58 protein-coding genes (2 of these 58 cut by a window edge) are annotated in these 56087 nt (G+C 70.2%); 6 read left to right on the forward strand and 52 right to left on the reverse strand.

Annotation, left to right across the window (positions count from 1 at the left end; translation table 11 throughout):
• On the forward strand, window positions 1–88 hold the end of the coding sequence (locus tag ACIBEJ_RS00225; RefSeq protein ID WP_397180350.1) for an MbtH family protein. 119 nt of this gene lie to the left of the window's left edge; only the last 88 of its 207 coding nucleotides appear in the window; the start codon falls outside the window, past its left edge; its stop codon occupies window positions 86–88.
• Between the two features lie 2 nt (window positions 89–90).
• Here ACIBEJ_RS00225 and entS read toward each other — a convergent pair whose 3' ends face one another.
• Window positions 91–1344, reverse strand: coding sequence for an enterobactin transporter EntS (entS, locus tag ACIBEJ_RS00230; protein WP_397180351.1), 1254 nt, complete (start codon window positions 1342–1344; stop codon window positions 91–93).
• A gap of 80 nt (window positions 1345–1424) precedes the next feature.
• Between entS and ACIBEJ_RS00235 the strand changes: the two genes are divergently transcribed.
• Entirely contained in the window at window positions 1425–2450 is a 1026-nt protein-coding gene (locus ACIBEJ_RS00235; protein ID WP_397180352.1) for an ABC transporter substrate-binding protein, read from the forward strand.
• 20 nt (window positions 2451–2470) lie between these two features.
• On the opposite strand, the gene ACIBEJ_RS00240 is transcribed toward ACIBEJ_RS00235, so the two are convergent.
• The 3 genes from ACIBEJ_RS00240 to ACIBEJ_RS00250 are packed head-to-tail and all read right to left on the reverse strand — an operon-like array spanning window position 2471 to window position 5629.
• Complete coding sequence (locus ACIBEJ_RS00240; protein WP_397180353.1) at window positions 2471–3523, reverse strand: FecCD family ABC transporter permease; 1053 nt, start codon at window positions 3521–3523, stop codon at window positions 2471–2473.
• Window positions 3520–4542 (reverse strand): FecCD family ABC transporter permease, encoded by a 1023-nt coding sequence (locus tag ACIBEJ_RS00245; protein WP_397180354.1) that lies wholly within the window; start codon window positions 4540–4542, stop codon window positions 3520–3522. Before ACIBEJ_RS00245 ends, ACIBEJ_RS00240 begins: the two co-directional genes overlap by 4 nt.
• Window positions 4543–4564: 22 nt before the next feature.
• On the reverse strand, window positions 4565–5629 hold the full coding sequence (locus ACIBEJ_RS00250; RefSeq protein ID WP_397180355.1) for a PucR family transcriptional regulator: 1065 nt from the start codon (window positions 5627–5629) through the stop codon (window positions 4565–4567).
• A gap of 76 nt (window positions 5630–5705) precedes the next feature.
• Here ACIBEJ_RS00250 and ACIBEJ_RS00255 point away from each other — a divergent pair, with 76 nt between their 5' ends.
• Both ACIBEJ_RS00255 and pruA read left to right on the forward strand, forming a co-directional pair.
• Window positions 5706–6623 (forward strand): proline dehydrogenase family protein, encoded by a 918-nt coding sequence (locus ACIBEJ_RS00255; RefSeq protein WP_397180356.1) that lies wholly within the window; start codon window positions 5706–5708, stop codon window positions 6621–6623.
• Window positions 6624–8297: an L-glutamate gamma-semialdehyde dehydrogenase gene (gene pruA, locus ACIBEJ_RS00260; RefSeq protein ID WP_397180357.1), complete on the forward strand. Its 1674-nt coding sequence runs from the start codon at window positions 6624–6626 to the stop codon at window positions 8295–8297. It abuts the gene before it with no gap.
• Between the two features lie 664 nt (window positions 8298–8961).
• Here pruA and ACIBEJ_RS00265 read toward each other — a convergent pair.
• From ACIBEJ_RS00265 to ACIBEJ_RS00330, 14 genes are all read right to left on the reverse strand, one after another.
• Window positions 8962–9330 (reverse strand): hypothetical protein, encoded by a 369-nt coding sequence (locus tag ACIBEJ_RS00265; protein ID WP_397180358.1) that lies wholly within the window; start codon window positions 9328–9330, stop codon window positions 8962–8964.
• Window positions 9331–9333: 3 nt separating this feature from the next.
• Window positions 9334–10329, reverse strand: a complete 996-nt coding sequence (locus ACIBEJ_RS00270) for a hypothetical protein (protein ID WP_397180359.1) — start codon at window positions 10327–10329, stop codon at window positions 9334–9336.
• A 414-nt stretch (window positions 10330–10743) separates the two neighbouring features.
• The gene (locus ACIBEJ_RS00275; protein ID WP_397180360.1) at window positions 10744–11025 is read right to left on the reverse strand and encodes a hypothetical protein; all 282 of its coding nucleotides are present in this window, start codon (window positions 11023–11025) and stop codon (window positions 10744–10746) included.
• Window positions 11022–12155 carry a helix-turn-helix domain-containing protein gene (locus ACIBEJ_RS00280; RefSeq protein ID WP_397180361.1) on the reverse strand — a complete coding sequence of 378 codons (1134 nt, stop codon included), beginning with the start codon at window positions 12153–12155 and terminating at the stop codon, window positions 11022–11024. The genes ACIBEJ_RS00275 and ACIBEJ_RS00280 overlap by 4 nt, the downstream gene beginning before the upstream one ends.
• Window positions 12148–13152 (reverse strand): hypothetical protein, encoded by a 1005-nt coding sequence (locus ACIBEJ_RS00285; RefSeq protein ID WP_397180362.1) that lies wholly within the window; start codon window positions 13150–13152, stop codon window positions 12148–12150. Before ACIBEJ_RS00285 ends, ACIBEJ_RS00280 begins: the two co-directional genes overlap by 8 nt.
• Window positions 13149–14513: a hypothetical protein gene (locus ACIBEJ_RS00290; RefSeq protein WP_397180363.1), complete on the reverse strand. Its 1365-nt coding sequence runs from the start codon at window positions 14511–14513 to the stop codon at window positions 13149–13151. Before ACIBEJ_RS00290 ends, ACIBEJ_RS00285 begins: the two co-directional genes overlap by 4 nt.
• Window positions 14514–14616: 103 nt before the next feature.
• Window positions 14617–15018: a hypothetical protein gene (locus tag ACIBEJ_RS00295; protein WP_397180364.1), complete on the reverse strand. Its 402-nt coding sequence runs from the start codon at window positions 15016–15018 to the stop codon at window positions 14617–14619.
• 200 nt (window positions 15019–15218) lie between these two features.
• The gene (locus tag ACIBEJ_RS00300; RefSeq protein ID WP_397180365.1) at window positions 15219–15506 is read right to left on the reverse strand and encodes a holin; all 288 of its coding nucleotides are present in this window, start codon (window positions 15504–15506) and stop codon (window positions 15219–15221) included.
• 11 nt (window positions 15507–15517) lie between these two features.
• Window positions 15518–16294 carry an N-acetylmuramoyl-L-alanine amidase gene (locus tag ACIBEJ_RS00305; RefSeq protein WP_397180366.1) on the reverse strand — a complete coding sequence of 259 codons (777 nt, stop codon included), beginning with the start codon at window positions 16292–16294 and terminating at the stop codon, window positions 15518–15520.
• A 187-nt stretch (window positions 16295–16481) separates the two neighbouring features.
• Complete coding sequence (locus ACIBEJ_RS00310; protein WP_397180367.1) at window positions 16482–16829, reverse strand: hypothetical protein; 348 nt, start codon at window positions 16827–16829, stop codon at window positions 16482–16484.
• Window positions 16830–16831: 2 nt separating this feature from the next.
• Entirely contained in the window at window positions 16832–17167 is a 336-nt protein-coding gene (locus tag ACIBEJ_RS00315; protein WP_397180368.1) for a hypothetical protein, read from the reverse strand.
• 20 nt (window positions 17168–17187) lie between these two features.
• Window positions 17188–17778: a hypothetical protein gene (locus ACIBEJ_RS00320; RefSeq protein WP_397180369.1), complete on the reverse strand. Its 591-nt coding sequence runs from the start codon at window positions 17776–17778 to the stop codon at window positions 17188–17190.
• Entirely contained in the window at window positions 17779–18060 is a 282-nt protein-coding gene (locus ACIBEJ_RS00325) for a hypothetical protein (RefSeq protein WP_397180370.1), read from the reverse strand.
• Window positions 18061–18074: 14 nt separating this feature from the next.
• Window positions 18075–19061: a hypothetical protein gene (locus ACIBEJ_RS00330; RefSeq protein ID WP_397180371.1), complete on the reverse strand. Its 987-nt coding sequence runs from the start codon at window positions 19059–19061 to the stop codon at window positions 18075–18077.
• 169 nt (window positions 19062–19230) lie between these two features.
• Between ACIBEJ_RS00330 and ACIBEJ_RS00335 the strand changes: the two genes are divergently transcribed.
• Complete coding sequence (locus ACIBEJ_RS00335) at window positions 19231–19605, forward strand: DUF4262 domain-containing protein (RefSeq protein ID WP_397180372.1); 375 nt, start codon at window positions 19231–19233, stop codon at window positions 19603–19605.
• Between the two features lie 586 nt (window positions 19606–20191).
• Here the strand turns inward: ACIBEJ_RS00335 and ACIBEJ_RS00340 are convergent.
• From ACIBEJ_RS00340 to ACIBEJ_RS00445, 22 genes are all read right to left on the reverse strand, one after another.
• A complete protein-coding gene (locus tag ACIBEJ_RS00340) occupies window positions 20192–21238 on the reverse strand; it encodes a hypothetical protein (protein WP_397180373.1) in 1047 nt (348 codons plus the stop codon).
• A gap of 2 nt (window positions 21239–21240) precedes the next feature.
• Entirely contained in the window at window positions 21241–22566 is a 1326-nt protein-coding gene (locus tag ACIBEJ_RS00345) for a hypothetical protein (RefSeq protein ID WP_397180374.1), read from the reverse strand.
• Window positions 22567–22580: 14 nt separating this feature from the next.
• Window positions 22581–26399, reverse strand: coding sequence for a hypothetical protein (locus ACIBEJ_RS00350; protein WP_397180375.1), 3819 nt, complete (start codon window positions 26397–26399; stop codon window positions 22581–22583).
• Window positions 26400–26453: 54 nt separating this feature from the next.
• Window positions 26454–26996 (reverse strand): hypothetical protein, encoded by a 543-nt coding sequence (locus tag ACIBEJ_RS00355; protein ID WP_397180376.1) that lies wholly within the window; start codon window positions 26994–26996, stop codon window positions 26454–26456.
• 52 nt (window positions 26997–27048) lie between these two features.
• The gene (locus ACIBEJ_RS00360) at window positions 27049–27507 is read right to left on the reverse strand and encodes a hypothetical protein (RefSeq protein WP_397180377.1); all 459 of its coding nucleotides are present in this window, start codon (window positions 27505–27507) and stop codon (window positions 27049–27051) included.
• Window positions 27508–27530: 23 nt separating this feature from the next.
• Complete coding sequence (locus tag ACIBEJ_RS00365) at window positions 27531–27965, reverse strand: hypothetical protein (protein WP_397180378.1); 435 nt, start codon at window positions 27963–27965, stop codon at window positions 27531–27533.
• 117 nt (window positions 27966–28082) lie between these two features.
• Window positions 28083–28286 (reverse strand): hypothetical protein, encoded by a 204-nt coding sequence (locus ACIBEJ_RS00370; RefSeq protein WP_397180379.1) that lies wholly within the window; start codon window positions 28284–28286, stop codon window positions 28083–28085.
• 119 nt (window positions 28287–28405) lie between these two features.
• The gene (locus tag ACIBEJ_RS00375; protein ID WP_397180380.1) at window positions 28406–29470 is read right to left on the reverse strand and encodes a hypothetical protein; all 1065 of its coding nucleotides are present in this window, start codon (window positions 29468–29470) and stop codon (window positions 28406–28408) included.
• Complete coding sequence (locus tag ACIBEJ_RS00380) at window positions 29460–30230, reverse strand: hypothetical protein (protein ID WP_397180381.1); 771 nt, start codon at window positions 30228–30230, stop codon at window positions 29460–29462. The genes ACIBEJ_RS00375 and ACIBEJ_RS00380 overlap by 11 nt, the downstream gene beginning before the upstream one ends.
• A gap of 25 nt (window positions 30231–30255) precedes the next feature.
• On the reverse strand, window positions 30256–30843 hold the full coding sequence (locus ACIBEJ_RS00385) for a hypothetical protein (RefSeq protein WP_397180382.1): 588 nt from the start codon (window positions 30841–30843) through the stop codon (window positions 30256–30258).
• Window positions 30844–30891: 48 nt separating this feature from the next.
• Window positions 30892–31164, reverse strand: coding sequence for a hypothetical protein (locus tag ACIBEJ_RS00390; RefSeq protein ID WP_397180383.1), 273 nt, complete (start codon window positions 31162–31164; stop codon window positions 30892–30894).
• A gap of 88 nt (window positions 31165–31252) precedes the next feature.
• Window positions 31253–31639: a hypothetical protein gene (locus ACIBEJ_RS00395; RefSeq protein ID WP_397180384.1), complete on the reverse strand. Its 387-nt coding sequence runs from the start codon at window positions 31637–31639 to the stop codon at window positions 31253–31255.
• Window positions 31640–31902: 263 nt separating this feature from the next.
• A complete protein-coding gene (locus ACIBEJ_RS00400; protein WP_397180385.1) occupies window positions 31903–32340 on the reverse strand; it encodes a hypothetical protein in 438 nt (145 codons plus the stop codon).
• A gap of 257 nt (window positions 32341–32597) precedes the next feature.
• On the reverse strand, window positions 32598–32957 hold the full coding sequence (locus ACIBEJ_RS00405; protein WP_397180386.1) for a hypothetical protein: 360 nt from the start codon (window positions 32955–32957) through the stop codon (window positions 32598–32600).
• 158 nt (window positions 32958–33115) lie between these two features.
• Window positions 33116–33295 carry a hypothetical protein gene (locus ACIBEJ_RS00410; protein WP_397180387.1) on the reverse strand — a complete coding sequence of 60 codons (180 nt, stop codon included), beginning with the start codon at window positions 33293–33295 and terminating at the stop codon, window positions 33116–33118.
• Window positions 33292–33822 carry a hypothetical protein gene (locus ACIBEJ_RS00415; RefSeq protein WP_397180388.1) on the reverse strand — a complete coding sequence of 177 codons (531 nt, stop codon included), beginning with the start codon at window positions 33820–33822 and terminating at the stop codon, window positions 33292–33294. Before ACIBEJ_RS00415 ends, ACIBEJ_RS00410 begins: the two co-directional genes overlap by 4 nt.
• 1223 nt (window positions 33823–35045) lie before the next feature.
• Window positions 35046–35576 (reverse strand): hypothetical protein, encoded by a 531-nt coding sequence (locus ACIBEJ_RS00420; protein WP_397180389.1) that lies wholly within the window; start codon window positions 35574–35576, stop codon window positions 35046–35048.
• A complete protein-coding gene (locus ACIBEJ_RS00425) occupies window positions 35567–36364 on the reverse strand; it encodes a hypothetical protein (protein WP_397180390.1) in 798 nt (265 codons plus the stop codon). Before ACIBEJ_RS00425 ends, ACIBEJ_RS00420 begins: the two co-directional genes overlap by 10 nt.
• 2 nt (window positions 36365–36366) lie before the next feature.
• Window positions 36367–36747 (reverse strand): hypothetical protein, encoded by a 381-nt coding sequence (locus ACIBEJ_RS00430; protein ID WP_397180391.1) that lies wholly within the window; start codon window positions 36745–36747, stop codon window positions 36367–36369.
• Window positions 36748–36851: 104 nt separating this feature from the next.
• Window positions 36852–37502, reverse strand: coding sequence for a hypothetical protein (locus tag ACIBEJ_RS00435; RefSeq protein ID WP_397180392.1), 651 nt, complete (start codon window positions 37500–37502; stop codon window positions 36852–36854).
• A gap of 161 nt (window positions 37503–37663) precedes the next feature.
• Window positions 37664–38326 carry a hypothetical protein gene (locus tag ACIBEJ_RS00440; RefSeq protein ID WP_397180393.1) on the reverse strand — a complete coding sequence of 221 codons (663 nt, stop codon included), beginning with the start codon at window positions 38324–38326 and terminating at the stop codon, window positions 37664–37666.
• Window positions 38327–38390: 64 nt separating this feature from the next.
• Window positions 38391–39272, reverse strand: a complete 882-nt coding sequence (locus tag ACIBEJ_RS00445; protein ID WP_397180394.1) for a PIN domain-containing protein — start codon at window positions 39270–39272, stop codon at window positions 38391–38393.
• Between the two features lie 171 nt (window positions 39273–39443).
• Here ACIBEJ_RS00445 and ACIBEJ_RS00450 point away from each other — a divergent pair, with 171 nt between their 5' ends.
• Window positions 39444–39815: a hypothetical protein gene (locus ACIBEJ_RS00450; protein ID WP_397180395.1), complete on the forward strand. Its 372-nt coding sequence runs from the start codon at window positions 39444–39446 to the stop codon at window positions 39813–39815.
• 93 nt (window positions 39816–39908) lie between these two features.
• On the opposite strand, the gene ACIBEJ_RS00455 is transcribed toward ACIBEJ_RS00450, so the two are convergent.
• The 12 genes from ACIBEJ_RS00455 to ACIBEJ_RS00510 form a co-directional block, all read right to left on the reverse strand.
• Window positions 39909–40202: a hypothetical protein gene (locus ACIBEJ_RS00455; protein WP_397180396.1), complete on the reverse strand. Its 294-nt coding sequence runs from the start codon at window positions 40200–40202 to the stop codon at window positions 39909–39911.
• A gap of 12 nt (window positions 40203–40214) precedes the next feature.
• A complete protein-coding gene (locus tag ACIBEJ_RS00460) occupies window positions 40215–41831 on the reverse strand; it encodes a hypothetical protein (RefSeq protein WP_397180397.1) in 1617 nt (538 codons plus the stop codon).
• A gap of 86 nt (window positions 41832–41917) precedes the next feature.
• Entirely contained in the window at window positions 41918–42223 is a 306-nt protein-coding gene (locus ACIBEJ_RS00465) for a hypothetical protein (RefSeq protein ID WP_397180398.1), read from the reverse strand.
• Window positions 42220–42687, reverse strand: coding sequence for a hypothetical protein (locus tag ACIBEJ_RS00470; RefSeq protein WP_397180399.1), 468 nt, complete (start codon window positions 42685–42687; stop codon window positions 42220–42222). The genes ACIBEJ_RS00465 and ACIBEJ_RS00470 overlap by 4 nt, the downstream gene beginning before the upstream one ends.
• Window positions 42684–43157 carry a hypothetical protein gene (locus tag ACIBEJ_RS00475; protein ID WP_397180400.1) on the reverse strand — a complete coding sequence of 158 codons (474 nt, stop codon included), beginning with the start codon at window positions 43155–43157 and terminating at the stop codon, window positions 42684–42686. The genes ACIBEJ_RS00470 and ACIBEJ_RS00475 overlap by 4 nt, the downstream gene beginning before the upstream one ends.
• Window positions 43158–43159: 2 nt before the next feature.
• The gene (locus ACIBEJ_RS00480; protein ID WP_397180401.1) at window positions 43160–43645 is read right to left on the reverse strand and encodes a hypothetical protein; all 486 of its coding nucleotides are present in this window, start codon (window positions 43643–43645) and stop codon (window positions 43160–43162) included.
• Between the two features lie 58 nt (window positions 43646–43703).
• Window positions 43704–44522, reverse strand: a complete 819-nt coding sequence (locus ACIBEJ_RS00485) for a hypothetical protein (protein ID WP_397180402.1) — start codon at window positions 44520–44522, stop codon at window positions 43704–43706.
• An 86-nt stretch (window positions 44523–44608) separates the two neighbouring features.
• On the reverse strand, window positions 44609–49513 hold the full coding sequence (locus ACIBEJ_RS00490) for a hypothetical protein (RefSeq protein WP_397180403.1): 4905 nt from the start codon (window positions 49511–49513) through the stop codon (window positions 44609–44611).
• Entirely contained in the window at window positions 49510–53832 is a 4323-nt protein-coding gene (locus tag ACIBEJ_RS00495; protein WP_397180404.1) for a hypothetical protein, read from the reverse strand. Before ACIBEJ_RS00495 ends, ACIBEJ_RS00490 begins: the two co-directional genes overlap by 4 nt.
• The gene (locus tag ACIBEJ_RS00500; protein ID WP_397180405.1) at window positions 53833–54210 is read right to left on the reverse strand and encodes a hypothetical protein; all 378 of its coding nucleotides are present in this window, start codon (window positions 54208–54210) and stop codon (window positions 53833–53835) included.
• A 9-nt stretch (window positions 54211–54219) separates the two neighbouring features.
• Window positions 54220–55044, reverse strand: coding sequence for a hypothetical protein (locus ACIBEJ_RS00505; protein WP_397180406.1), 825 nt, complete (start codon window positions 55042–55044; stop codon window positions 54220–54222).
• An 89-nt stretch (window positions 55045–55133) separates the two neighbouring features.
• Window positions 55134–56087: the 3' portion of a major capsid protein gene (locus ACIBEJ_RS00510; RefSeq protein WP_397180407.1), read on the reverse strand. 690 nt of this gene lie beyond the right edge of the window; 954 of the gene's 1644 nt are visible here — the last part of the coding sequence; its start codon lies off the right edge, out of view — the gene reads right to left on this strand; its stop codon occupies window positions 55134–55136.

Raw genomic sequence — 56087 nt, forward strand, 5'->3', positions numbered from 1 at the left:
CCCGGCCGCCCGCGACGCCTGTCTCGCGTACGTGGAGGAGACCTGGAAGGACATGCGCCCAGCCAGCCTCATCCGCGCCACGGAGTGACCTCAGCCGGTGGTGGGGAGGGGGCGGGCGCGGCGCAGGGCGGGGTTGGACACGGCCAGGGCGGCCACGCCCGCGACGCAGGCCAGCCCGCCGATCACCGCCGCGCCGCCCGGCGGCACGAGGCGGGCCAGGCCGCCGGCGACCACGTTGCCCAGGGCCGGGCCCACGGTCGCCTCGGTCAGCCACAGGCTCGACACCCGGCCCAGCAGGCGGTCGGGGGTGCGGGACTGGACGAGCGCGCCGGCCAGCACCTCGGAGATCACCTGCCCCACCCCGGAGACGGCGAGGAACGCCAGCGCCAGCGGCAGGCTCACCGGCAGCCACGCGCTGGCCCCGAACCCGGCCACCGCCAGCCCCCACAGCGCCGCGGCGCCGATGAGCACGCGACCGGGACGGCTCACCCGGCCGATCCAGCCGCTGGCCAGCGCCGCCAGGAGCGCCCCCGCCGCCGGGGCGCTGTAGAGGAGCCCGGCCGTGGCCGCGTCGCCGCCGTAGTGCTCGGCCACGTACGCGGGGAACAGCGCGTACGGCGTGGCCAGCAGCGTCCCGCTGAGATCGAGCAGGATCACCCCGCCGATCACCCGATCGCGCCGCGCGAAACGTATCCCCTCCGCGATCGCCCGCAGCGGATGCGCCTCGGCGACGTCACCGTCGGGCCGCAGCGGGCGCAGCATCAGCAGCAGCACGGTCGTCAGGACGGTGGTGACGCAGGTGAGCGTGTAGCAGGCGCCGAACCCCGGCCCGGCCACCAGCAGCCCGCCCAGCGCCGGCCCCGCGATGGTGCCGACCTGCGTGGTGATGGAGGTGAGCGCCTCGGCGGCGGCGAGCTTGTCGCGGCCGACGAGCGCGGGCACGGCGGCCATGAGGGCGGTCTCGCTGAGCCCGTCGGCCAGCCCGATCAGCCCGGCGCTCAGGTAGATCACCCACAGGCGCGGTTCGGGCAGGAAGGCGTTGACCGCGAGCACCGCGAACCCCGCCGCCGCGCCCGCCCGCGACCCGACGATGAGCAGCCGCCGGTCCATCCGGTCGGCGAGCACGCCGCCGGCGAGCGTCCCGGCCAGCAGCGGCCCGCCGAGCGACAGGTTGATCAGGCTGACGTGCAGCGACGACCCCGTCATGCCGTACACCTGCATGGCCAGCGCCACACCGGTTACACCGATGCCGACGAGGGAGACCATCCTGGCGGCGAAGACGTAGCGGAAGTCGCGGGCGGCGCGTAACGGAGTGATGTCGATGACCAGGTGTCCCAGGCGCACGAGTCTCCCCAGAGGGTCAAGATGAGGTTAGATTACCCAAAAAAGGGAAGCCTTACCTAACTTCTGAGAAGGGTAGTTTCATGGCATCCGGCATCACTCGTCGTCAGGCCCTGCGCGGCGGATCCCTCCTTACGCTCGGAGCCCTCGCCGCCGCCTGCGGCACCGCCGGCCGCGGCGACCCCGCCGCCCCCGCCGGCGCGGCCTCCAAGGCAGCGAGTACGGCGGGGCCGTGGTCGTTCACCGACGACCGGGGCAAGAAGGCGGAGGCGCCCGCCGCCCCCAAGCGGATCGTCGCCTACGTCGGCGCAGCGGCGGCGTTGTGGGACTTCGGCGTCCAGTCGGTCGGCCTGTTCGGCTCCACCACGCTCAAGGACGGGTCCAAGGACCCGCTCGCCGGCGACGTCGACCTGGCGAAGGCGGCCTCGATCGGCACCGGCTACGGCGAGTTCAACGTGGAGAAGTACGCCTCTCTCCAGCCGGAGCTGCTGGTGACCACCAAGTTCAACGACCTGGTCTGGTACGTGCCCGAGAAGCAGATGGGCGACATCGAGGCGCTGGCGCCGCTGGTCGCGATCGAGACCGTCAAGGGCACGGACCTGAAGAAGGTCCTGGCCCGCTTCGAGGAGCTGGCCGTCTCCCTGGGCGCCGACCCCGCCGCGCCCGGTGTCACCCAGGGCAAGAAGGCGTTCGAGGAGGCCTCCGAGAAGGTCTCGAAGACCGCGGAGAAGGGCCTGAAGGTTCTCGCGGTCGCCGGCGGGCCCGACCAGTTCTGGGTCGCCAGGGCCGGCGCCGGCGGCTACACCGACCTCACCTACCTGGCCTCCCTGGGCCTGGCGATGGAGAAGGGCGCGGGCGACGACCCGCTGTACGAGACGCTGAGCTGGGAGCAGGCGGCCAAGTACAAGGCCGACGTCGTCCTCTACGACTCGCGCAGCCAGTGGCTGACGCTGGACGACATGAAGAAGAAGGCCACCTTCGCCCAGATCCCCGCGGTCAAGGCCGGCCAGGTCATCCCCTGGGTGGTCGAGACCCCCTACAGCTACCAGCGCCAGGCCGCCTGGCTCGACAAGCTGAACGAGCAGCTCGCCGCCTTCAAACCCCTCTAGGAGCGTCCGGAGGCGGCTCACTAGCCCCGGGTACGGCGGCGGCCCAGCATCCACAGCAGGTAGCCGCCGCCGATCGCGCCCGTGATCACCCCGGTCGGCAACTGGGCCTGGCCGAACAGCCGTTGTGCCGCCAGGTCGCTGACCACCATGATCAGTGCGCCCATCGCGGCGCTCGCCCAGATCGGCGGGCCCGCCACCCCGGTCAGGCGCCGGGCGAGCTGGGGCGAGGTCAGGGCCACGAACAGGATGGGCCCGGCCGTCGCGATCGCCACGCAGGTCAGCGCGCTCGCGCAGGTCAGCGCCGCCAGCCTGGCCCGTTCGGCGCGTACGCCGAGGCCGACGGCCACCTCGTCGCCCATCTCCAGCAGCCGCAGCCGCGAGGACATCGCGGCCAGCACCGGCAGCAGCACCCCGCAGGCGATCCAGATCGCGATCACATGTCCCCATTTGCTCCCGGCGACGCTGCCGACCAGCCAGGTGGCCGCCTGGTTCGCCGACCACAGGTCCGCGCGGGTGATGAGGTAGGCGTTGACCGCGCCGAGCATCGCCGCCACGCACACCCCGACCAGCACGAACCGGGCGCCGCGCAGGCCGCCGCGGAAGGCCAGCAGGTAGACCGCGACCAGCGCGAGCGCCCCGCCCGCCACCGCGGATCCGGCGATCGCCACCGAGCCGCCGCCGAGCACGAGGATGCCGAGCAGCGCGCCCGTCGCCGCCCCTCGGTCCAGGCCGATGATGTCCGGGCTGCCCAGCGCGTTGCGGGTCAACGTCTGCAGTACGGCCCCGCCCACGGCCAGCGCCGCCCCGACCCCGAGGGCCACCAGGAGCCGCGGCAGCCGTAGCCGCATCACCACGAACTGGGCGGCCGTGCCGCCGTCGCCGGTCAGCGCGCCGATGACCTGCGCCGGGGAGAGCGGGTAGTCGCCGCTGCCCAGGCTGACCACGCCGATCGCGAGCGTGACCACGACCAGCGCGCACGTCACCACGGCCGCGCGCAACGGCAGCAGGTACGACCACCTGCCCGCGCGCACCGCGAAGCGCTTGACCGGCCGTTCCGCGATGGTCCGTGTCACAGCTCACCCACCCGCTTCCTGCCGCGCAGCAGCGCGATGAGCACCGGAGCCCCGGCGAACGCCGTGATGATGCCGACCTCCAGCTCGGCCGGCCGGACGATGATGCGGCCGAGGACGTCGCAGGCCAGCAGCAGCGACGGGGCGATCACCATCGAGTACGGCAGCAGCCACCGCTGGTCGGGACCGATCAGCGCGCGCACGATGTGCGGCACCGCCAGCCCGAGGAAGAAGATCGGCCCCACCGCCGCCGTCGCTGCCCCGCACAGCAGCGTCACCGCGGCGACGGCCAGCAGGCGGGCGCGTCCGACGTGGACGCCGAGCGAGCGGGCCGCGTCCTCGCCCAGCGCCAGGGCGTTGAGCGCGGGCCCGAGCGCCAGCGCGAACACCGCCCCCGCCACCAGGAACATCCAGATCTGGCCGAGCGCCGCCGAGTCGACCGCGGCCAGCGAGCCCACCGACCAGAACCGGTAGCGGTGCAGCGTGTCGGAGTCGAGCAGCAGCACCGCCCAGACGATCGACAGCAGCGCGGCGTCGGCGGCGGTGCCGACCAGGGCGAGGCGGATGGGGGTGGCGCCGCCGTACCCGCGTGAGCCGAGCGTGTAGACCAGCACGGTCGCGGCCGCGGCGCCCGCGAACGCGAACCACACCGATCCCCGCAGGTCGGTCAGCCCGAAGACGGCGAAGGCGAGCGCCACGCCGGTGGCGGCGCCGGCGTTGACGCCGAGGATGCCGGGGTCGGCGAGCGGGTTGCGGGTCAGCGACTGCATGATCGCGCCGGCCAGGCCGAGCGCCGCGCCCACGCCGAGGCCCACGAGGGTGCGTGGCACCCGCAGTTCCCAGACGGCGGTCACCCCCTCCGCGCCCTCGCGGCGCAGCAGCGCGTCGAGGAGGGCGGACGGGGACAGTTCGGCCGAGCCCAGCGCGACGCTCAGCGCGCAGACGGACGCCAGCACCGCCAGCGCCAGTGTGAGGTTGCGCGCGTGGGCGGTGCGGCCTTTCCGGACGGTGAGGGACGTCACGTCACCTTAGGTTAGCCAAGCCTTATCCCGATGGCGAGGGATCCGACAGGTGCGCGGCCTTGAGACCGAGATGGATCACCAGCCGGTCGTCGCCGTCGTCCAGGTCGCGGTTGAGCGCCCGCTCGGCCTTGCCGAGCCGGTAGTAGAGCGTCTGACGGTGCACGCCCAGCTCCGCCGCCGCCTTCTGGGCGTGTCCGCCCAGGTCGAGGTACGTCTCGACGGTCCGGGCCAGCTCACCGTCGAGCCCCGCCACCTCCGCGGCCAGCTCCCGCAGGTCGGCCTGGCCCAGGCGGGCCAGCAGCCGGTGCACCCCCAGGTCCTCCCAGCGGGCGACCGGGGCGAAGCGGGTGAAGTGCTCGGCGATGCGCAGCGCCTGCCGGGCCTCCCGCCAGCTCTGCCAGGCGTCGGCCGGGTCCTGCCGGGGGGCGCCTATGCCGGCGGCGGTGCCGTACACGCTCTGCAGGGTGTAGGCGACCTCGGCGGCCAGGTGCGCGGGAGACAGCACCGCCACCGGCGAGCCCGCGAGGGCGAGCACGCCGCGCGGCAACGTCCAGAGGGCGGCCACGCGCTCGGGCGACTCCCTGACGGCCAGCGCGGCCACGGGGCCCGGCATGCCGGTCTCGGCGGTGGCGCGTTCCTCGGGGTCGGCGGAGAGCAGCGCGCGCAGGCCGCGCCCGGCGTCCTGGCGGCTGCGCGCCTCGTGCGCCAGCGCGCTCGCCGCCCGCGCGACCAGGCCGCCGGCGCGGGCGAGCAGTTCGTCGGACAGCGTGCCCGAGTCGAGCAGCCACAGGTAGCCGTAGGTCACCTCGCGGTGGCGCAGCGGCCAGCAGATGCGCGCCTTCAGGTCGTGGTCGGCGGGGATGCGGACCGGGCCGTGCGCCTTGGCGATGCCGAAGCGCTCGAAGTAGTCGCGCACCTCGCCCGTGGCGCGGCGGCGCAGGATGGACTCCTGGCGGACCGCGTCGATCTCCCCGTGCTGCGCATTGTAGGCCAGCAGGCGGAACGAGCGGTCCTCCAGCGTCGCCGAAGCCCCGAGCACGCGGGCGATCTCGTCGACGGTCTCCTGGAGGTCTGCGGTGTTGTGCATTTGTATGACAGCCTGCCACATCCCGCGTTACGGACGTCGATGGCTGGCGTCTGAACAGGAGTTTTAGGCTGGATGCATGTTCGGTCAACTGCTACTCGCCACGTCGCGGAGCAGGCTCGTACGCCGCTCCGTGTCCGGCTTCCCGCTCACCCGCAAGGTGGTCGACCGCTTCGTCGCAGGCGAGGGCGCCCATGAGGCGCGCGCGGCGATCGAGCGGCTGGTCGACGGCGGACTGACCGTCACCGTGGACCACCTCGGCGAGGAGACCCGCGACGCCACTGCCGCCGCGGGCACCGCCGCCGCCTACGTCAAGCTGCTCGACACGCTGCGCCCGCTGGAGCTCGGCGAGCGCGCGGAGGTGTCGGTCAAGCTGTCGGCCGTCGGCCAGGAGCTCTCCGACGACCTGGCCCTGGAGCACGCGCGGGAGATCTGCGCCGCCGCGGCCGCCAACGGCTCGACCGTGACGCTCGACATGGAGGACCACACCACCGTCGACTCGACGCTGGGCATCCTGCGCAAGCTGCGCGAGGAGTACCCGTCGACCGGCGTCGCGATCCAGGCGTACCTGTTCCGCAGCGAGGACGACCTGCGCGAGCTGTCGGCCGAGGGCTCGCGGGTACGGCTGGTCAAGGGCGCCTACAACGAGCCCGCCTCCGTCGCCCACCAGAGCAAGGCCGAGGTGGACAAGGCGTACGTGCGATGCCTGCGGATCCTCATGGCGGGGAAGGGATACCCCATGGTGGCGACGCACGACGATCGCCTGATCTCCATCACCGAGCTGCTCGCCGACCGGTTCGGCCGCGTGATCGGCGACTACGAGTACCAGATGCTCTACGGGATCAGGACCGACAGGCAGGAGGCCCTGGCCGGAGCGGGCCACACGGTCCGCGTCTACGTGCCCTACGGCGACGACTGGTACGGCTACTTCATGCGCCGTCTCGCCGAACGCCCCGCCAACGTCGCCTTCTTCCTTCGTGCCCTTGGAGGCAAGTAAATGGACGCCATCAGCAACGTTCCCGTTCCGGCCAACGAGCCGGTGTACGGCTACGCGCCGGGCAGCGCGGAGCGCACCGCGCTGGAGAACCGGGTCAAGGAGCTGGCCGGCAGCTCCATCGACCTGCCCATGACCATCGACGGGGAGTCCCGGATGGGCGGCGGCGCGCCGATCGACGTGGTGCAGCCGCACAACAAGACCTCCGTCCTGGGGCGTACCAACGACGCTACGGCCCAGGACGTGAAGGACGCGGTGGACGCGGCGCTGCGCGCCGCTCCCGCGTGGCGGGCGCTGTCGTTCGACGAGCGGGCGGCGGTCTTCCTCAAGGCGGCCGACCTGCTGGCGGGCCCGTGGCGGGCCACGCTGAACGCCGCGACCGTGCTCGGGCAGTCGAAGTCGGCGCAGCAGGCGGAGATCGACGCCGCCTGTGAGCTGATCGACTTCCTGCGGTTCAACGTGGCCTACGCCCGGCAGCTCTACGCCGACCAGCCCGTCTCCTCGCCGGGCGTCTGGAACCGGATGGAGTACCGGCCGCTGGAGGGCTTCGTCCTGGCGATCACGCCGTTCAACTTCACCGCCATCGCCGGAAATTTGCCGACTTCTGCCGCTTTGATGGGCAATGTCGTCGTGTGGAAGCCGTCGCCCACCCAGCAGTTCGCCGCGCACTTCACGATGAAGCTGCTGGAGGAGGCCGGCCTCCCGCCGGGCGTCATCAACCTCGTCACCGGCAACGGCGCCGCCGTGTCCGAGGCCGCCCTGACCCACCCCGCGCTGGCCGGCATCCACTTCACCGGCTCCACCGCGACCTTCCAGCACCTGTGGGCCACCATCGGCGCCAACATCACCGGCTACCACGGCTACCCGCGCCTGGTCGGCGAGACCGGCGGCAAGGACTTCGTCCTGGCCCACCCCTCGGCCGACCCCGCCGTGCTCACCACCGCGCTGATCCGCGGCGCCTTCGAGTACCAGGGCCAGAAGTGCTCGGCCGCCTCGCGCACCTACATCCCGCGCTCGCTCTGGACCCGGATCAAGGACGACCTGGTGGGCACCGCCGAGTCGCTGACCGTGGGCGACGTGGCCGCGGACCTGTCGACGTTCATGGGCGCCGTCATCGACGAGCGCGCCTTCGCCAAGCACAAGGCCGCGATCGACCGCGCCCGCGCGTCGGCGGGCATCGAGGTCCTGACCGGCTCCTACGACGACTCCACCGGCTATTTCGTGAAGCCGACCATCCTGGTGTCGGACGACCCGACCGACGAGATCTTCGTCAAGGAGTACTTCGGCCCGATCCTCGGCGTCCACGTCTACGACGACGCCGCCTACGACACCGTCCTGGACCAGATGGAGTCCGTCTCGCCGTACGCGCTGACCGGCTCGATCATCGCCCAGGACCGCTACGCCATCGCCTCGGCCAGCGACAGGCTCCGCTTCGCCGCCGGCAACTTCTACGTCAACGACAAGCCCACCGGCGCCGTCGTCGGACAGCAGCCGTTCGGCGGCGCCCGCGCCTCGGGCACCAACGACAAGGCCGGCTCGATCTTCAACCTGATCCGCTGGGTCAACGCCCGCACGATCAAGGAGACCTTCGTCCCCCCGATTATCACGGGACCATATAGGGGTGACGTTCCTCAGACGGGATGGCAGCAGCCCGATTTGAAGAATCTCGGCTACTAATAGGTCCCCAAATGACCGGCGAATAATTCGACGCCCCGGTAATTCCCATTGGGATTACCGGGGCGTCGTTTCTTGCGGCATAGCCCTGGCGTGCCGCCCTACGGACACCTTCCCCGGGGCCAGGCGGCACCATCTGGCGGCAGGAGACCAGGCCAGCACCCGCAGGTGGTCCTCGCGTCAGCCGTGTTCACCGCTCCGGGCTTCGAGTTCGACGCTCATGCCGATCGGCCCCAGCCGCAGTCGAGGCAGCCGGTCACCCCGGGGAACCAGAAGTGGCCCAAGGTCATCAAGCACCAGATCATCCGCCAGGGGCGAAAGGGCGCCGGTTCGGGCGTGATGTCGTCTGGCGTGGGGTGATCGGCGGGGGGAAGCGCCGGGTAGGGGGCGGTGTCCGATCGCGCCGGGCGGGCCTCACCGCGCGATGGGAGCTGGATTCTGGGGATCACCTCTGTGATCGCGTCGGGGCTCACCGCCCAGGAACTGCTGGTCATGGCCAGAACCTAGCGAGGCGGACCCGGCGATGGGGCGCGTGGCTCGCGTTCTTGACATTGAGGCTCTGCCGCCGCTTCCAGGCGATACACCTACCTGGGCGGGATGTACTCCGGCGTCCGGCGCAGCTGTCTCTGCCCGCCGTCTTCGGCCCGGAGGGTTGTACGCCGAGCGGTTAGCCGCGCCGCCGCCGGAACGGGATGACGTTGCCGGATCCGGGCTGACTGCTGCCGGGGGGCGCGCTGGGCTCGACGGCGAAGCCGGGGATGGTCGGCTGGGTGGCGCTCGGTTTCCGGCCGGCGCACGTCTGCGCGTGCGGGGTGAATCGGCGCTCCAGGGGGTGGGCCGGGCGCTGGTCGGCGTCGTCCGCGAGGAGGGAACGGCACAGCCAGCGGCGGACTCCCTGCCGGTAGGCGGCGATCGTGCCGCGCTGCGGGTCGGGCTTGGCGTCGAGCGCCTGCCAGGAGCCGTTCTCCGTGAGGGCGAAGAAGATCAGCTTCTGGCATGCGTCGCAGGCGCGGACCTCGCGCCTGTTGGGTTCCACGGCTCACGCGCCCTTGAGGATGGAGAAGTGGCAGCGGGGGCAGGGTCCGTGATCGCGGGCTTCGTCGTCTTCGACTCTTCGCCGCACGGGGTCGGAGCAGCAGCCGCACCACGGCATGACCGGGAGCCGGTCGGCGCTCTTGGCGGCGGCGTGCCACCACGGCCCATCGTGGACGAGGCGGCCGGGGTGCTGGGTGACGGCGTCGCGGGCGAGTGCGAGTGCGGCGTGCCGGACGATCCACCACGGGCGCTCGATCACGCTGGGGTCGGTGAGGCTGCGGATGATCGAGCGGGTGGCCCAGTCGGGCCGGAGCGCCCGGAGGTCTTCGACCAGTTTCATGATCGCCTCCCCCTCCTCCGTTTCCACAGGCGGGGCGTCCACAGGCGGGAGGGGGGCCAGGGGGAGGTCTTCTTCTTTCTTAGAACCTCTATAAGGAATAGCTACCGCTCCCTGCGGCAAGGGTTGCCGCTGTGTGCGGCCACCCTTACCGCTCACAGCGGCCACCGCCCCAGTTTGCCCGGCTTGTGGTTGCCGCTCTGTGCGGCTACCTTCACCTGCGGTTTTTGCCTCTGCTTGAGTCTTTGCGCGACTTACCTGGGCGACGTTATCCACAGGATGACTGTCTGTAGCGATGCCCGATTTCTCCTGCATTTCTCGTTCGAGCCGGGCGAGCTTCGAGTCGTAGAGCACGTAGCCGGACGGGGCCAGCGAGCTGGTACCGGGCCGGTAGCGCTTGATCTTCCGGACGTAGCCGCACGATGCGAGTTGCTTCAGGCCGCGGTCGAACGAGTCGACCGACATGTTCATCACCGCGGCGATCTGGGCGCGGGTGAGTTCCTCAAGGGTCCGTTCGTAGTAGTCGGCCATGCGGACCAGACAGACGTAGGCGTCCTTGCCGTTGCGGTCGAGACGGCCATCGTCGAGGACCTCGAAGTAGACCATCCCGAACGGGTCCTTGGAGGCGGCCTGAACGCTGAAGCGTTCCTCGTCACCGCTCATCGATCACCGTCTCGCGGGGGGTGGGGGTACGGTTCACGCGGCCGCCCCGGGCCGCTCGTCGACGTCGAGAGTCCACCCATCCGCCCGTGCAGCGTCCGAGGGAGACTGCCCGGGGGCTTTCATGATCCAGCCCAATCGTGGCGGATCCGAATCGCGTTTCGTACGCTTCTGTGGCCGTGGGAGTAAGCCCGGAACCCCTGTGTCGCCAAGACCCGTACGGGTACAGTGGTGCCCAGCACCGCGACCTCCTTCGTCTAGGTCGTCAGCCCCGGACCGCCTGCCAGCGGGACCCGGGGCTTCTTTCTTTGCTCAAATGGGACGGCTCTCGCTCGCAACGCTGCGGGAAGTTGTTTGATGCGAGAGCCGTGAGGGAACAGTAACGACCGTTTGCCATGTATCGCCAGAGGTTCCAGGTCAAGACACGAGCTCAGCTCCCTTCGTTGGCCGGGTAAACAGGGGAACCGTCTGCACCGTGAGGTCGATCGACCATCGAGAGATGGCGGGCCGTGCCTGCTTGAGGGCAGCGATCCAGCGCTCGGCGTGCTCACGGGTGTTGTCGATGGCCACGGCCAGGCCCTGGCCGTGGTTGACGCCTCCGCAGACGCAGCTGCATCGGCTCTCGTCCGCGTCGTAGCAGCGGTGGTCACAGCGCCCCACGCAGATCGGCCCCGCGTAGACGGCGAGCAGGATGGTCATGGCCTGTCACCGCTCTCGCCGGGGGCTTCGCCCACGCCCTCGCTGGCGGCCGGGACGTCGGACTCCCTGCCAGTAACGGCTTCCCTGTCGGCTTCGTCGTCCAGGTCCTCCAGCCAGGCCACCAACGTCATGGCCGCCGCCATCAGCGCGGCCCGCAACTGGACGGGATCCTGGTGGGTCAGGGCGTCGGCCACCGCGGCGTTGGCGCGCAGCGCCCAGGTGGCGCGGTTGGTGCGCTCGCTCTCCACCTCACGGGCCCTCGCCTGCAGCGCCTGGTCACGCCAGGGCTCGCCCGTGCCGGACGGCGGGCTCATCGGGCCTTTCAGTTTCAGGTCCCGGTTGCCGCGCGCGACGTCGATCTGCAAGAGGATCTGCTGCCTGAGCCGGGCGCGGCCGTCGACCGGCGCCCCGTCATCGAGCGGGACGAGTCCGACGTCGTAGCGAAGGGCGTGGGCTAGGTCGAGGAGATTTTCCACGGACGGAGTGCGTTCACCGGTGGCCCACCGGCCAACGGTGTTCTTGTGGACGCCGGTGATGTGCGCGATCACCGCCTGGGAGATGCGTTGGGCCTGCCGGGCCTTCTCCAGCTCGGCGACCAGCGGCAGGACGCGGGGCGGTCTTCTCCGCTCCCGTCGCCGCGCAGGAGCGCCGGGCGGGCTCGCCTGTTCAACCGGGTTCTCTGGGGCTTCGGCCAGGCCAGCCGTCCAGCCGACCGCCGCAGCCCAGCTGACCATGCCTTCCAGCGGGAGAGGCTTGTCGCCGTTGGCCCACCGGTTGAGGACGGCCGACGACACCCCGACGGTCTGGGCCAGCAGCCGGCGCGAAAGGTCGCGGCGCTCGCGCCGCCGGTCGAGCACCATGGCAAGCCGCCGCGGCGGGTCGTCGGCGCCGAGGATCGGCACCTGATCGACGTACTCGACCTGGCCGTGCTCGTTGGTGAAGGTGAGCCGCAGGCCGAGCAGGGCGGCATAACCGATGAACTGGCGCAGAGTGGGTGCGCGCGTGCCCATCGACCACCAGCCGATGTCCATGGCGGGGACACCGACCGTCTCGGCGACGATCGATTCGGCGACGCCGAGCTCGACGCGCACGGCGTCGAGCTCGGCGACCAGCGGGTGAGGCTCAGCCACCCTCGACTTCCTGACCTGGCTCGGCGTCAGAGGCTGCGCCGAGAGCGAGGATGTCGCCCATCCCGCCCGCCCGGAACATCCGTTCGATGCGTTCCTTGCCCGAAGGGCGACCGCCCTTGGCGCCGGCGTAGCGGATGATGAACGCCCCGTCGCGGCGGCCGGGAGTGACAGTTGCGAGCTGGACCAGCTCGCCCGTCGTGGGGTCGGGTATCTGGCCGTCGTCGTCGATCTCGGATTGCAGCCTGGTCAGGTACGCCTCCCGTACCCGGGTTTCGACGTAGCTGGGGTGCGCCATGGCAACGTAGGCGATCACGTCGGGCAGGTTGAGCGCGCCGGCCAGGACCTCCTGGTACAGCTCGCTCTGGGCGTGCTCGCGGCAGTAGCTCTCCACGGCGTCGCTGTCCCAGGAGATCACTGGTTTGGACTCCTGGATGTGGATGGTGGCGACGGCAGGGCCGCCGTCGTCTGCCATCACGTCCAGCGCCTTCATCCCGTGGACGAGCTGGGCGGCGGCGAACATCTTCTCTGCCTGCTCGCGGGTGCGCTTGACCTGGCGGCCGAGCGCCTTGTGAACGCCGTCGAGGTAACCGTAGGCGTGGGCCAGGTCGAGCGGCCCCTCCCCGCGTTCCTCGGCCTCGGCGAGCAGCGTCTTGGCTTCGGCGATCTCCTTGCGCAGGAGGACGCCATCGAGCGCTTCGTCGGCGCCGTTGGGCAGGCTCAGGCCGGCCTTGCCCGCGAGCTGGGCGAGTTCCTGGAAGGACAGGTGCTCGAAGCCGGGCAGCGCCTGCCCGCCGGTGAAGACGATTGGCTCCTCTCGGCCGGGGATGCTGTGAATCGTGGTCGTGTCCTCCGCCGCAGGGGTGGCGGGCGGCGGGGCTGTCGGCGTCTGGTCGCCCGTGGGGGCCGTGCTGGCCTCGCCGTCGATGGGCGGGATCGGCGTGCGGTTCGCGCGGGCGTTGCGCTTGCGCTTGGTCGTCTTCGTCGTACGGCTGGTCATGCTGCGGGCTTCTCCTCGATGGTCGGGAATTGGGCGGCCATCAGGTCGGCCATGCGGTGCTGCATGATCTCGGCGAGCTTGTCGCCCGGCGACGGCGCGGCCAGGGCGGGAGCGAGAAGCCCCATGACGGTGGCCGCCGCCTCGGCGGCGAGTTCCCGTTCGCTGGTCAACCTCGCCCCGGTGAGGATCTGCAGGACGGTGAGCCGCTGGTCGGGGTTCGCCTTGCCGCATTTGGCGAGCATCTGCGCGAGCGTCTGGGCCATCTGGTCGGTGACCTTGCCGGAGGGCGCGGCGGACGCTGTGGGCGGCTTGTCGTCGGCGGGGCGTGGCAGGGCGGCCGGGCGGGTGGCGGTCGTCTCGGTGGAGCCGGGGCGGCTGGCCAGCCCGCGGATGCGGCGGGCGATCAGCTCGGTGAGGCTCTCTTCCTCTCCCCACTCGTTGTCCACGGTCACGCCCTGGTGGGCCGGGTGGGCCGCTTCGGCCAGGAGCTGCTGGAGCCGGTCGCGGTTGCCTGTGGCTATGGCCTCGTCGCGGATGTGCTCGGGCAGCCGCTCTCGGCCGAGCCGGATCCGGGGCCGGGGCTGGCTGTCGGCGGAGACGCGCAGCGTGTTGAAGACGAACGCGGCCAGGTCGAGATCCGGTACGACGCGGGCTTCGTCCTTGCCGTACTGGATGGCGAGGAATTTGCTCTTGGCGCCGATGATCGTGGGCGGGGCGTCGAGGCTGAGCCGGATCCAGGCGGTCGCCTCGTGGGTGAGGTCGCGGTGGCACTCCACCTTGTAGGTCTTGACCTTCGGGACTGGGTCGGCCGGGTCCTCGGCGAGGTAGGTTTCGCGGCCTCTGCAGGTGACCACGACGATGCCGGGAAACGTGGTGAGCAGTTCCATTAGCCGCTGGTGGCGGGCGTGAACGTCGTCCCAGATGTTGTTGGGGATGCGGATGTCGGCGTTCGGGTCGAACGCGAGCAGCCGCTGGTTCTTGACCGAGCCCTTCGCGCGGGCGCCGCCCCACGTCTTGAGCATCTCCCACAGGTTGGTGCCGCTGTCGACGCCGAGGAGCCACGGCTTTTCGCCTGCGGCGAGCGCCTGGGCGGCTTCGGTGTGCGCGGCTTCGAGCTGGCCGATGATCGAGGCCCACGAGCCGTCGTGCTCCACGATCTCGTAGGTGGCGGTTCCGCTGGTGGCGGCGTCGCCGTACTCGTCGCCGTTGCCGTCGCCGAGGTCGAGCATGAGGCTGCGCCCGATGCGCGGGTCGGCGGTGAAGGTGACGAGCATGCGGGTCTTGCCGGAGTCGGCTGGTCCCTCGATGAGGACCAGCGGGAACGGGACGATACACGTGGGGGGTCGCGTCTTCAGCGTCACGTCGTGAGCCCTTCTCCATAGGTAGCGAATGGGGAAACTTTCCTCGACTGTCCCCGTATAGCTAAAGCTCAGAGTTCGCCCCTGGTTGAGGCGAACGGTGTTGCTATCTGCCGGTTGGCAGCGTGATGGGTCGGCCCGTGCGCTTGGCGAACTCCTGCCAGGGCGGGAGTGTCCAGATGCGCGTCTTGCCGATCTTCCACTCGTGTGGTGGCGCGCCGTTCTGGCGCTGGAACCAGATCGTCACGGTGTCGGGGTCGACGCCGAACATGGCGGCGACTTCCTTCACGCCCACGATGAGAGGCAGGTCGGGCAGTGGCTCGTCCGGGTGGGTCCAGCGGGCTTGGAGCCAGACCGGTGTACCGGAGACGATCGCGTCGGCGTCGGGCAGCTTGTCGTAGTCCTCGCGGTGCCGCCAGGAGCGAAGCGTGTTGAGCTTCTCTCCGGTGATCCGAGCGATGTCGGGGAGTCCGACCAGCTCGGGGCGGCCCTGCGGGGGATGCGTCACTTCATCACCTCCTTTCAGGATGCAATTCTTACCCTATACCTATAGGGGTACCGTATGCAATTCTTACCGAACAGTGATGGTAAAGGAGTGGCAACGGGGTACCCTGGCGGTGCTGGCGCGAGTTCCCTTCTCCATAGGGACCTGGAAGGGCCTGTCACCTCGACGGCAGGCCCTTCGCACCTTTTGCGGGGCTAGAGCCCCTAATGCCTGAAAGATGCAGTTTCGTGGTCGCCTTTTCCCGACGCCGCGACCGACAGGACCAGCGACACCAAGGCACCGCCCAACGCAAGCGCACCGGCCGCGCGCAACGACGCCAGCTGCAACAGCTCCAGCTGTTCCGTGCCCACGCCCCCGAGCACCGCCGACGCCGCAGCGCCCGCCGCCCGCTCCAGCGCATCCCGCCACCAGGTGGCCGACCAGATCCCGCCCCTCCGGCGCCGGCCCTCCGCCGCCGTTACCCGATCGGCTGGCCTGTCGCGACCCGGCATCCGATGCCGCCCTACGTGATCGGCGCCAGCCACGCTTCCCGCCAGTCGTCCCGGCCGACCTTCCCCGTGACCCGCAAGCCCTTTTCCCGCTGAAACGCGAGCGCCACCTGCCGCGACTGGGGACCGAAACGCCCGTCGACGTCAATGCGCCACCCGCGACGCTTCATCTGCCGCTGCCAGGTGCGCACGTCATCGCCCGCCATCACCGGCGGATACTCCAGGACCCTGCCGGGCCACGCGGGTGGCTCTGGACGCACACCGCCCTCACCGCCAGGACGGGGATGGCCGCGCCGGACCCAGCCATACAGCCAGTCGCCCGGACAGCTCGTGTCGAAGCCGTCACGGTGACCGCGCACCTCTCCGCCGCAGGGACGATCCCGTTCAGGCAGCCCCATCAGCCACGCACGGGCATCCAGCAGGCCGTGCAGCATGCCATCCGGCGGGACGACCAGCCCCGAATCGCCCACCATCGCCATGAGCGCGTAGTCGCCGGCGTTGAGTCCCTCTCCATTCGCGGCCGGCAAGACCCCCGGGCCTCTGCCGATGAAAACCTCCCGATGCGGACATGTGCACGCCGTGTAGCCGATATCAGCCCACAAGCGCCTGTCCATGTGATCCCGCTGGATGGACTTCATCAACGCGATGCACTGGCTGTGATCAGCGACGATGGCCGGATCCACCCTGCCGCCGACGTAGTGGAACTTCACGCCGCGCGGATTGCTCTTCAATGCCACCTGGCCCTTGTGCTGCCGGGCGTTCCACCGCTCCCTCGTCACCAAATTGATCATCAGCGTCTCCCCCTTGACGCTCGCGCGGCACGCCTGCGCGCCGCCCGCTTCCGCCGGTCCCGGAACGGCCCGCCGGTCGGCGGGGTCACGCTTTCGCGAGGTCGCGGAGCCTGCACAGCGATCCGGAGAGCGTGGATCGCATGCGGAATCGGCTCGATGCGAGACCAGGTGAACTTCCAGCCAGCCATCACCACCCCCGCCACAACGCGATCACTGCGATCACGAGGGAGGCGGCGGCGAACAGCAGCGGCAGGCCCTTCGGCCACCGGGTGGCCTCCACCTCGCGCATCCGGCCTTCCAGGTCGCCATTCACGGCGGTGACCTGGTCGATGGCGGCCTGCTGGGTGTGATCGCTGGCCTCCAGGTCTCGGACCCGTGTCTGAAGGTCGGCCACGCTCGACACCAGCCCGCCCACCTTCTGGTCGACGAGGTCGACCTTGTGATCCACCTGGCCGACTCTCTCGCCTACGGTGACCACCGCGGCGTAGACGGTGGCCGCCGTCACCACCCCGCTGAACGGGTCCTCCTCCGGCATGTTCACCGCCCTCGAACATCCCGGTCGGTCACGTCACCGGCGGGGCTGGTGTAGCCGGACAGGCGACGCGCGGTGGCGTCCGGCGCGCCGAGCCCGATCAGCGCGTCGTAGTCGCGCCTGCGGATCGCGGCCGCGGCTTCGTTCTGTTCCATCACCCACGCGCGGACGCTCTCGCGGTGGCCAGAACGGATCTCCGCTGCTTCCTCTGCGCTGATCTCGACCGCGCCGGCCGGGACCGTCACCTTGATCCGGTAGGCGCCCTCGACGTGCAGCGACCGGGAGACGAGCGCGCCGTCGGCCATCAGGAACCACTTCGTGTTCATCGCGTCCGTGTTCATCGCGTCCGTGTTCACCCCGTTCACAGGCCCGCCAGGAGCAGGACGCGCATCTGCCATCTGATCTCTCCGTACTGGGCTCCGCCCTGGCCCGATCCAAGGTCGATGGGCGCGGTGAAGGTGTTGGAGCCGCCCGCCGGCACCGTCCCTGAAACGAGCGTTTGCGTCAGCTCCCAGTGGATGCCGGTCTCCTGGGAACCGCCCGCCGGCGCCGGGTTCTCGTTCGCCATCACCGCGTTGCCGTTGATCCGGAACCCGGCACGCGAGTCCGTCCCCGCTGGCAGATACAGGTCGACGTCGACCTGGATCCACTGAACCACGATCGCGGGGTAGCAGTCGGAGGGGTTGTCGACCTCGATCTCCGCCTGGGTGACCTCGGTGTATCCGGCCGGGACAGTGACCAGCGCCCCGCCGAAGGTGCCCGACGCCGATGCGCGGCCCGCCTTCGGATACGGCGGAACCCACAGGCCACAATTCGGATCGACGCGCAGCGGGTTGTGCGAGGTCGGGCACGGGTACGGCCACGCCTGCTCGGCGGGACTGCCGCACAGATCCAGGCGCAGGCGCCCGTTCGGGTCGACGGAGAACTCGGGGCCTACGCAGACCTGCGCCATCTACGCCGCCTCCTCGGTCAGGCCTGCCAGCCGGCGCGCGAGCGCCTCAGGCACGCCGAGCTCCTGCAGGGCAGCGAACTCGCTGCGGGCTCGGTCGGCATCCTCCTGTCGGAACTGGGCGACCTTCTCCTGGTGGGCGGCCTGCATGCTGCGCAACTCGCGCTCGTACTGCTTGCGGGTCAGGCGCACCGCGTCCGCCGGCGCGTCCCCTGGCTCGCCGCCCTCCACGGTCCGAGCCGTGACCGACCCGTCCGCCGCTCGCCAGAACTCTTCGGCAACCATGCGCCCCCCTCCGGCTACAGGATGAACTTGAACGCTCGAACGAACGTCTGGACCCGGTTGTAGGTGGCTCCCGCCGAGCCGCGGCCCATGGTCACGTTGAACGCGTAGTTCACCGACCCGCCCGCCGCCACGTTCGCCAGCCGGAATACCTTCGTGGTCTGCACGTGGAAGTCCGTCTCGGTGCTGCTGCCGGTGTTGCGGTGGTAGACCACCTCGTCGGTGTCCTGGCCGTACGCCGCGCCCGCCCCGGCCGGAAGGATGAAGTCGACGTCGAGCTCCTGCTCCATGAGCAGGAACATCTCCCGGCAGGTGTCCGGGTTCGTGACCAGCACGTTGCGGGTCAGGATGAGCGTGTCCAGGGCCGCGGGCACCGCCACGTCCGCGAAGTTGGTCGTCTCGGTGACCTGCTGGAAGTCGGCGCGGCCCCGGGGTTCGGATCGGAGGGTCCCGTTGGAGTCGCAGTAGACGTTCCCGGCGAAGGTGTCGACCGCGCACGGGTAGGACCAGGCGCCGACCTTGGCGGCCAGCGGCGAGGCCGCCGACCCGTCGCCGGCCAGACCGCAGGTAGCGAGGGCGAGCGCGGCACGCAGCCCTGTCGGCGTGCACGTGATCAGGTTCCCGGCCGCCGCGTTCAGGATGGGCGCGGCGGTGATCGGGCTGCCACCCGAGCCGTTGCCGGACAGATCGATGCATGCGCTGTCGGCGACTGAGACGGTCGCAGCGCCTGTCGGCACGAACAGACCGTTCGGGCCCTGACTCAGGTTGTTGCCGGGCGCCGGGCTGATCCGCGCGCGGAACTGGTTGGCGTCGTCGTCATACTGCAGGCCGTCGACGAAGCCGGCGCCGACGCAGTCCTGGACGGCTTCGCAGTCGAGCATCCCCGTCGCCGAGACGACGTAGGGGTTCTGGCTGGAGCCGTTGCCCGAAACGGCAGCGCCCGGCCCGGCCGTGATCAGGCAGGAACAGCTGGAGGCGCATCCGCACCTGGCGATCGAGACCACCCCGCACCGGTCGCAGGTCGGCCCGGCCCTCTCGCCAGCGGCATCACGGCCAGCGTACCCGGCACGGGCGCGCCGCAGCGGAGGCCACCACGCCCACGCCTAGGATCAGCCGCATGTCTCCCATCCGAATCAGCTCACGCGCCCGGCCCGGCCTTGGCCAGTCGACGCCGTGACGCTCGCCATATCGGGCCATCTGGCAGACGTCGCGGGCGGCGTCGCCCGGCACGGTTGGATCGTCCAGGCCATCGAAGGTGAAGGGATTCGGCCCTACGCCCATACCGTCGGCCTGCTGGGACATGGGATGCCCGAGTTGCTAGTGACCGGGCTGCAAAGCCCGGCGGCGGCACACCTGCTCAACAGCATCGCGCCCCGGTGGCTGGCGGGCGAGTTCCGGCTAGGCAGCACGGTGGCGGTCGTGGTGGGAGACGCAGTGCGCTCCGCTGACGTGCTTCTGCACGCTGGCGGTCTCGCCGCCGTCGCTTCCGCCTTGTACGGCAAGGAGCACACGATGGTCGCTGAACTCGTGTGGACCCGGGAACGCTGATCCGACACCCGCCGAGCTCGCAGCGTCGATGGCTCCGGGCTCAGAAGAGGGTCGGCGCCAGGTTCACCAGGTCCGGTAGCGGAAGCTGGGCCGCCAGGGTTGACGAGCCCTTCCGCAGGCAGCGGCGGCAAGTGACCGGCTGTGCCGTGTACCGCAGGCGGCGTACGTCCCATCCCGCGATGCCTGTGTGGCAGTCTGGCGCAGGCAGTTCTTCGCCGCGGTGGTCGGTCGCCTTCCCCGGCCGATGGACGACTCGGGAACCTTCGACTCGTAAGCCGTGATCCTCCACACACCCAGAGTAACAAGATCACGGGCCATCGCCCTGGCTCGTGAAATATCTGCGCCAAGGAAGAGCAGCCCGCCGAGATGACTGGCGAGATTCTACGGTGAGGCGACCAGAGTATTCGCGCCTGTTTCGCCGTGCCTTGCCACCAGACGCCCCTGATCGTCTTCTTCTAGCACCCATTTGCCAATCACCACGCTGGTTCGGTGCTCAATTACACGGAGCCGATCATCGTGGTCACGCAGGATTTCCGCAGGCGTCCGGGGCCTGGTCTTCACTCGGGTCATGTGATTTCTCCGCTCTCTACGCCGCCGTCGACGGGCTGTCGATGCCTAGTGGGGCGAGCGTGATGCCGACCTTCTCGCCGTCTGCTTCGCTGAATGCCACCTTCATTCGGATCAGCCGCAGGTCGGCTGCTACGAGGCGGCAGGTCGCTTCTGAAGTGACCGGGATGATCGCACCGGGGATCAAGTCGTTGATGCCGATCGGAGTCTCCGGCGCCAGCTGCGAGTTGTCCGGCACCTCCAAAAACAGCGGCGCCGGATTCCCACCTACGACCAGTGCTCCGGCTTCGGCCTGCGCCGAAGTGGCGTCCTGGATCTCCTCCTCAGTGGCGATGAACTCCAGCAGACCGCATGTGCCGATGCCGCCCGCCTCCGCTGTGATGCCCTTCCCGACGACGGTCGCGTGAGTGATTGCGGACAGCCCATCTTCGATCACCGCCAGAGGGCCGACGAAGTGCTCGTCGGACAAGCCGGGCAATCGGCCGAGTGGGCCTTCCCCCATGAGCAGGATGCGTCGGCCGAGCGTCGTGAAGTCGAGACCCGTTCGGGCGAGCTCTCGCAGGTGGTCCAGGATGTAGCCGGAGTTCTTGGCGTATTTCCGCTCGCCGACGATACCCGCCGCGGTGATCATGAGGTAGGCGAGCACGTTCGGGTCGTCGGGGGCGAAGCCGTGCTCGATGAGCGCGGCGGCGATGACGGCCAGGTCCGCGTTGCTGGTGCCGGTGAAGTCGATCAGGTTACGGATCTTGCGGCGGAACAGCCACTGCGTGACGTCCCTTGCCGCCAGGAGTGTGTCGTCGCCGCGGTGCTCGATGCGGACGAGCGGCCCCTGCCAGACGAGTTGCTGGTCGCGGAAGATGGCCAGTTCGTTGCACCAGGAGCGAGCTTCGCCGAGGAGCTTGCAGCAATCCGGCCCCTGGTAGGGGACGGTGATATTGGCTTCGGAGGTGTCGTCCAGGACGCGGGACCAGTCCAGCGCTGCGGGGTCGACGGTGCCGTGCTGGCGTCCGCCGGTCCGGTCGTAGATGCCGATGGTGTATTCCTCCGCGCAGCCGAGCGGCCCCATGCTCATATCTCCCTGACGATGGTGCGGACGGTCACCGTGGCGTCGGTGGCGATGGTGGTGGAGTCGGCCGAGATGCACGCCAGGTAGGGGATGCCGCACTCCAAGACCGGCCAGGACAGAGGGCGTCCTTCGGGGCCGGACACGATTTGCTCGGCGGGGGTGTCGGCGCGTCCTGGGCACTGCACGTAGATGGTGCGGCGGGTGGAGTCCATCGTGAGCCGGGCGCCTTCGGGCAGGTAGGAGATGTTGATCTCGCTGCACCAGGCGCACGGGTCGAGTTCCTCGTACGGGACGCCGAACGGGTTGGGGTAGAACCGGATCCGGATGTTGCGCAGGATGTCGCTCCCGGAGTAGATCTCCAGGAGCGGGACGAGGTCGGCCCAGATCGGCGCCGATGACTCGGGGATCGCCACGCACACCTGGCGGCGGGTGAACGGCTCGCATAGGCACGGGTTGTTCGGCAGCGGCAGCTCGGGGAGGTCGGGCGGCGGGCAGTTGGGGTCGAGCGGGCACGGCTGCGGCAGCTGGGCGGCGCACTCGCCGGCCTCGTCGAGGCAGGCCGGGTCGGTCGACCATCGCACGCACTCGTCGTCGGGCGTCTCTGGCGGCCACGGCACCGCCTCGGCGACGGTCACTGCCGGTCGCAGGGCGTGCGGCCGGCCGGCGACGAGCTGGAATTGGATCTGCCGCAGTTCCCCAGGGCAGCAGCCGCAGCCGCCGATGCGCTGCTGCACGGTCGGCTCCGACAGCAGCGCCACGTCGCGCAGGGTGCGGAAGACGCCCTGCCCGCACGTCATGGTGGTGCACGGGCCGGGGCAGCATTGGCCTTCGGCGGCGGCTTCTGTGGGGCAGCAGGTCATGTACTCGAGGTCGTCCCCGCTGCATGCGCCCGGGCCGCAGGCGAGGGCGCCCTGCAGGACGCTGGCCAGCCACCGCTGGCCGTAGTCGACTGCGCACGCGGTTCGGCCGACCAGGACGCCGGTCACGGTGATGGTGCGCGGCCCGTAGCGGCGGCGGCCGATGACGGCGCCTTCGCCGAGCCGATTGGTCACCGGCCTGGACACCGGCGCCGAGTCCAGGCCCTCGACGTCGAGGACGAGGAACCCGGCGAAGTCGCCGGACGACGTCTCTGCCGGGTCGTACCAGGGCGCTTCGTCGCCGGCGGGGAGGGTGTAGGGGTCATCGCCCAGGATGGTGGCCAGTCCGGCGCAGCCGCAGTCGCGGACGGAGGCGTGCGCGGGCGCCAGACCTGCCTGCGCGTAGGCGTGGACGCGGGCGGCGTTGGCCACCTCAACGCCGGAGAAGCACAGCCAGTCGGTCGAAGCCATGGTCGCGGCCCCTTCTATCGGATCGCCGCGGTCAGGCGGCGCTCCTGCTCGTCGACCAGCTCGGCGGCGCTGGTCAGCACCTGGCCGATGTGGTTGTGGATGGTCACGTCCCGGACGTTTTGCCGGACGGCTTGTCCTGCCCTGCCGGCCAGAGCAGCCGGTGTCGCCGCCGCGGTGGTCTCGCGCGCGGGACGGAACGACGGTGTTTGCGCGGCGGGCCTGACGGGTGCCACCAGCCGGGAGGCGGCGGCTTGGACCTGCGGGGCGAGGTCTTGCAGGCCGAGCAGGTAGCCGCGGGCGGAGTCCCGGCCGTCGGCGCGCAGCACCCGCGACGGTGACTTGATCTTCAGCTCGCGTTTGACGGTGGTCGACACGCTCTTGGCGATCTCCGCCATCAGCGCCTTGATCTCCTTCTCCTGGCTCTTCAGCCCGGCCAGGAAGCCGCGCCCGGCGTTGAGCCCGGCGTCGTACAGGAAGTCGGCGCTGTCGCGGCCGAACTGGGTGGAGTTGGCGTTGATGCGCCGCTGCAGCGAGTTGATCTCGCGCAGCGTTGCGGCCGACGCCCGCGACAGGGTGTCGGCGATCGCGCCGGACTGGTCGGGGCCGCCGGTGACGAGCTGCTCGATCAGGCTCTTGTCCAAACCGCGTTTCTGCAGCCGTTCCACGTCGGCCTCGAAGGCGTCGATCGCGCGGAGCCGGTTGCGGAGCGCGGCTGCGATCCCTTCGGGGGTGGCGCGTTCGTCCTCGCTCAGCGTGGACAGGGCGGCTGTTGACCGGGCTCGGTCGGCCACGTCGGTCGCGGTCTGGGTGGCCTTCTCCAGGCTCGCGGCGATCCGGTCGCGTTCGGTGGCAAGCTTGGCCAGGGCCGTGTTCATCGTCTGCAGCCGCGCCACCAGGACGTTGTCGACCTTGGTGTTCGTCTTCTTCAGCGCGGCGCTGATCGACCGCTGCAGGTCCCGCAGTTGCCGGTTGATCTCGTCAGGGGTGGCGGCGACCAGGTTGCGGACGAAGTCGCCGGACACGGTGCGCAGAATGTCGGCGACCTTATCCTTCACCCCCTTGGACACCTTGCCGAGCTCGGCGTCGATTGGCCGCTGCGCCGCGCGCAGGCCGCGGGCGAGGTCTCGGCCGAGCAGCTCGCCCAGGTCGACGGCGACGGTCCGGCCAGACGAGCGGACCGACCCGCCGCTCGCGTACCGCGGCAGCAGGTCGAGATGTTTGCCGCCCACCATGCCGCCGGAGGCGAACCGGTTGGAGTTGATGGCGCGCAGCAGGTCCTCGTACCGTCGGGTGGCTTTGGCGTTGACCACGAATTCGCCGGTGCTCAGCCTTGCCAGGATGCTGTCGCTGGTGCCGGTGCCGGGTCCGCGCAGCTTGCCGCCTGAGGCGAGCGTCGGGAAGGTGCGCCAACCGAGTTCGTCGGCCTTGCCGCCCGTCGCGCCGGCCCGAGCCGTCACGCGGCCCATCCGCACTTCGACGTCGATGACCTGGCCCTGGGAATTGCGGATCAGCCGCTGGATCGCCGCCTGCGCCGGCCCGACGTTGGCCCGCACGTTGACGGTCCTGCTTTTCAGCCCGTTGATGCTGTTGGCCAGGTCGTCTACCTTCGGTGCGGCGGCCGCTGCCGACCCGCCTGCGCCCTGCGCCTCGATGGCGAGCTCGCCTACGTTACCCGCCGCGCCCTGGGCGCGCCGGTCCAGTACCCCTGCCTGCCGGGCGGCCTCGCTCAACCCGGTCGCCGAGTCGCCCGCCCTCTGACCGGCGGTGCCGAGCGAGCTGCCCGCCTCGTCGGCCGCCCGCTTGGCGCCGGACAGTGCCCCGCCGAGGTCGCGGATGAGGTCCCGTGCCTCCCTGCTCCGGCCTGCAAGGGCGAGGAGGGTGGGCAGTTGCCGGTCGTAGGCCGCCTTGGTCAAGTTGACGTTCTGGTTGGCGGTGAACTCGGCGTTGGCCTGGTCGCGCAAGGTGCCGATGAGGTTCTGCAGCGACGTCCGGCGCGCCTGGGAGGACGCGTCCCCGTCCTGGAGGACTTTGTTCGCGGCGGCGACGGCGTCCCGGACGCGGGTCGTCGCGGTGAACAGCGCCAGGCTCGGGTTGATCGTCAGGTCGAACGCCGCCTGGAGCGCCTTGACCCGGTCGGACAGGTTGAGCGCCTCGTTCGCGGTACCGGCGAAGGCGGTCTGGATGGCCAACGTCGGGTTCTGCGCCGCCTGGACGGCCGCCTGGTAGGCGGCGAACTTCCCAGCCGCCGCCGCGGTCAGGTTCCCGCTCTCCACGATCCCCTTGGACAGGTCGACGCCGACGGCGTCGGCCAAGGCGATGGCCTGCTGCGTGGTGATGCCGTACGTCGAGGCGACCGCTTGCGCCCCAGCATTGATGTTGGCCAGCGCCCGGCGGTTGGCCTCCAGCGCCGCGTACGCCGCGGTGGTCTCGTCGTTGAGGCCGCGCTGCGCCAGAGCGCCCTGGGCGAGCGCGACCGTGTTCACGTTGAGATCCGCGTTCAGGTCCCGGATCGCCTGGCCGATCCGCTCCTGCACCGGCGCCACCTTCGCCGCCAGGATCCGGTTGGCGTTCTCGTAGCCGGCCACGTTGTTGCGGATGGCCAGGTTCTGCGCCTGGATCGAGTCGACCAGCTCGTCACCCTTCGTCTTGGCGGCGGCCAGCGACACGACCAGCACCCCGAGCGCGGCCGCCCCGGCAAGGTAGATGTTCGGCCCGGCGGACGCCGCCGCGGTGAGCAGCTTCTGCGCGAGCGATGCACCCTTCGTCTCCTTAACGAATGTTCTGGTGCGAGTCGCGGTCGATGACAGCACGTCGGACACCGCGGAGACGGGACCCTTGAGCGCCACGGCGGTGACGACGAGCTGCAGTAGCTCGGGCGACAGCTCCGCGACCCCGCCGACCAGCTGCAGCACCCCGGACACCAGCCCGCCGACCACGGGGGCGAGCGGCGCCAGCGCCTGGATGAAGCCGGCCGCCGCCGCGCCGCCCTCCTGGACGATCGACACGATCCCGTCGATCGCGCCCGGCGCCGACGACTCCAGGAAGTCGAAGAACTCCTGGGCCCGGTCGGAGTCGAACCCATCGCCGAGCGTGTTCACCGCGTCGGTCAGCGCGGTGGTCACCGACCGGCTGAGCGGCACCAGCTCCGGCAGCAGCTCCCTCGTCTCGGTGAGCGCCGCGTTGTAGAAGCGCAGCGTGTCCGGTGCCAGGGCCGCGGACAAGTCCTTGTACTCCTGGACCAGGGACTGGGTCGACACCGCAGCGATTTTCTGGTCCGTGGTCAGCGACTCCCACTCATCGCCCATCTCCGTCTGGGCTTTGATGACCTTGGCGATGGTCGGCACCGCCAGCGCTCCGAACGCGGCGACGCCGGCCCCGGCCGCGACGAACGTCGGGGCGAGCGCCGCGCCGGCGGCGATCGCCGAGATGATCGCCTGCCTGGTGAAGGAGAGCCCGCGGACCACCCGCTCGCTCGCCGGCGGCAGCCCGGCCAGGTCTCGCAGCAGGTTCCGCAGACCACCACGGCCGCCCGCGCCGATTCCCCTGACGCTGTCGCCGAGCCGGTCGCTGGACTTCTTCGTCTTGTCCAGCTCGACGGCCGCCGACTTTGCCCCGTCCTCGACCGCCTCCAGCGCGGTCTCGGCGACCCGGCCGGAACGTTGCGCGGCCGTACCAACCTGGCCGGCCGCCTTCTCGACCTTGCCGAGCTCCTTGGCGGCGACGGAGGCCGCGGCCTTGACGTGGAGTTCGAGGCCCTCACGCAGCTCGGCCGGGAGGCGGTCGAAGTCGAGGAAGAGCTCGACCTCGGCGCGGCTGATCGGGCCGTTCGACACCGGGCACCCCAAGCGGTCGCATGGTGCCCGGCCCTCAGCTCAGCGGCGTCCTCCTTAGGCTACGGCCGCGGGCGCCCGGCCTCCCGCATCGGCTTGCGACCGCATGGCGGACATGAACGCCCGTCCTGCCTCCTGCGGCGACCAGGCGGCCACCGCCTGCCGTTTCGACATGCCAGCCGGTGGCCTCTGCAGCTGCATGTCGAGCTTGCGGCGTGCCGAGTCGTCCGCGCCGTCGACCAGCCAGGCGTGGACGAGGTTGCAGGCCCTGGCCGGGTTCGGCAGCAGCGCCGCCAGCTCGACGCCGCGCAGTGACATCCTGCCGTCCAGCTCGCCCCAGGAGGCGGCCAGGGTGGCGTACAGCCGCTGCGCCACCCACCACGTGCGGCCGGTCGCCTGCGCGACGACTCGCTCGGCGACGGCGCGGACCTCCTCGCGGGTGAGCGGATCGTCCCCGTCGTCGAGCCGGTCGGAGAGTCGCTCGGCGTCGAGCGGGTGCAGCAGCCCGTACAGGACGTGCATCTGCCACCGTGTGACCGGCAGCCACTCCAGCAGCACCGTCCACGAGCCGGACAGCTCGTAGACCTCGTTGTCGAGCACGAACGACGCCGGCGGTCCGTGGACCGCCGGCCGCCACTCCTCCACCCCGGGGTCAGGCGCGCGCCGTGCGGGCCGCCCGCGCCCGCTTCGGGCGAGCGTCCGGTGCGGGTTGCTGCTCCTTCGCGGCCAGCTTCTGAATGATCTGCGGGATGAGCAGGAACAGGTCCGCGCGCTCCAGATCGTCGCTGTCGTTCTTCACCCGGGCCATCAGGCGGCGCAGCGACTCGGGGACGATGACGCGCTCGAGGAAATCCCATCCGGCCCAGAGAACGTCCGGGCCGGTCGCCCGGCGCGCCTGCGTCTCCTCCAGCTCCACGAGCAGGTCCTCCCACTTGCGCGGCTTGACCAGGAAGTAGGTGGCGCCGTCGAGCTCGAAGGCGACCATCCGATCCGCGACCGACTCGGTGGACAGGTGCGGCTTGGGCTTGGTCGTGAACACGAGATCCGGATCCACCGCCACATCCACCGCCGGTGCTGCTGCCTCGGTGTCCTTGACCGCGACGTCGCTCATCGTTCCCCCCGGATGATGCGCTGTTAGATGGTGTCGCGGACAGGGTACGGGCAGGCGGCCTCGAACGCCCTGCGCAGCCACCGGTCGCCCTTGATGCCTTTCACTGAGGCGGCGAACACGACGACGCTGCCGCCCTTCGGGACGAACACCAGCACCTTGGCCCGCTTCGGCGTGATGGGCTTACCGGTCGGCCCGTAGATGCCGGTGCCGATGTCGAGGAAGGCGGAGTAGTGCGCGTAGGAGCCCGCCCGGCCCACCATCCGCGTCGCGTATGGGAACACCAGGTGGTAGACCTGCCCACGGGCGAACCCGGAGTCGACGCGGATGTTGCGGCGTCCCAGGTGCGCCGTCTGCCGCATGATGCCGTCGACGTGCCGGTAGACGTCGCCCTGAGGGGATCGCAGCAGCCGTGTCAGGTTGGCGTCGTTGTTGCGGATCCGCACCCGATACCTGGCCACCTACAGCTCCTCTCGGACGGCCGTCAGGCGGCGTCGTCGTAGTCGGGCACGCGCACCGTCAGCTCGACGTGCGGCTCAGGCGGAAGGGGCGTCGCCTCGTTTTCAGTGCCCTCGTCTTCAACGAGCCTCATCCACCCGCTCCTCGTCCGGTACAACGTCTGCCTGTGACGCGCTAGAGGTTTCGGAGCCGTGGTCGGCCAGCAGCGTCAGCTTGCCCTGATCGATCACCTTGCGGATGTAGGGCGAGTCGGTGACAGTCCGCTCCTCCCGGTCGCGGAAACCCAGCACCGGCACGTTGGCCCTCACGGTCAGCTGTCCCATGACCTCAGCAAAGCAGGCCGCCTCCAGCGAGAGCTGGAGGCGGCCTGCTGCGGCTGCGTGTCGCCGACGGCCATCGCGGCGCGGGAGCTTCCTCTAGCTCGCGGCCGGCCCGGAGCGCCTCAGGTGACGTCGGGGGTGGCTGAGGCCGCGTCCAGCAGCCGCTTGAGCAACGCCGCATACTTTTCGTGGCTGACGCGGCAGATCCTTGCGTCCGTCCAGGTGGGCGTGCTGGTGAGCGACACCTGCGTGACCATCCAGCCAGGCCGCAGCCGTCCGTGCTTCACCCAGCCCGGCCGCAGGTCCGCGCCCCTCTCGGTCGGGACCGCCCAATCGATATCACGCAGGCTGGTTTCGACGTGGACGGGCTGGTCGAGCATGCTCGGGTCCGCGCCGTCCAGCGACCCGTTGAGGTAGCCGATCCCCATCAAGCGGTCGTCCTCCACCCACACCCATTGGACTTCACCCACTGCGTGCGTGGCCGGTCGAGATGGGTCGCGCCGGTCAACCAGGTCGGTCGGCAGGCTACGCAGGGAGGGCAGCCGCTCGCCCGGGTGCTCGATGCTGGTGGCCGTCGCGGGCACGGTGCCGAACACGGCCAGGACGCCGCTCCATGGGATCAGGTGGGCGTCGGCTGGGTCGTCCAGATGGCGTATCTCGTACGGCAGGCGGGCATCCGGCTGCGGCGTGCAGTCGTCCAGGTCGTGCTCCAGCACCATGCGGAGGTCATCGAGAGCCTGCCTGGCGCGCTCCACGGCCGCCACGAGCCGGTTGCCGCCTTGCTGTCCTGTCACGTCCAGCCCGGCGCGGGCCAGCATGCTGGAAAGGGCGTCGAGGTCACCGAGCTGGCGGGCGTTCAGCAGCTGCGCTGCCAGCCGAGAGCCTGCGAGGCCCTCCCCGTCGAGGCCTCGGTCGGTCAGCCGGTCGCTGGCCGTGACCAACGTTACGGCTCCGGCGGCGCTGCCGCCGATGTCGAATCGCATCGCGTGGCCGGCCAGGTCGCACGTCTCCCAGGCGGTCACCTCGCCGCCCTCGAGTACGGGCTGGAGCGGCGCGACCGGCATCGTCGGCGCGCCCTCGGCACCGAGGATGTCGGCGACGGGATACCACTCTCGCCACCGGCCGCCGTCCAGCTTCCAACACCGTCCGGCGCTGTCCACGGCCGTGAGGAGCAGCTCAACTTCCATGATCGTCCTTCTTGGTGAGGTCGGCCAGGGCGGTTTCGGCGTCCAGCCGTACCCATGTGGTGGGCGTCTGGGTGGTGAGCCGCACCGCAGGGATGGTCCAGCCGGTCACCAGCCGCTGCCGAGGTCCCTTCGACCGGCCTGACCATGACACGCCGCCGTCGGCGACGGTATGGAGCGGCAGCAGGCAGGTCAGGTGGGGCGTGAGCAGCAGCTGGTGGGTCTGGTCCTTGGCGATCTCTCCGGCGGCGAACAGCTTGCCGGAGTCGCCGTGGAACTCCAGCACCTGGCCGATCTCCCAGCCTGCGCTGTCCAGCAGCGGCGCGGGGAGCGACCTTTCGTGCGGGGTATAAGGCCACGGCTTTTCCACGAGTCCGCACCATTCAGCCTCGTCCTCGAAGGTGAGCAGCTGGGCGACCCAGCGCTCCGTCGGCGTGTCCTGCGTCCATAGACGGCGGCCGGGGGCAGCGTCGCCCACCCGGTGGGCGGGGTTGGACAGGTCGATGGAGACGAACTGCTTGACCAGCGACCCGTGAGAGGCGGGAGCCTGTTCCGATGGGGTCTGGAGCGCGATGCCGCGCCGTTCGAGGAGCGTCACGAGGCGGTCCACGTCGCTGGGCGCGCCTTCCATACGCACCTGCACCCTGCCGTGAAGGCGCGCTGGGCCGGTGATGGTCAGCCCGAGCGCGGCGGCTTCGTCCTCCAGGGCGCGCCGCCGTTGCCGCCATTCGTCGGGGTCGGTCGGCGCGACGTTCCGGCTCATGTTCAGGGCCTCCAGTGTGTTCGGGCTATGAGGTGAGAAGGACCGCGGCGTCGTGAAGCGACGCCGCGGTGGCGGCGGCGTTCTCCGGCGGCACCGCCGCAGCGCCGGCCAGAAGGTTGACCATCGAGGTGGCCACCTGGCCTTCGTTCAGGCCGGACGCGCGGCAGGACGCCAGCGCGATGACGACGCCGCTACGGCTCATGGCGGCACCGGCGTGGCGCAGCTGGGCGTCCACGGGGGCGTCGCTATCGGCGGCTCGCTCCTGCAGAGCTTTGGTCACGGTGTTCAAGTAGGGGCGGGCCAGCTCCAGCAGTTCCCCGCAGGGGCTGGCCGCCTCGGATGCCCAGGAGACGTCGTGGGTGCCGTCGAGCAGGCGCGGGTCATCGGTGCCGGTGACGACGAACTCGACTCCCGTCCCCTGCTCAGTGCCGATGCATACCGAGGCGCGGTCGACCCGATGGGACGGGGTGTGGCAGGAGTACAACTCCCTGACCGGGGCGGCAGGTGCCGCGGCAGGCTGGAGCAGGTGATAGGCCGTGGTGCCGCCCAGTACCAGCACGGCGAGAGCGGCGGTGGTCAGGGCGGCGGCCTTGGAGACGGTGGGGCGGCGCATGGTGGGGTCCTCCCGGGGGTGAACTCAGCCCCGCGGGCGTGGCTCAGTTCAGCGGTAGTCGTCGGGGGCTGGGTCAGAAGCGTCGGGGTGGTAGTGGCCATGTTTGTCCGCGTACCAGAGTTCTGACGCTCTGCGACCGAGCTTGCACGTGCAGTGTGCATCGACTGTGCTCGGAATGAGGACCCTTTGCAGGACCTCGGCCAAGCCGGTCCGGGTGGACACCCACGCGTCCTGGCCGACGTAGTTCCGCAGGAACAGGTCGGCCATCTCGTCGAGTAGCTGATCGTCGATGGGCCGCTCGGGGATGCTGCGGGTCACCATCCGCCCGGTGTCGAGGCATAGGCCGCAGTCGGGGGCCCGCCGCCATCCGGCCTGCCCTGGCGGCGCCGTTGTTCTGGCAGGTGTCGCCTCAGCGTTCACTACGGTCTCCAGGAGTGTCCGGTCCAGCTTCGTGTTCTTCTGAGCCGCCCGTGGCCTGCTCGATCACCCATCGGACGGCGGCGGTCCGGCTCTTCAGACGGTCCTCCACGAGCGTCAGATGCGGCGAGTAGTGCAGCCCGGCCGGGAAGCGGAAGTGGGTGCCGGCGTGCCATCGGGACTTAACCTGCCGGGAACGGTGGCGGGCCTGGCCGATGATGCCGAGGACCTCGTGCCAGGAAGTCGGCCGCTCCTTGGAGCGGGTGATCAGGTAGTAGTCGGGCCCCTCGTCCTCGATGCCCCAACCCGCCAGGAGGGGTGCACCGGCGTGGAGCCAGACGCCCGCCGCAGGGATCGGCGCCGTGCCGTAGCCGATCATGTCGACGGTACGGTGCTCCGTCCGCCACGCGTCGCGTGGCCCCCCACCCTCGAACCGTGATCGGGTACCGGGCTCGGCGTCGTATCGGTATTCCCGGACACGACCGCAGCCTCCGGGGAGTGGACAGACGAGCTGGACGACCGCCGAGCGGATGTCGCCCTCGGGGGATTCACGGACGTGGTCGCGAACGACCCAGCCCCGGACGCATCCCCGTTCATGCTCGCTGACCCGCCAATCGAAGTATTCGCTGTGCGCGCGGATGGTCACCGCTCCTCCTGCTGCTGTTCGGCGCAGTCGTGGCAGGCGCGCTCGCCGTTGCGGCCCTTCGGCCATGGCCGGACGCCGCGCACCAGGCAGATGGCGCACGTCCGGTTGAGCTCGAACGCGGCCTGCACGGCGGGCGGCAGCGGCGCCAGCGGCACGCTGTCGGCCACGGCATACAGCGGCGCGTAGCCTCGGCTCGTCGGGTAGGACGCGATCGGCTGCTGGCCTTCGGCGGGACGGCGCCGGGCCAGACGCAGCATCGTCTTGGTGGCCAGCTGCTCGGAGAACAGGTCGTCGTGCCGGTAGATGAGCCGCCCGTCCGGGCAGTGGATCAGGCGTCGGCGCCGACTCCGCTCGGCGAGCCCCACTTCGGGCGTAATGACCCACAGCGCCGGGTCGATCGTGAGGACTTCTCCCTGGTCGGTGTGCAGGCGCAACCGGCCGTCGCCAGCGGGTGGGTCAGCGGACGGGAGAAGCACGCCGGCCAGGTGGCGGCTTCCGCTGCGGGAGGCTGCGCGGACGCGCCATCCTGTCCACTGTCCGGCGGGAGGCTCCTCAGCGTCGGGCATGCCGGGCAGCGGGCTGGGGTCGGGCACGGGGGTCCTCTCTGATCGGGGCTGAGGTCGTTGGTGGAGCGGTGGGCCGACAGATCCGGGGCCGACCGAGGTGTGGGCAGCCCCGGCGCGGCCGAGGGCTACTGGCACAGAGGATCGGTTTGGACGAGCAGCTCGACGTCTTCGAGATCGGCGATGTACAGCCGGGCGATCCTGAACAGGCCGCGCAGGTTGTGGCGGGCGAGCTCCGCGTGCTCGGTCGCGTCCTCGTAGTCGACGTGGGGCAGCTCGTTGTCGCTGCCCGTCGGCTTGGACATCAGCTGGTGCAGGCAGAGGTCAACGTCGTTCAAGCGGGCGAGCATCTCGTTGAGCGCGTCACGCATCTCGTGGGCCACGCCCTTGTGATGGGCGAATGCGACGCCCGGGGCGGCGGGGTCATCGCCTCTCTCGTGGCCATCGTGTCGGATGCCGGCGCGGTCAACGCTCTGAAGGTCGGTCATCGGATTCCTTCCCTGGGGGCTGAGGTGAGGCGGGGCCAGGCACGGCCCGGAGCGGCCAGTGCGGGCCGGGTTGAGGACCTCACCGGCTGGGCTGGTCGCCCTGGATCGTGCCGGGATGCCGGGTGGCCTTCTCGGGCTCGGCACGGGGCTGGGGGTCTTCAACGCCCGTTTCTGGGCCAGTCGCGCCAGGTCAGCAGGCCGCCGAAGACAGCGATGGTCACGCCGCAGGCGAAGACGTCCATCAGGTTGCCGACCGGCGGGCCGGACAGAAGTTCGAGCCCGGAGGCGGCGGCGGTGACGACACCGAGCACGGCGGCCAGCGCCCAGGTGCTTCTCATCCGCCAACACCCGCAGCCGCGTCCGCGCGCCGTGCCTGCTCCTGCCGCCAGACGATCGCGACCTGGTCGCGTAGCTCGGGGGCGACGAGTGCAAGCAGGTGGTCGGCCCGCTCCTGGTAGGTAGCCTGCCGCTGTGCCGAGTACGGCGTGCCCTCGGGAAAGTTGAGGCTCTCGTGCACGCAGTACAGCTCACGAGCTACGGCCAGGAGCTGGGCCAGCCTGCCGGAGTCGATCTGGGTCGTCTCCGGCAGCTGGTGCTCCGCGCTGTGGTCGCCGGCGACGAGCAGGCCGTGCTTGCACGTGCACAGGTGCTCTACGGTGACGGGCTTGAGTACCTGATCGAGAACGCTGGCGAGCCCGGCCCGGATCGCTGCCTCCGTGGTGGGGCCGTCCTGGTGGTCGATGAAGACGGCTGACATCTGGTGCAGCAGCTCGGGAGTGATGTCGATGCGCGGGGTGCCGGTCCAGGCGTAGCGGCCGGTGTCGTGACAGCGGCCGCAGTCGGGGCGGTCGAACAGGGTCGTCATCGTTGGTCGACTTGAATGGTCGTTGGGCATGCTGCGCGTCCTTCTGTCCTTTGGATGGGGTGTCGCACCGCTGGTCAGACCGTGGTCGGGCGCGAGCGTCACGGCTGGACCAGCTGTATGGGAAGGGCCTGTCCGGGTTGTCGCACGCAGCTGTCGTTGGACGGCTGGAGCGAGTTGATCACGTATCCCTTCCGGCTCGCGGTCGGTGGTCAGGCCTTCTCGAAGCTCTGCGCAAGCAAGGCTTCGCGGTATGGAGAATCAAGTGAACTGATGCAATTCTTACACTACGGTGATGTGGGCACTGTTTCAAGTGTTTCCCTACATCTAAGTGCGACGCCTTCGTGAGGGCGAGTCGGCAACCTCGCGCGACGGGCGGGGCAGATGGCGCAATCCTGCTCTGACCTGGGCTCCGGAGCCGGTTGCCATCCTGAGGTGAGCAGCTACCTCTGGCCTGCATATCGAGCAGGGTTGAACGAAGTCGCGGCCGTCGGCGCCGACGCGGGTGATCCACCCGTACTCACAGCCGACATGGAGGCACTCGCAGGCACTGAACGGGCATGGGAGCTGCATGCGGCCACTCCTCTCATCCGGAGACAATCGCCACTGTTTCCTGCTATGGAAACGATAGCTTCCCAGGTGGAGACCCTCACGTACATTTCTCGCCTCTTCCGACTGGGCGCCCGGAGGTGAGGGCGCCTCTTAGTGCTGCGGGGACAGTTCTCAGTGAATCCCATACGCCTGATCATGGAGACCGCTAGCCTTCAGTCAGCTGCGCACCTCGGGGAAGCGCATCCTGGTGGAGGTTTGGGGGCCATCGGGAAGCCGACATCCTCAACGAAGGCGCGAAGCAAGGTCATCGCCCCGGGGCATCGCACCGGGCGAGACTCCCAGGAGGCCCGGGGCCATACATCGGGGTCACACCCGGGCAAAGAGAAGGGCTCCCGCCCGACGGCGGGAGCCCTTCTCGCATCGAGGGGTTATCCCCATTGCACGGCAGGCGAGCACCAGGACACGCCCGGCCCGACGCTGCATGCATCGCCCAGATGGATCATCACATTCCTCTCCATTGAGGCCCGAAATGCAATGCGAACACTACAGTGATATGGCGGGCAGAACGAAGAGTCTTCATGTTACAGATGGGCAAAGAGGGACATCGACGTGCGCTCATGACCACGTCCGGGCCTGCGCGTCTCGGCGTCGCGTGCGACCCCTGACGTCGCGATTTACGGACAGCAGTCGTCGGCTTTCACGGTTACCTGCAGGTAGCCGCCTACGCAGCCGCCTTCTGGACCTAGCGGGCGCCACTCGCCCACGATCATGCGTCGCGTGGGTCCTCCGGCCGGGCGAAAGCAGCAGGAGGCCGCGAGCCGCATCGCAGCCGCGTCGTCGAGGACGATCTCGGTGTCGCGCGTCAGCCTCTCGGCCGAAGGTGGACGGCCCCGGCCGTCCACCTTCGCGGCGCACCGGTAGGCGCCCAACTCCAGCTGCACGGCCCACATCCCGAGCGGGCATGCCTCGGCTTCCAGCAGGCGTTGCGGCCATCGGCTGGTCGTGGGCCACATGCCGTCCACCCGCACCCACGCCTGTCCGTTCCCGCGGCCGCAGTCGCAGCACAGGTCAGCCGCCACGTTCGCGCCCGGGAGAAGACTGCAGCGGCACGGTGCTCCGGCAACGGTTCCGTTGAGCGCCTCGCAGAAGCACGCCAGCAGCTCATGAGCGAGATCGAACGCGACCTTGTCGATGTTCACGGCCATGATGTCCTCCGCGGCCGGGGCCGGTCAGGCGACAGCACCCGAGAGCGCTGGCGCAGGCCGTACGGGTTCACCGCAGTGATCCACTGGTCGACCTCGGGAATACCGGTCCGCCCCTCGGTGAGGAACGTCATCGGGTCGACGAAACCCACGGTGACGCCTTGCCTGGTCACCGTGGTCACCCGCTCGGGCAGCCGGCAGCAGTCGTCGCCCTTGCAGGCGTTCAGCAGTTCGCATGCGTACGCGGAGTAGGCGTACATCGCGGCTTCGTCCAAGGGCATGCCGCGCGTGTAGGTGACCGCGAATGCGTGCCCGTCCACATCGTCGACCGCCGCGGTCAGGTCCGCGCATTCCGGCCAGCATCCGCCGTCGAGCCTGACCAGCTCACGATGGTTGTCGATGCGGTAGGCCGTCGCCGGCAGCTGTACCCCGTCAACGACGACGCGGACGATCTCCTGGGCAGGCCCCTCCAGGTCGACCTTGCATACGTGACAGCACGAGCAGGTACCGGAGCAGGCGCGGCAGTTGATCCACCCGGCGCTCGTGAGCAGCGGGTAGAACGGGGGACCGACGCCGAGATCGAGTGGGCCTCCTCCGCCGCACGTCTTGCCGCAGGGGCGGACCGTCAGCTCGCACACGCCGTACTGGCCGCCGACGAGCGGCGCAAGGATCTGTGCTGCGATCTTGCCTACCTTCGCCCGGAGCCCCGGTTCCGCATCCACCCAGCCTGGACAGCAGGTTGGATCAGGAGCCGGGTCCGGCCAGCATGGCGTGTGATCGGTGAGCGACATTGTCAATCCTCTCCGTCGTCGGGTTCGCCGAGCGGCGCCCACCCGCACCCGTGGCAGACCGCTATCGCTCCGATCACGCGAAGACCGTCGCCGCCCAGGCCGTGGATGGTGCCGGTCAACATCTGCTCCTGCGCGCACCGGGGGCAGGCGTCGACGACCAACTCGCCCATGTGCGCGACGATCCCAAGACCTTCAGCGGAGTCGCCGTCGTCGTGCTCGATGCTGTCGAGGATGTCGGCCAGGTCGCTGCATTCGGCCAATACGAGCGCCGCCATCTGGCGCACCGAGCGCTGGGACCAGGCCAGGCCTTGTCTCATGGCGGCCACGTGCACGGCGTCGACCAGATTCGCGGGCACGTCCTCGGGCTGGATCGGTGACGCCATCGTGCGCTTCCTCTCCCGATGTCGGCGTAGCATCCCGGCGTGTCGTACTGAGGGCTCCACCCTTCGGGGTCGAGGGTGGAGCCCAGCTCAGCGGTGCCCTTCGGCTACGCGGCCAGGGCCACGCATCCGCAAGCGGCCTCGGGCGGCGGCACCGTCGTCAGGTGCAGATCGAGGTGGTCCTTGGGCCCGATCGGCGTGAGCAGCGGCCCCGGCGTGTTCGCCGCGTCCGTAGCGTCGACATCGTGGGGGCCGACGCCCCAGCCGCTGCCCTTCTCGGAGCGGCCGGTCAGGGTGAACGTCGTCTCGCCGTTCTCGATCGTGAAGTCACTGATGATCATGTCTTTGAGCCACGGGATCAAGAAGTAGCCGTACTGCGGGAGACCGGTCGTTGTACACCGCTCGCCCGGCACTTCGGTCCAGATCTCCAGGCCGACACCGCCGTCACACAGGATGTCCTCGCCGATCCTGTTGCCGACCGAGTTGCCTTCCCAGTCGAGCACGGTTTCGTAGCCCGACAGCAGAGTGAACAGGTCTGGATCCACGCCGCAGAAGGTGATCTCGAAGTTCACCCACTTGAGCTGTGGGCAGTCCTTGGAGCTGATGCAGATCCGGCCATTTGCGCCTTTGAGCTCAATTTCGTCACCCTCGGCGATCTCCGGTGAGTACGAGGACGTGATCAAGCCATCGGTGGTGACCACCGAGCACGGCCCGACAACGGGGATACCGCAGGCGTCGACCTTGGTCGCCCGGGTCATCAGACCATGGATGGACTTCCAGCACTTCGCAGGCAACGGACGCACCTCCTATCGGAGTTCGCGCCCGGCCCACGACCAGCGGCAATCTACGAAGGCCAGCGTATCCGTCCATCCATGCCCTGAGCCGCAGCGTGGCACGACGGCATGTTCGCTCTACATCGTCAGCGTCTTCCACGCGTCGCACGACCAATCAGGAAGCCAAGAACGGCCAGGGCAAGCGCAGACCCATACATTCCCCACCTGTGTGGATCGGTGGTCACGTTCGCCGGTGCTTGGTGCTCGGTCGTTGGCGGGGGTGGCTCGTCGGGGGTCTGCGGTGTGTGTGGATCGGTGGTCGCGTTCGTCGGTGCTTGGTGCTCGGTCGTTGGCGGGGGTGGCTCGTCGGGGGTCTGCGGCCTGTTCGATAGCCACCAGCCGAGGTAGCACGCGGCCACGATGACGCCACCGCCAACGGCCCAAAGAATCACGGAGCTGGTGGCCTCATCTGCAATAAGATCAGCATCCAGTCCATCGGGCATGTCTTCGCGAGCCGGAAACATGGGCAGGCTGAGGAGTTGCTGCTGTACCGGATAGGTCGTGATGAGAGTCAGACACATCGTGACGACGGCGCCAGCTGCACCTCCCCGGAGGATGGCCTCCCAGATGGGGACGGGCGACGGAAACCGAAGGAACGCGCTGATGATCAAGAGCAGCGAGAATCCAACCAGCGTGGTCGCCCACGACCAGGCGCCATCATCCTCAAAAATCGTGATGCCGACGGCCAGCGGCACGGCTGTGAGCGCCGCGGGATCAACCCGCGTGGGTCCTTGAGAAGCCTTATCCACGAGCAGTCACCGTAGTGAGGCGTCATGATCCAAATGGCCGCCTTAGGAGTATTGGCCCGATTGTTCAACTGCGGGGCGGCTCCTCAGAAGCAAGTTGGAGCTGAAGCTTGACCACGCGCAAGTCGGCGCTGCGCCCCCGGGTCGCCTGGCTAGTGTCGTAGGTCAGCAACGTGACCGGCCGGGCAGCCAGAGCCTCAATCGCTTTGGCTCGATCGATGATCTCGTCGTCGGCGATCGGCAGCCGGGTGTGCCCTGCGGGATCGAGCACGATCTCCATCGTGATCCGCCGGGTCTCCTGACGATTCTTGCCGAACCACGCTTCGCGTTCGCGGAAGACACCCCAAACGGACGAGGCGAGGACCCGGTCCAAGACAGCAAGTGTGTGGCCCGCCCGCCACCGTGTGTGCTGCTTGCCGTGCTGCTTGAGGTTGTCCAACTCGTCCACGACGACCATCGGAAACAGCAGGTGGATGTCGTGGTAGTCGCGTGCCTCGATGAGCGGAGCGAAGTCGGCTTCCTCCAGCCGCTCGGTGTGCTGGACGAAGAAGCTCGTGTCGGCGACCACATAGACGGCCAGGTCGCTCCATCGCTGGACATGATCGTGGAAGGTATCCATGGCCTGCTGCAGGTCGGTAGCTCGCTCCTCGAGTTCCATCCGAACCAGTTGCGCGATATGGACGGCCTGCCTCCCATGGAGGTGAGGGGCCGTGGAGATCACCTGTTGCAGCGCCCAGTACCTGCGGGTGAGGACAAGCCGATCGAGGTCGCGGGCGCTGATCTGGCTACGAAGGTGTGTGGCCGCTTCAACAGCCCATGACAGGTACTTCAGGCACAGCTCGTCGTGCTCGGTGATTGTGCTCCGTGCGTTAACCGCCTCGGTCCACACGTGGTTGAGTGCCTGGCGGATGTTTCTACGATCCGAGCCAGGCAGCGGGGAGATCAGCATCTCGCCAGAATCTCACCGCGTGTGCCCGACCTGTGCGGATATGGTCATCCGTCTGTCGCGATCCAGCCCTCGACGGGCGGGCGATCCCGCATCATGCCCGGTATGCCTAGCATCGATGCTCGTGCCTATCTCGCTACCGACCTCCCAGGGTTTCCCGCCGCAATCTTGTACGTGTCGCCCCCGCTCGGGGACCCGGACGTCGATGTCCTTCCCCCAGTTCTGGACGCTCGGGGTCTGTCGTACACGCTCATCGAGGACGGGACCACGCTCGTCCTGAAGCCTGCTGGCCCCGGCTGGCAGTGCAGGCTCTCCCCGCAGGGCCGTCTCAGCGTCACTCACCGGGGCGCGGTGCTGGTCGACGTCGACCAGTTCATCGCGATGCCGGGGTGGCGGGAGACGGCCCTCACCGAGCAGAAGGTCCTGGTGATCGCGGGGCCGCCGATTCCTGCCGTCGCTGGCAAGGGCACGCTGCGAGACCTGCTCGACTGGATAGGCGGCCGGATCACCTGCTCAGGCATCGTCTCCTCGGTCGAGGGACCTTAGACGCCGCGGCGCCAGCGTGGTCGGCGCCGCCTCGGTGTTCCTGCAGCTCATGACCTTGCCCGGCCAGCGGCACGGCCAGCGCGCGTCTCGCTGTCAGGCTTCCTGCCCGTGCAGCTCGGGGTCGTAGCCCGCCAGCCGTTCAGCCGTCGCACGAGGAATGCCGGCGGTCAACAGGGCGTCGAGGTCGGCCAGGACCTGCTGGCGCTCGACGGCGAGCAGCGCGTCGCGGTGCTCGGCTACGGCGTCGTCGATGTTCGCCGCCGCTGCCTGGTACTCCGACTCGGTGATCTCGACAGCGTCGGGTAGGGGCGCGGGCGCGTCGTCCCCGAGAATTGCCCGGCTCGATACGGACCCGTCGTCATGCCGGTAATAGATGATCTTCTCCATGGTTCCCCCTGGTCAGAGCACGAAAATGAACGCCCGCATGAAGCTCTGGATCCTGTTGTACGTCGCGCCGCCGCTGCCTCTGCCCATCGTGATGTCCAGCGGCTCCACCAGGACCTGGCCCGGGGTGAGCTGCCGGTTGTAGACCTTGGTGACCTGGCAGTGGACATCGAGCGCGCCGGACGACCCCCTGTTCGCGAAGTACTGCATCTCATCCGAGGTGATGCCGCCGGCCGCGCCGCTGTTGGCGGGAAGGTCGAAGTCGATGTCGACCTCCACCTCGCAGACGACGAACGCGTTGCGGCACGCGTCCGGGTTGGTGATCGTCAGCGTGCGCGTCACGATCACGTTGTCGAAGCCGGTCGGTACGACCGGGGACGGGAAGTTCTGGCCGACGGTGTCCTGCGTGTAGGTGGCCATCGCGCGCGGCTCGCTGCGCAGTGCGCCTGCGCTGTCGCAGAACACCCGCCCGGCCAGCGCGTCGACGTCGCACGCGGGGTAGGGCCACGCCTGCACCTGAGCGGCCAGCGGCGAGGCGGCAGTACCGTCCCCGGCCAGGCCGCACCCAGGCGCAGCCAGTACAGCGCGCAGACCCGACGGGGTGCACGACAGCAGGTTCCCGCCCGCGGGATCGAGGCGTGGCGTCGCGGTCAGCGGCGAGGCTCCGGTGCCCTGGCCGCTGAAGTCGATGCATTCGCTGTCGGCCGAGGTGACTGCGGTCAGCCCGGTCGCGGCCGGCGCGAACAGGCCACCGTCGCCGCCGATCGACAGGGAGTTGCCCGCGTCAACGGAAAGGTCGGCCGCGATGACGCCGGTGGCAGGGTCGTAGTCGATGCCGTCGCCGGCGGACAGGCAGCCACGCACGCCGGCGCACTCCACGTACAGGCCGTCAGGCCCAGACCCCATCAGGTTGGACCCGCCGCCGGGCGGGGTGGCGTCGAGCCGTACCGCGCCGCTCACCTCGTACGGGTCGCCTGCTGCGCCCGTGCCGGTCAGCGTGAGGTCGACGGTGTCGGTGTCGTTGACCGCCAGCGCGGTCGCTCCGCCGCTGGCGGCGGGAGCGAATAGGCCGGTCGGGCGGCACTCCAGGGCGTTGGCCGGATCGGGATCGATGACCGGGCCAGCAGTGAGGGGGGAGCCGGCGGATCCGTCGCCGGTGAGAGCGATGCAGTCGGTGTCAGCGGTGGCCACCGTGGCGCCCGCCGCGGGGACGAACAGGCCGTCGTCGCCTCCCAGGACGAGGTTGTTGCCTGCGTCGGTGGAGATCGCGGCGCCGATGACGCCGGTGCTGGGATCATAGGTGGAGCCGGGTCCGGCCGACAGGCAGCCGCGCACGCCTTCGCACTCGACGAACAGTCCGTCCGGCCCTTCGCTCAAGAGGTTCGATCCGCCGCCGGGCGGCACAGGATCGAGGACCACGTCGGCGGTGACCTCGTATGGGTCGCCGGCCGTGCCGGTGCCGCTGAGGGTGAGGTCAACCGAAGGGCTGTCCTGGACAGCGAGGGCGGTAGCAGCGCCCCCGCCGGCGGAAATGATGTACGGGGCCGAGGAGGACCCGTTGCCCTCGACGCTGACGCCAGCGCCGGCGACGACGCGGCAGGTGCAGCGGGGCGCGCTGCAGCAGTTGGCCATGATGGGCTCCGTCTCCCGGAGAGATGGATCGCCCGGCCCACGACCAGCGGCGTCGTGTTCGAGTCTAGGGGGGCGCGAGGCGGTGGTCAGGTGGCCACAGCGTGAGCGTGCACGGTGACGCCAGCTGCGGGTGCGCCGACGGCCAGGACGCCGATCCCGAGGATGGTGACCCCGGCCGAGACGAGGACGTGGACTGTCGTTGACGTGGCCGAGTTCGCGGTAATGGTGTGCGAACGGAACGCAGCGCCGCCCTGCAGGCCGATGGTCACGACCGGTGCCGCGGTGAATACCCCGGCCGGCCAGATGAAGGTGGCGTTGCCGTTGGCGTCCGTTACGGCTCGCGCTCGTTCGATGCCGCGTTGGAGGGCCTCGTAGTCGCCAGCGGTGCTCATGCGATCCTGTTCCACCGCAGGGTGGTTCTGCCGCTGGCGTCGCTGACAACCCTGGCGGTCTGGGAGGCGCCGGACGCGTTGAACCGGGCGGCCTCCAGCCGGACGGTGCGCGGCCCGGTCACGACATGCTCGACCTGGATGGGAGCGGTGTTGTTGTAGCCGTGGCTGACGGCGCCCGCGGAGGCGGTCACACTGATCTGCTGGACGATCACCTCGCTGCCGGGCACGACGGCTCCCGCGGTGACATCGAACAGGCGCGCCACAGTGAAGGTGTTGACGGGCGAGACGGCAGTCATCGCTGAGCGGACGGTGGCGTCCAGCTGATAGATGCCCGCGGAGGGCAGGAGAACGGACAAGCCGGTCGGTGTCCAGGCGCCTGAGGCGGTCGGCTGCAGGTCGAGCATGGCGGGCAACTGGCCGTGGCCGCGGCCAGTGAGGCGGAGAGAACCTGCGGTTCCGGTCATGCTGGCGTGTCTCCTGTCGGGCCGAGCCAGTGGCCTGAGATGCGGGTGCGTCCGTCTGGGTTGGAGATGACTGCCGCTGACCCCGTTTGCCCGATGCGGTAGCTCCACAGGGTCACCAGGTCGCCGACTGCGAAGGTGTGGAGGAACGACAGGCCGCCCGTGGCTTGTGCGCCGTTGCCTGACCCGGTCACGCCGACGATGAGCGCCTCGCTGCCGACGATCGCCGTACCGTTCTTGTACAGGGCCGTGGTGACGTACTGCGCGCCGCCGCCGGCGGGCAGCCCGACCGCGCAGCGCGCGTTGTAGTCCACCTCCCACACGCCAGCGCGCGGGATCGCGAGCGCAGGCACGGCGGTGATCTGCTCATAGACGCGATCCGCGCCGGTGAGGGTGTGGTTGAAGGTGAGCGTGGCGTTCTGCGCCCAGGAGGCGTCGACCTCCGGGCGCAGAACCGCGTTCGTTCCGGTCACGGTCAGACCTCGCGGGTGGAGGTCACGAGGAAATCGGTGCCGGATGCGCCGGTGAAGACGTAGGCGTCCTGGAGGGACTCGCCCGCGTCGCCACCTCGATCCACGCCCCAGGTGAGCGAGGTGCCGGCGGTGACCGCGACGGCGGGGCTGCCGCCGATGGCGACGGTCGGGCTACCCAGGTAGACGACGAGCGTGACCGAGCGTGCGCCTGCGGGGATCGTGATCGCGCCCGCCCCGGTCTGCCGCTGGATCGTGCCGTCGATGACGGGGTTGGCGGGCGTCGCGGGCGGCTCGCACCGTTGAACCGTGCCCGCAACGGTGTACGGGACGCCGTCGAGGCCGCTGTCGACCGGCACCACCGTGCCGCCGGCATCGACGGTGTAGCGGCGCAGGAACGGCACGACCGTGCCGCCGCCTTGGTCGTCGCAAAGGATCTCGTACTCGGCGTCCGGCGCCGCCACGGCGACGCTGCCTCCGGTCCCCGCCATCAGCCGCTCACCTGACTGCCTGCGCGGCGTTCTGCTGTTCCGGCCACGTGTCTGCCTCCTAGTCGGCGATCTTGACGAAGGTGAGGTAGGACCGGCCGCCCACGAGGCTGGACGACTGGATCGTGGAGCCGCCCTGCAGCCCGTTGCCCGCGCCGCCGCCGTGTAGGACGGCCTGCACCCGGACCGTCTTGCTGCCGGCGGCGGCCGCGACGGTGACGAGCCCGGACAGAGAGGCCGGGCCGCTGGTGCAGTGCTGAAAGCGGGTCTGTGGGGAGGCGGAAAACTGGTGCTGGGCCGACTGGCGCGGGGCCAGCTCCAGCGCGCCCGAGGCGATATCGACGAGGCGGACCTCCGTCCACAGGTTCGTCGCGCCGCCGAAGTCGACCGTGGCGCAGATCTGCGTGTCGACGTCGCCGAAGACGAGGTAGACGCCGGGGCTGGGCAGCACGACCTGCAGCGCTGTGTCAGCCCAGGCTCCCGAGATGCGGGTGGGGGCGATGTTCACGTCGGCGACCGGGCCAGCCTCGCCGCGCAACGGCGTCAGGTAGGCCCCGACGGTGTAGAGCTGCGGGCAGGCCCCCGCCGCCGGAGCGGACACGACGACGTCGACGGAGGGCTGGTCGTTGCCGATCCGGCCGGGTGCCACGCCTGCGCTGCCGGCGACGACCGTTCTCGGAGCGAGCAGCCCGCTCGCGGTGCAGGACAGCGTGTTGCACGCGGCCGGGTTGAGCAGCGGAGCGGGGGTGAAGGGGGTGGCCGCGCTGCCGTCGCCGGTCACGGCGATGCACGGAGAGCCCTCGACGGCGGCGGATCCGGGAGGGACAAATACGCACCCGTCCGCGCCGAGCTGCGCGAGGTTGCCCGGATCGTCGGACACGCACGGCACGCCCTCGCCCGGCGGACCGGCCGGGCCGCGCAGTCCTTGCGGCCCGCGCGGCCCCCCGCAGCACCTACCCACGCCGCTCACCCCCGGTGCGTCCAGATCAGCAGGTAGGAGGCTGAGGCGTCGGCACCGGTGAACGCCGCGGCGTCCAGCTGTGCGTCCGCGTCGCGAACCACCGACCAGGTGACGGTGGCGCCCGCCGGGACCGGCACGTTGGTGCCGTCGCTCATCGAGGCCAGGACGCTGCCCGCGACGACGGTGAGCGTGACGGATTGCAGCGTGGGGAACTCGGTGGCCAGGTTCTGCGCCGCGGTGCCGGTAACAGCGCGGGCCCCCGTCATCAGGGTCGACGGCGGGCTGACGACGGCGCAGTCGACCGGGTCAACGGGCGTGTACGGCACGGCGAGGTCGTCGGCTACGTACGTGCCGAGCAGAACCGGGTCGCCGCTGCTGACGCATGGGTCTACGGCCCACAGCTCGACGTAGCGGACGTCGCCGATGCCGTCGCCGTCGGTGTCGTCACACCGGCAGCGCTCGATGACCTGCCGCGAGCACGCGCCGCCTACCGACGTGCCCATGCACGGCGCGATCGTCCAGAACTCAGGCAGCGCGTCCTGCCGCGCGCCGGTGTCGTCGACGTAGTGCACCGCGTCGTCCGAGCACACCATGCGGGTCCAGGACCGTAGCCCGTCCTCCGGAACCTGATATTCGGCGATCAGGTGGAGGATGATGCCCGCCGCGCCGCCGCCGGGAACCGTCTCGCTGACATGAACGATGATCTCGTTCGGGCCGGGCTGGGCACCCGGAACCGCGGCTGGCGCGAGCTGGAAGGCGGGCTGGGCGTGGTTGGCGTTGACCGGTTGCCAGGCGCCGCCGTTCAACCGCCACTCCACCGCGTTCTGGTCGGCGTTCAGCGCGGTGGCCGAGATGCGGATCGAGGACGGTTCGGCGTCGGCGGGCAGCGTGAACGAGGCGCGTGCGTACCACTCGCCCGGCGCCGGCACGTCCGGTCCTTCGCCGGGTGCGCCGGTGTTGAGCAGACCGCTGTTCGGGTGGGGCGCCACCCAGTGCGCGGCCCCCTGCGGCGTGCCGGGGTCGGTCGTCGTCCATCCGGGGAAGACACCGACCTGGTAGGTGGGAAACCACGGGCCGGTCAGGTTCGGGCTCCACGTCCAGTCGCCGTCGACGGCACCGCTGGTCTGGTTGCCCGGGTTGGAGAGGAACTCGAAGCGCTCGGTCAGCGTGGCCTGCACGCACAGCTGCGTGGCCGAGCAGTCCGGAGGCCCGCCGCACGCTGCGACAGCGCCGGCAGGGGTGTAGGGGGTGACGGCGTCGAGCAGGGTGTCGGTCGTGCTGGTGACCTCGCCATCGCAGTTACGGCAGATGTGGCGCAGGAACTGGCCTCCCCACGACACCGCGAACGCGCCGATCTTGTAGTTGCCGAAGACGCCGCAGTTGGCGATGCGCGCCCCCAGGTAGCGAGCACCAACCGAGGTGACCGGGTTCGGTGTCCGGAAACGCGCGCTGGTGGCCACGCGCGGATCAGTGAGGTAGGGGCACGGGTCGTCGCCCGTGTCGCCCGTGGAGGTCAGGATGCCGGTCACCGGGTCGTACAGATATCCCGCGGGGAGGGCGACGACCTGCAGCCCGGCCGGAAGCTGCGCGGTGTTGTCGGACCCGGTGCCGGACGCGTGGTGCCGGATGTACACCGAGAACTCGGCCGTGACCGGCTTCGAGAAGGACCAGGTGCTGGGCGGGAACACCGTGTTCGGGAACGACGCTAGTCCCCACCAGGCGCCGTCTGCGTTGTCGTAGGTCGACGGCAGCGTCGGGGCGTTGCCTCGGGACGACCAGGCGACTCCGTTCGCCAGCGTGCCTGACGATAGGCCGGTGCCGCGGATCGTGGCTGGATCGTCGGCGCCGTCATCGCACAGCAGCAGCAGCTCGCAGTTCTGGCAGCCACCGCATGGCGGGCCGGGCACGAGCGTGATGAAACCGAAGCTCGGGGCGACGCAGGCCAGGCCGCCGCCGTCGTTGCGGCTGCCCATGGCGACCGCGGCAGGCGGGCCGGAGAAGTAGAAGTGTCCGGTGTTGTTGGCTGCGCTGGAATGCCACCTGGTGGCCGACACGTTTGAGAACCCGAAGTCGGCTTCGACCAGGTCTGGGACAGGCCACGTGCCACCCCCGACCGGGCCGCCTCCTGGGATGAACTTGTCCTCCCAGTCGTCCCAGTCGATCGCGTCGACCCGTAGCACGCTCGCCAGCTGCAGCACCGTCGCGTCGGGCTCGAACACGAAGGTGACGGGAGCGTTCCAGACGGGCGCGGTCGGCGAAGTGGTGCAGCCGCCGCCCGGCGGTTCGCTCGCTGTCATCGTGACCGTGCCGGTCTGGGCCGGGTTCTCGCTGTTGGCGACGGTGTAGATGAACGTCGCGCCGGTGGGGTCGGCTGGGTCGGCGGCGACGGAGGTGGTGTTCCACACCTGCTCGCGCAGGCTGGGAGGGCTATCGCCGCAGTTGACCGCCTGGACCGGCGTGTATGGGGTGGAGCCGTCCAGCGCGGTGTCGTGGAAGGTGCCCGTGCCGTCGCAGCCGTAGGTGTGGTGTCGCAGGAACGGGGTGGCGCACCGCAGCCCGTTCGCGTCCGGCTCGACTGCGGGATTGAGGTCACACAGCTGGAACGTCTGAACCGCGACGGTCGGGCACGGCGGCGTGCAGGCGGTGCAGGCCCCCACGGCGCCAATCGGCGTGTACGGGGTGATGCCGTCAAGCTCGACGTCCGAGGTCGCCACGATCTCGCCGCTGCAGTCCCGGCAGACCGTACGGCGGAATCGAGAGCCGCATCCGGCGCGCGGCGTGACCGGTTCGACGCACAGCTCGAATCCTGAGGCGGTCCACTGCTTGAAGGCGCCGTTGGATTTCGTTTCGAGGTCGAGGGTGACGACGATGCGGCCGGCGAGGACGTCGGACCAGGGCACCGTCGCGGACGCGGTGAAGCTCCACGTGGTGCCTGGGGGCCGGTTGGCGTCGGTGACTTGGGCGAGCTGCGGCACCATGCCGTCGGCCTCGCCGCCGTCGAGCAGGATACGCCAGCGTCCGTTTGTGAGGAGACCAGCGCCGGGGCCGTCGTTGGTGGCCTGGCCGGATACGGTGATGGTGACCTGGTCGCTCGGGGCGATGCAGTCCGGGCACACGTCGCTCGCCTCGATGCTGCCGGCGATGCCGTAGTGCAGACCGTTGTTGCCCGGGTCCGGGTCGGCGGCATTGTTCGGGAAGGTCACCGACCCGCCGGTCCAGAACGGATCCCCGCCACCCGGCACGTTGACCCGGTTCTCGACCACGCCGGGGACGCTGTCGCCGCTGGTGAGGTAGCGCGGTGACCACGCCGTGTCGGCAACCAGCGCATCCGGGGCGCAGGTAGCTGCCGAGTCGCACAGCTCGAACGTCTCGCAGCGCAGGCAGGCCGACGTTTCACACGGTGCGGGCTTTGCGCATGGGGCGACGGTGCCGACCGGCGTGTACGGCTGGCCGTTGTAGTCGAGGTCGGTGGCGGAGATGACCTCGCCCGCGCAGTTGCGGCACGTGGTGCGCAGGAAGGTGTTGCCACACCCTGGTCCGGCGTTCACGGTGATCGGGGCCACGCTGGTGGTGAAGTCCGACAGCTGCCAGCCGCCTTCGCGGGTGCCGCACGAAGCGTTGTTCTGCGCGGTCTCGAACTGCACGCCGACGGCGATGTTCCCGGCGAGCAGGTCGGCGATCGGGACGGCCGCGGCCACGGCCAGCGTGCCCGAGACGCCGACCGCCGCGTCCGTAGGCGCCTGGGCGATGCTGACCACCGCAGTACCGTTGAACAGGCGCAGATTCCCCGACCCGGAGCAGGCGGGGTCAGGGCCGAGCCGCTCGAAGTCGACGGACACGCTGACGGTGACGCTCCCGCCGTCGTCGATGCACGGCGGGCACGCCACGCGCAGGGCGGCCGCGGCGGTACGGCTGGTGGCGATGTTCGGCTTCGCCGCGTCAGCCGGCAGCGTGACCGTCTGCCCCTGCCACAGGTTCTGGGCGCCGACCACGTCGAACGCCTCGTTGCCGGCGACGAGCGGAAAGTAGGGCACCCAAGCCGTGTTCACCACGTCCGGTTCGAGGGTGACCGGCCCCTGGGAGGCCGAGTCGCACAGCTCGATGGTTTCGCAGTGCAGGCAGGGCGCCGCCTGGCACACGCCGACGGTGCCGGTCGGTGTGTAGGCGGTGCCGTCGAGCAGGTAATCGCTGTGGCCGGTGATCGCGCCCAGCTCGTCACGCCGGAAGTCGCGGATGAACGCGGTGGCTGTGCCATCGTCGGCGACGTCGCACAGCTGGATGAGGTCCTGCTCGGGCTGCTCGACGCCGGCCGGGCACGTGGTGATCGTACCGGCCGGGGTGTAGGTGGCGCCGGTGGTGGCGTCCACCAGGCGGACGGAAGCGATCGTGCCGTCGGCAGCGTAGCTGTACTCGATGAGGACCAGGCCGACGACGGTGCCGGTGGCGTCGATGTCGCAGAACGTCCCGCTCACCTGGACGGACTGGCTGTCCCCGCAGGAGACGGTCCCCACGGGTGGTGCGCCCGCGCTGAACGCGCCGGTGGTGAGGTTGATCCACCCCTCTTGGGTGACGACCCCTTCGCAGTCGCGCACGACGGTGACGGCGATCGGCGTGCTGTCGGCAAGGCACAGCCCCACCGTGGTGGTCGGTGTGGTCGGCGAGGCGCAGTCGGGCGACTGCGGGCAGCCCTGGATCGTGCCGACCGGCGTGTAGGTGGCGCCGGTGGACGGGGCGGTGATCCGCGTCGCGATCCGGGCGCCGGTGCTGGTGTCGTAGACCGGCTCGACGAGGACGGTCGCGGCGACGGTGCCGTCCGGCAGGACGTCGCACATCAGCTGCGTCTCGACGTCGACGCGGGCAGGCTGGGCGCCCGTGACGATGACCGGGCTTTGCCCGCAGCATCCGCTCACAGCTGGACTCCGATCGTGTAGGTGAGGGTGACGGGCGCGGTCAGCGCGGTGATCGTCAAGGGGCCGGTCAGCGCGGCGTCGTCGGGGCGCACCACGGACCAGGTGGCGGTCTCGCTCGTGAACAGGGTGCTGGTGCCGTCGGCGGTGGTCACCTCGGCGTTGTCGCCGTGGGCGGTGGCGGTCACCGACTGCAGCAGCGCGACGCCGGCGGCGTCCCACGACTGGCCCGGGGCCAGCTGGACGCGGCGCGCCTGAACGCCGCGCGGCGGGTCGGCCCCGTCGGCGGTGGCGTCGCAGGAGGTCGGCGCGACAGGCTCGTACGGCGCGGACAGGTCGGGGAGAAACGTCCCCAGCGGCGTGGTGATCCCTTCGCAGTCCACCCCGATCAGTTCGAGGTAGTCGGTATCGGCGAGCCCGTCGCCGTTGGTGTCATCGCACCGGCACGCTTCGAGAACGTTCTGCACGCCGCACGGCGTCACGGCGGGGACTGCCGCGCCGTCAGCGGTGCAGTGGCCGGGCTCGCCCTGCACGTCGTACGGGGTGGTGCCGTCCAAGCTGACGTCTTGGGTCGCGGTGAGGCCGCCGGCGCAGTCGAAGGTGAAGCGCCGCAGGAACGGCGTGGAGTTGACGGTGAGTACCGCCGTCCGTACCTCGAGCGGCATCAGGTACAGGTCGCGGTCGTTGACCGGGCCGCCGGTCGTCTGGTCGGTGAAGCGGATGGTGACCGCGCCCGTCGCGGGGGCGATGAAGGCCAGTGGCGGCAGGTCTTCGGTGAGCACACCGCCGGGGAACACGTTCGACCCGTTGGAGGTGTTCCGGGTCCGGGTGGCGAGCACTGTGGTGCCGTCGAGGATCTCCAGCAGGTAGATCGCGTTGTTGTTGGCCGGGTCGGGAGCGCCCGCGCCGATCCACGCTGAGGCGAACCGGAACTCGTACTGGGTGGCCGGGAGAAGCCCGCTGACGGTCAGTTCGGCCACGCCGTTAGCGGGCTGGTTGGCCTGGGCGAACCACAGCGTGGTGCCGTCGTTGGCGGCCACCACGTTCCCGGTCAGCGTGAAGTCGCTGGCCGGGGTGGGGATCGGTGCCTGCGGGTCGTAGGTCAGGTCGCAGAGCGGGACGATCTCGGAGTCCGCGCACGGCTCGACGACCGTGCCGCCACCGGCCGTGACGCATTGGCCGACCTGACCGGTGACGGTGTACGGCTGGCCGTCGAGGGTGGTGTCGGTCACTGCGAGCACGGCACCGCTGGCGCAGTCGATGGTGATGGTGCGCAGGATCTGCTTCTCGCACCCCGTCTGGTCGTAGACGATGCGCGTGGTGAAGCCGGACAGTTGCCAGCCGGTACGGCGCGGGCTGGGCGCGCACGTGGCCGGGCTGTCGTCGTAGGAGTCAAGGGCGAGCGCGAAGGTGATGTTGCTGGCGGCCAGGTCGGCGGCGGGCACGTCGGCGTCGACGGTCATGGCGGCGAAGTAGCCGGCCGGGGTGTTCACCGGTGTGACGGTGAGCGCGATCTGGGTGGTCCCGTTGAACAGGCGCAGGTGGCCGGTCGGGCCGCAGCCGTCGTCGGGGCCGGTCTGCTGCACGGTGAGGGATACCGAGACGTGCGCGGTGCCGGTGTCACAGTCGGGGCGCGGCGCCTGGATGGTGGCCGCCGCGGTGTTGACGCGGCCGGTGGTGCCGGGCTGCGCCGACGTGCCAGGAGGCAGGTCCAGGGTGCCGCCGTCCCACAGCGCCTGCGCGTCTTCGACCGGGTCGGCGACCGGGAACGGGTAGTAGGGCGTGGGGTCGGTGTCGGTGACGACTGCGTCCGGCTCGCCACCTGTGGGCAGGTCGCACACCAGCAGCGTCGAGGAGTTGCGGCAGGGCTCGGCCGGGTCCGGTGTGCTGGCTGGGGTGCACTGGCCGATAGTGCCGGTCGGCGTGTACGGCGTACCGTCCGGGAGCGCGTAGGTGACCGACACGACCTGGCCGCTCTCGCAGTCGTTGACCACGCTGGCCAGCACCTGCGTCGCGCACCCCGCCTGGTTGAACACGACCGTTACGGAGAACGCGTCGACGACCCAGCCGCCGATGCGCGCCCCGTCGCCGTTGCTGCCGCCCGGGCAGGAGGCGGGCGAGCGGTGGTAGGTCTCCAGCCCGCCGAACCAAGCGACGTCGCCGGCCGCGAGGTCGGCGGCCGGCACCTGAGCGGTGACGGTGAGGGTCTGCACGGTGCCGACGGGCACGTTGCTCGGCGCGATGCCCTGGCTGGCCAGAAGGGTGCCGCCGGCCAGGAGGCGGAAGAAGCCCGTTCCGCCGCAGCCTGGGTCGGGGCCGGTGCGCTCCACCTGGATGGATGCGGTGACCGTGGCGGTGCCGGTGTCGCAGCCAGGCCGCGGAGCCTGCACCGTGGCGGCGAAAGTCCGCACCCGCTGCGGGAACCCGTCGCCGGACGGCGCGGTGTCGGCCGGAATCGTGAGGGTGCCGCCGGACCAGAGTACGGCGGCGCCGCCTGCGACCGCGTCCGAGCCGGGCAGATCCTCGTACGGTGTGGGGCTGGTGTCGGCGACCGCCGCGGCAGGCTGGCCGCCGGAGGGCAGGTCGCACAGCAGCAGGGTGGCGGAGTCGCGGCACGGCTGCGGCTCTGGAGCGCACACGCCTACGGCGCCGACCGGGGCATAGCTGGCGCCGTCGAGGGTGAGGTTGACCACCGCGGTTACGGCGCCGGCGGCGTCCTGGACGAGCTTGCGGACAAACGGGCCGGCATCGTCGCACAGGAGGAGCTCGCCGTGGAAGAGGTCCGGGATGACGGTCAGCGGGCCGTGCGGGCAAATCCCCAGGTGAGCGCCGCCGGGGATCGCCACGGGGCCGCCGGTGACGGCGTCGACGAACCGCTCGCCCACAGCCATGCCGCTCTGGTCGTAGATGACCTCCCGGCGGATGTGCTGCAGGACGTTGCCGCTGGCGTTGTCGATGACGCACAGCGGGTAGGACTCGACGTCATGGGCCTGCTCAGCGGCGGGCTGGCATAGGCCGACAGCGCCCGTCGGGGTGTACGGCGTGCCGAGCAGGCTGGAGTCGGTGTGGCCGTTGATAGCGCCGGTGGCGTCGCGCCGGTAGTCGCGCAGGAACGCGGTGACGCTCCCGTCTGCGGCGACGTCGCACAGGACGACCAGGTCCTGCTCGGGGACGTCGTCGCCGCCGGGGCACGTCCGCAGCTCGCCCTGCAGGACGTACGGGTCACCGGTGGCCGGGTCAAGGAGTTGCACCGAGGCGAGGCTGCCGTCGGGGTTGTAGGTGTACTGGACCAGGACCAGGCCGAGGATGTCGCCGGTGGCCGTGTCGGTATCGCACAGCACGCCGGTCAGCTCGAAGGCGCGCGAGTCGCCACAGGCGCGGGCGCCCGCGGGCGGGTCACCGGTGGAGAACGTACCGGTGGCGAGGTTGATCCAGCCGTCCTGGGAGGTGACCCCGTCGCAGCCGCGCGTGAGCACCACGGCGATCGGCGTGCCGTCGGCCAGGCACAGGCCGACGGTCGCTGTGGGCGTGGTCGGCGAGGAACAATCAGCCGCGGCCGGGCAGGCGCCGACGGTGCCGGTGGCGACGTGCGGCGTCTGCCCGTCGAGGGCGACGTCTTCGTACGTCGCGCTGCCGTTGAGGAAGGTGTAGCGGCGCAGGAACGGGCCAGTGTCGTCGCACAGCATCACCGTCTCTGAGGTGGGGCAGCCGTACGTGCACTCCACCGGGGAGACGGGCGTGTACGGCACGCCCGGGTCGCCGGCATAGGTGAGGATCAAGCTCGTCGTGCCATCGGCGCGCACGCACCACAGCTCGCTGTAGGTGGCGTCGGCCTGGCCGTCGCCGTCGGTGTCGTCGCAGAGCTGGCGGCAGATGGTGTCGATGCAGCCGTCGGGGGCGCAGCCGACCGGCGCCACCGGCGTGTACGGAGTGCCCGGGTCGGTCGCGAAGATGACGATCAGGGAGCTGGTGCCGTCGTCGTCGACGCACCACAGCTCGGTGTAGGTCAGGTCGGGCTGGCCGTCGCCGTCCGTGTCGTCGCAGCGTTGGACGGCGACGACGTCGGCGCAGCCGCCGGTGCACGGCTGGGCGCCCGCCGGCACCACACCAGCGGTGAAAACGCCCGTTTGAGGATTGAGCCAGCCTGCGAGGGTGGGCGGCGCGGCCGGATCGCCGCAGTCGCCACACGCCGTGGCGGCGAGCACGGCGATCGGAGTGCCGTCGGCCAGGCACCACGGCACGGCGGTGATCGACGGCGAGCAGCAGCCCTCGACGGTGATGGGGCCGCCGCCGTCGGTGCACGGGATAGGCGTGACCGGCACCTATCGGCCCTCCCGCGCCTTGCGAGCGCCGCGACCGCGGGAGACGGGCGGCGCGGCGCGGGGCTGGTCTTCCTGCTTGGCCGCAGGCGGAGCAGGCTCGGCAGTCGGCGCGGGCAGCACCTGCTCTTCCTGCCCGCTGTCGGGCGCGCTTTCGGTCGGCGGGTCGGCAGGGAGCTCCGGCGCGGGCGCGGGGTCGGGCGTGGCGTAAGGCTGGCCGTCCAGCCGAGCCCCCTGCAGCAGAAGCTCGGGAATGGCCGGGACGAGCTCGTCGGGCACGCCGAACTCGCTCGGGGACACCGTTGGGACTTTCGGCCGCTGAGCGACCGCCCACTCGGCGAAGGCGCGGCGCAGGTCGGGGCGGGGCCAGATTCTGATCACAGGTCTCCCTCACGGGCAGCACAGGCACAGGTCGACCAGCACGGCCTCCACCACGCACGTCGTGCTCGGCACGAACGTGCGCTCGGCGAGCACCATGCGGTCGTTGTTGCGGATGTTCACGCTTGGGGGCGCCGTCCCCGGGACCACGTCGACCGGGCCACGCCGCACCACGACCGGCCCGGAGGCGTACAGCCACGCCTGCCCGTCCGGCGCGGGCACCCCGTCGGGGCCCGTGTTGACGGCGTACCCGGCACCGAGGACGACACAGTTGCCGAGCCAGGTCCGAAGCCGGGACCCCTGCGGCTGCAGCTGATGAAACCGGCCGAGCAGGGCGGCCGCGCCAGCCGGGACGTGGATGACGCCGACGCCGCCGTAGTCGGTGGCCAGCCACCCTTCCAGGATCGCGACGCCTTGGGAGATCGACACCGGCCCAGCGGGCGGCGTGCGGTCGACCGCCTGCGGGGCGAGCACGTTCTGCCACACCCACTCCTCCAGCGCCCGCCCTTCACCCTGGGACAGGCCCGCGCGGGCATGCTGCTCGGCCTCCGCGAAGGAGAAGCCCGGCGCCGAGCAGACCGCACCGGAGTAGATGGTGACCGGCCCGGCCGTCTCCGAGTCCGGCCGCTCGAACGTCTTCGGGCCGGGCGGCGGCAGCGGGGTACCCGCCTCATCGGTCGGGCACCAGTCGGTCGGGTAGGCGTGCTTACACGACAAGCTGATCCAGTCGACGCCGAGCAGTTCGTGCTCGTCCTCGACGTCGATGATGGTCGTGCACCCGCCGAGCAGGCCGTACGGCAGCGGCGTGCCGGGGATGGCGGCGACGCGACGTCTCATGCCGGGGTGCGGCACGCGGCCACCTCCTCACGAGGTCGAGGCGGCAGGCACCGGCGCGAGCTTCCGGTGCCTGCCGGGTCCAGGAGGGGTCAGGCGATCGGGCAGGCGGCGGTGATCTGCGCCGCCGTGGCCCCGTTGGGGCAGATCGGGACGGTGATCAGCCGCAGATCCGGTCCGCGGTTGATCAGCGCCACGCACTCCTCGGAGAACAGCGCGGTGTAGTCGTTCGTGGAGAACTTCGTGCTGTCGTGGATGACGCCCAGGCTGATCTCGCCGCCGCGGCCGGCCTGCAGCGACCCGGCCACGTAGATGAGGAACTGCAGCTGGGCGGGCCAGTCCACGGCCGGGGTGAGGCCGCCGATGTCGGTCGGGACCGCCGGGCCGAGTCCGCGCGCCCACTGGATGCGGACGCCGAGCGTGGCGAACAGGTCGACGAGCTCCTGGACGCGGACTTCATCCAGGCGTCGGCCGTTCTGGCGGGCCAGGTCGGCCAGCATCAGCGACCTCGACCACCAGGGCAGGGTGACCTCGACGTTGATCGAGTCGCACAGGCTGTGCCGCTCGACCATGTCGGCCGCCTGTAGCGCGATCGCCGCGTAGATCGCTGACAGCGCGCCGAACGTAGCCGCAATCGTGACCGGCGTGGCCTGGGTGAGCGCCGCCTCGAACAGGTGCTGCCGGATCCGCAGCTCGTGGGCGACCATCACGTTGCGCTGGTACCAGGCGACGAGCTCTGGGAAGTGCCTCTGGGTCAGGATGCCGGACTCCAGGCAGACACCGATCGCGTCGCACCGGACCTCGATCGGGTCCGGGCAAGGGATCTTGAAGCAGGGCTTGGTGGAGCCGGCGATGTCGTCGGCCTCGGTGTGCACGAACGTCATCGACGCGACGTCGAGCGATGGGATCGGGAAGTACCGCAGGCCGCCGCGTGCGAGCTGGATCTCCGGCAGATCCCACAGCATCTCCGGGCAGGCGATGTCGGTCAGCTCGTAGACGGTCTCCGAAGGCGCGCACCAGCCGCCGGAAGCAACGATGTTCCGCTC

It is taken from the genome of Nonomuraea sp. NPDC050790, from assembly GCF_044456745.1.
GTDB lineage: Bacteria > Actinomycetota > Actinomycetes > Streptosporangiales > Streptosporangiaceae > Nonomuraea.

Bases quoted from the DNA above. Each gene is read 5' to 3' on its own strand.
- ACIBEJ_RS00430 (WP_397180391.1), bottom strand. From the start codon at position 36,747: ATGGCGTCACCGATCCAGCCCGAGGACGTGCCCGCGAATCTGGTCGAC.
- ACIBEJ_RS00425 (WP_397180390.1), bottom strand. From the start codon at position 36,364: ATGTCGCTCACCGATCACACGCCATGCTGGCCGGACCCGGCTCCTGAT.
- ACIBEJ_RS00300 (WP_397180365.1), bottom strand. From the start codon at position 15,506: ATGCCGGGTCGCGACAGGCCAGCCGATCGGGTAACGGCGGCGGAGGGC.
- ACIBEJ_RS00460 (WP_397180397.1), bottom strand. From the start codon at position 41,831: ATGGCCAACTGCTGCAGCGCGCCCCGCTGCACCTGCCGCGTCGTCGCC.
- ACIBEJ_RS00415 (WP_397180388.1), bottom strand. From the start codon at position 33,822: ATGACGACCCTGTTCGACCGCCCCGACTGCGGCCGCTGTCACGACACC.
- ACIBEJ_RS00480 (WP_397180401.1), bottom strand. From the start codon at position 43,645: ATGGCGGGGACCGGAGGCAGCGTCGCCGTGGCGGCGCCGGACGCCGAG.
- ACIBEJ_RS00325 (WP_397180370.1), bottom strand. From the start codon at position 18,060: ATGGTTGCCGAAGAGTTCTGGCGAGCGGCGGACGGGTCGGTCACGGCT.
- ACIBEJ_RS00405 (WP_397180386.1), bottom strand. From the start codon at position 32,957: ATGACCGACCTTCAGAGCGTTGACCGCGCCGGCATCCGACACGATGGC.
- ACIBEJ_RS00410 (WP_397180387.1), bottom strand. From the start codon at position 33,295: ATGAGAAGCACCTGGGCGCTGGCCGCCGTGCTCGGTGTCGTCACCGCC.
- ACIBEJ_RS00375 (WP_397180380.1), bottom strand. From the start codon at position 29,470: ATGGAAGTTGAGCTGCTCCTCACGGCCGTGGACAGCGCCGGACGGTGT.
- ACIBEJ_RS00255 (WP_397180356.1), top strand. From the start codon at position 5,706: ATGTTCGGTCAACTGCTACTCGCCACGTCGCGGAGCAGGCTCGTACGC.
- ACIBEJ_RS00445 (WP_397180394.1), bottom strand. From the start codon at position 39,272: ATGCTGATCTCCCCGCTGCCTGGCTCGGATCGTAGAAACATCCGCCAG.
- ACIBEJ_RS00390 (WP_397180383.1), bottom strand. From the start codon at position 31,164: ATGGTGACCCGCAGCATCCCCGAGCGGCCCATCGACGATCAGCTACTC.
- ACIBEJ_RS00345 (WP_397180374.1), bottom strand. From the start codon at position 22,566: ATGGCTTCGACCGACTGGCTGTGCTTCTCCGGCGTTGAGGTGGCCAAC.
- ACIBEJ_RS00380 (WP_397180381.1), bottom strand. From the start codon at position 30,230: ATGAGCCGGAACGTCGCGCCGACCGACCCCGACGAATGGCGGCAACGG.
- ACIBEJ_RS00340 (WP_397180373.1), bottom strand. From the start codon at position 21,238: ATGGGGCCGCTCGGCTGCGCGGAGGAATACACCATCGGCATCTACGAC.
- ACIBEJ_RS00305 (WP_397180366.1), bottom strand. From the start codon at position 16,294: ATGATCAATTTGGTGACGAGGGAGCGGTGGAACGCCCGGCAGCACAAG.
- ACIBEJ_RS00360 (WP_397180377.1), bottom strand. From the start codon at position 27,507: ATGAGCGACGTCGCGGTCAAGGACACCGAGGCAGCAGCACCGGCGGTG.
- ACIBEJ_RS00270 (WP_397180359.1), bottom strand. From the start codon at position 10,329: ATGAGCGGTGACGAGGAACGCTTCAGCGTTCAGGCCGCCTCCAAGGAC.
- ACIBEJ_RS00395 (WP_397180384.1), bottom strand. From the start codon at position 31,639: ATGATCGGCTACGGCACGGCGCCGATCCCTGCGGCGGGCGTCTGGCTC.
- ACIBEJ_RS00505 (WP_397180406.1), bottom strand. From the start codon at position 55,044: ATGAGACGTCGCGTCGCCGCCATCCCCGGCACGCCGCTGCCGTACGGC.
- ACIBEJ_RS00275 (WP_397180360.1), bottom strand. From the start codon at position 11,025: ATGACCATCCTGCTCGCCGTCTACGCGGGGCCGATCTGCGTGGGGCGC.
- ACIBEJ_RS00320 (WP_397180369.1), bottom strand. From the start codon at position 17,778: ATGGCGCAGGTCTGCGTAGGCCCCGAGTTCTCCGTCGACCCGAACGGG.
- ACIBEJ_RS00235 (WP_397180352.1), top strand. From the start codon at position 1,425: ATGGCATCCGGCATCACTCGTCGTCAGGCCCTGCGCGGCGGATCCCTC.
- ACIBEJ_RS00310 (WP_397180367.1), bottom strand. From the start codon at position 16,829: ATGCCGGAGGAGGACCCGTTCAGCGGGGTGGTGACGGCGGCCACCGTC.
- ACIBEJ_RS00455 (WP_397180396.1), bottom strand. From the start codon at position 40,202: ATGGAGAAGATCATCTATTACCGGCATGACGACGGGTCCGTATCGAGC.
- pruA (WP_397180357.1), top strand. From the start codon at position 6,624: ATGGACGCCATCAGCAACGTTCCCGTTCCGGCCAACGAGCCGGTGTAC.
- ACIBEJ_RS00315 (WP_397180368.1), bottom strand. From the start codon at position 17,167: ATGAACACGGACGCGATGAACACGAAGTGGTTCCTGATGGCCGACGGC.
- ACIBEJ_RS00250 (WP_397180355.1), bottom strand. From the start codon at position 5,629: ATGCACAACACCGCAGACCTCCAGGAGACCGTCGACGAGATCGCCCGC.
- ACIBEJ_RS00285 (WP_397180362.1), bottom strand. From the start codon at position 13,152: ATGACCAGCCGTACGACGAAGACGACCAAGCGCAAGCGCAACGCCCGC.
- ACIBEJ_RS00385 (WP_397180382.1), bottom strand. From the start codon at position 30,843: ATGCGCCGCCCCACCGTCTCCAAGGCCGCCGCCCTGACCACCGCCGCT.
- ACIBEJ_RS00470 (WP_397180399.1), bottom strand. From the start codon at position 42,687: ATGACCGGAACCGCAGGTTCTCTCCGCCTCACTGGCCGCGGCCACGGC.
- ACIBEJ_RS00370 (WP_397180379.1), bottom strand. From the start codon at position 28,286: ATGGGACAGCTGACCGTGAGGGCCAACGTGCCGGTGCTGGGTTTCCGC.
- ACIBEJ_RS00435 (WP_397180392.1), bottom strand. From the start codon at position 37,502: ATGACCCGGGCGACCAAGGTCGACGCCTGCGGTATCCCCGTTGTCGGG.
- ACIBEJ_RS00420 (WP_397180389.1), bottom strand. From the start codon at position 35,576: ATGGCCGTGAACATCGACAAGGTCGCGTTCGATCTCGCTCATGAGCTG.
- ACIBEJ_RS00465 (WP_397180398.1), bottom strand. From the start codon at position 42,223: ATGAGCACCGCTGGCGACTACGAGGCCCTCCAACGCGGCATCGAACGA.